Raw genomic sequence first — 57,071 nt, forward strand, 5'->3', positions numbered from 1 at the left:
CTTCTTCGTCGACGCCGAGGCGCTCTACACGTACGAGGGCACGGCGCAGATGAACTCGCTCATCGTCGGGAAGGCGATCACCGGAGCGTCGGCGTTCGCCTGACCGCCTCGGCGCTCGAGCGCAGCTGGCCGAACCGCCGGCCGATGCCCCACGCGGTCGTGCGCACGAGCGCCTCGACGATGATGCCGCTCGACATCTTCGAGCGGCCGAGCTCGCGCTCGCGGAACGTGATGGGCACCTCGGCGATGCGCGCGCCGAGGTCGGCCGCGCGGCGCGTCATGTCGATCTGGAAGCAGTAGCCCTGGCTCGAGATCTCGCACGCGAGCATCTCGCGCAGCAGCTCCGCGCGGTACACGCGGTAGCCGGCGGTCATGTCGGCGACATCGATCCCGAGCGCGAGCTGCGCGTAGCGGGTGCCGGCGCGGCTGATGAGCTGGCGGTGCAGCGGCCAGTCGACGATCCCGCCCCCAGGCACCCAGCGCGAGCCGATCACGAGGTCGGCGTGCTCGGCGGCCGCGAGCATCGCGGGCAGCGCGTCCGCGGGATGCGAGCCGTCGGCATCCATCTCGACGATGAGGTCGAAGCCCTCGTCGATGGCGAGCCGCATGCCCGCGAGGTACGCGGCGCCGAGGCCCTGCTTGCTCGATCGGTGCAGCACCCGCACGCGCGGGTCGGCCGCCGCCATCGCGTCGGCCACGTCGCCCGTGCCGTCGGGGCTGCCGTCGTCGATGACGAGCAGCGTGACGTCGGGGACGGCAGCGAGCAGGCGGTCGACCGTCACGGGCAGCGCTTCGCGCTCGTCGTACGTCGGCATGAGCACGATCGTTCTCGGCATGGATCTCCGTCCAGGGGCAGGATGCCGATCGTAGTGGGCGTCGATGGGCGATTCCTGCCCGGCCTCTTCCGCGGGCTCAGTGCTCCTCGGCTGCCGTCGAGCTCGGCGCCGGCGGCTTCGCCTCGGCGATCGCCAGCTCGCGCGTGAGCTCAGAGATCTGCCGGTCGACCTTCCGCAGGTGTGCCGAGGTCGAGAGGCCGTAGCCGATGAAGACGATGATGAGTCCGTAGAGCAGCAGGTCGGCGCCGCGGCCGACCCCGACCGCGTTCGCGACGGCGTTCGCGAGCGACGGGAAGATCACCGCGATGATGCCCACGATGAGCGCGGCGAGCATCGTCAGCCGACGGAGCGCAAGCCCGCGCGCGCCCCTGGTCGGCAGCAGCAGGATGATCGCGGGCACCGCGAGCCCGATGATGAGGATGATCTGGATGACGATCTTGCCGGTGTCCATGCTCCCGCCCTACTTGAAGATCAGCTCGCTGAGGATGTTCACCGAGTTCCAGAGCGACTGGCCCTTCGAACGCGAGTAGTCGGTGTAGATGACGTGCACGGGCTCCTCCGCGTAGCGCAGCTCGAGCTCGCCGAGCTGGTCGACGATCTCAGAGGCGTGCGCCATCCGGTTCTGCGTGATGCGGATGCGTCCGGCCGCCTCGCGCGTCATGGCACGCAGTCCGTTGTGGGCATCGGTGAGGCGCACGCCGCTCGTGACCCGCTGGAAGATCACCGCGGCGCGCAGGACGAGCCGCTTGAGCAGGCCGGGCTTCGTGCGACCGTCGAGGAACCGCGAGCCGATCACGATGTCGAGCGGCTCGGCCTGCAGGCGCTCGACCATGCGGAGCGCGTCCTCGGTGCGATGCTGGCCGTCGGCGTCGAAGGTCACGATCCAGCGCGCGCCGGGATCCTGGAGCGCGTAGCGGATGCCCGTCTGCAGCGCGGCGCCCTGGCCGAGGTTGACCGCATGCTGCACGACGTGCGCGCCTCCGGCTCGCGCCTCCTCGGCCGAGCCGTCGGAGGAGCCGTCGTCGACGCACACGACGTTGGGGAAGGTGCGGCGCGTGTGCTCGACCACCTCGCGGATGACGGGCGCCTCGTTGTAGAGCGGGACGACGAGCCATGTGCCGCGAGCGATCTCTGGGGTCGCGACCGGCGCGCTCTCGGAGGTGCCTGCTGCTGTCACCGTCGCAGTCTACCGGCGGCGAGCGCTCGAGCCGGGCGCCCATAGGCTGGCAGGCATGACGATCAGCGCCGCGCAGTCCGTCCGGGACGACACTGCATGACCGGCGCGACCTCCGCGCGTGCCGGTCTCGGGGGCGTCGGCGCCGCGACGATCTTCTCCGCGCTCTCGGGGTACGCGGTGCTCTTCGTCGCGGCTCGATCGCTCGGGGCAGAGCGCTATGACATCTTCGCCGTCTACTGGGCGGCCTTCTTCGCCCTGACGGGGATCGTGAACGGGCTCATGCACGAGACGACGCGCGCGGTCCACGCTGCGCGCGCGGAGGGGCGCGGACCAGCGCAGGCAGGCGGAGCGCGACCGACGATCGCGGCGTGCCTCATCGGCGGAGCAGTCGCGGTCGTCGTCCTCGCGTCGTCTCCGCTCTGGGCCGAGGATCTCGTCCCGCAGAGCACGGGGCTCGGCGTCGGCCTGCTCGCCCTCGCCATCGCGAGCTTCGCGCTGCAGGCCGCGTTGAGCGGGGCCCTCTCCGGCTCCGGCCGCTGGGGTCACTACGCCGTCTTGCTCGCGGTGGATGCGGGCCTCCGACTCGTCGTCGCGCTCGCCGCCGTGTGGCTCGGCGCTCCGGAGGTGGGCCTCCTCATCGCGACCGTCTGCGGCTCGCTCACCTGGCTCCTGCTCGTGTGCTCCTCCCCCGCCGCGCGCGCGGCCCTGCGGCTGCGCGCCGATGTCGCTCCCGGACCCTTCTTCGCGAGGATCGCGCAAGCGATGTTCGCTGCTTCCGCCACGGCCGCACTCGTCGTCGGCTTCCCGGTGCTGCTCAAGGCCGCGGCCACGGACGAGGATCCGGCCATGCTGGGCGGTCTGATCCTCGCGGTGACGCTGACGCGAGCGCCGCTGCTCGTGCCGCTCACCTCGTTCCAGAACGCCATCGTGGTGCACTTCGCCGATCGGCGGGCTTCGGGCGCCAAGGCCCTCGCCCTGCCGGTGGCGGCGGTGCTCGGGGTCGCCGCTGCCGGCGCCGCCGCCGCGTGGGCCGTCGGACCCCCCATCCTCGCGTTCATGGGCGAAGGCTTCGAGGTGCCGGGCCCCGTCCTCGCACTGCTCACGATGGCGTCGGGCACGACGGCCGCGCTGTTCCTCTCGGGCTCGGCCGCGCTCGCGCACGAGGTCCACGGGAGCTATGTGCTCGGGTGGTGGGCGGCCACGCTCGCGTCGCTCGGGCTGCTGCTCGTCCCGCTCGACCTCACCTCTCGCACGGTGCTCGCGCTGAGCGCCGGACCGCTGCTCGGGCTAGGCTGGCACGCCGTGGCGATCGCGTGGACGAGGAGGAGCCGGTGACGGAGGACTGGCGGACCTCCGTCGTGATGGCGGTCTACCACCGCGTCGACCCGGAGCACTTCGCGCGGGCGCTCGGCAGCATGATGGAGCAGACCCTCGCTCCTGACGAGGTGGTCGTCGTCGAGGACGGGCCCCTCGGCCCCGGGCTGCTCGCCGTGCTGGACGAGTTCGCTGGACACCGCGTGCCGCTCGTGCGCGTCGCGCTGCCGGAGAACCGAGGCTCGGCGATCGCGGCGCAGGCTGGCCTCGAGGTGGCTCAGTACCCGTGGATCGTGCGGATGGACTCCGACGACGTCGCCGTGCCCGAACGGCTCCAGGTGCAGATGGACGCGGTGCGGGCGGGCGACGTCGACGTGCTCGGTGCCGCGATGGAGGAGTTCGACGGCGAGGAGGACCGCGTCGTGGGCACGCGCGCGCTGCCGCTCGAGCACGACGAGATCGCGCGATACGCGCGCATCAACAGTCCGGTCAACAACCCGACGGCGGTGATCCGCCGCGAGCACCTCGTCGCCGTCGGCGGCTATCGGCCCGTGCCGCTCATGGAGGACTACGACGTCTTCGCGCGGCTCCTCGCGCACGGCTCCCGGTTCCGCAACCTGCCGCAGGCGCTCGTGCGCTTCCGCGCCGGCGAGGCGATGTTCGATCGGCGGTCCGGCCGCGGGATGCTCCGGGCGGAGCGCATGATGCAGCGGAACCTGGTGCGCTATGGCCTCGTCTCGCGCCCGCGCTCGTGGGGGAACTTCGTCGCCCGGAGCGCCTTCCGCGCCCTGCCTCGCACCGCGCTCCGTCGGGCGTACGGCAGGCTCTTCCACCGTCGCTGAACCGACGCCGCCGCGCGCCCGAGTGCGCTCAGCGGCCCGCCCCCGCCTGAGCGGGGACGGGCACGGCGCTATCGACGAACGGTGCGGCAGCCGAGCCACACGGTCGCGCCACCGCCCTTGTTGACCGCGGCGACGCAGATCTCGTTGCTGCCCACGCCGATCGGCACGGTGACGCCGAATCCGTGCGCCGAGCCGTACGCGGGGTAGGCCCGGCCGACATCGGCACGCGGGAGGTTGGCCACGGTGGCGGTCCCCACGCGGCCGGTCGAGCTCGTGACGTAGACGTGCACGTCGATGGGACCCTGGCCCGCGTCGGGATCGAGTGCCCAGCCCGAGACGGCCGCCGAGGCGCCCGAGACGGTCGCGGCCTCGAAGTTGCCGAACGGGTTGGCGCCGGCCGACGGCGACGGTGACGGTGCCGGCGCCGGCACCGGCGCCGCGACGGTGACGGTGCGGCAGCCGAGCATCACGTTGCCCCCGGGACCAGCGGTGTTGATCCCGTAGACGCAGACCTCATGCGTGCCGGGGGCGAGCGTGAGCGTCGTCGAGAAGCCGTGGTTCGGCCCGAAGACCGGGTAGGCGCGCGCCACGTCGGCCCGGGCACCGTCGGCACGGATCGCCACGCCGCGCCCGCCGGCGTAGACGTGCACGTCGGTCGGGGCGACCGTGTCGGGGTCGATCGCCCAGCCACTGACCGAAGCGCCGGTGGCGGTGGGCGTGACTGCTTCGAGGTTGCCGAAGGGAGGCCCGGAGCGCCCGGTCTCGACGGGCCCGGTGACCTGCTTGCACCCGAGCCAGACGTTCTGCCCCACGCGCTGGTTGATCGCCGCCACGCAGATCTCTGCCGCGCCGGGCGGGATCCGCACGTCGACGGAGAAGCCGTGCTGGGCACCGAAGACCGGGTACGCGCGACCGACGTCGGCGCGCGGCAGGTCTGCCATCGCGCTCGTGCCGATTCGGCCGTTGGAGCCCGACACGTAGACGTGCACCTCGATGGGACGAGTCACGTCCGGGTCGATCGCCCAGCCGGACACCCGCGCCGTGTCGCCCGTGACCTGGGCCCCCTCGAAGCTGCCGAACGGCGGCCCGGACTGCCCCGTGCCGGGTTCGCCGACGACCGTCCGGCAGCCGAGCCAGACGTTCTGGCCGGCGCGCTGGTTGATGGCGGCCACGCAGATCTCGCTCTGGCCAGCCGGCACCCGCACCTCGACCGAGAAGCCGTGGTTCGGCCCGAAGACCGGGTGCGCGCGCGCGACGTCGGGCCGCGGCTTGTCCGCGACCGTCGCGGTCCCGACACGACCGGATGCGTTGGAGACGTAGACGTGGACGTCGATGGGACCGAGGATGTCGGGGTCGATGGCCCAGCCGGACACCTCGACGAGGTCGGCGTCGACGCGCGCTCCCTCGAAGCTGCCGAACGGCGGCCCCGACTGACCGGTGCCGGCCGTGCCGATGACCGTGCGGCACCCCAGCCAGGTGTTCTGGCCCGCGCCGCGGTTGATCGCCGCGACGCAGATCTCGCTCTCGCCGGCGGGGATCGCGACCTGGATGGCGAAGCCGTGCTGCGCGCCGTAGGAAGGGTGCGCGTTGCCGACATCGGTGCGCGTCAGGTCGGCCACGCCGGCCGTGCCGACGCGCCCCTGCGCGCTCGCGACGTAGACGTGGATGTCGATCGGCTCCCGGACGTCGGGATCGATCGCCCAGCCGGAGACCTCAGCGACATCGCGGTCGACCTTGACCGCCTCGAGGCTGCCGAAGGGCGGCCCCGATGGGCCGGACGGGTTGCCGAACCAGTCCGTCCACATGCGCCAGAAGTTGCGGTTGCCGTAGGCCGAGCACGAGTCTCCCGTGCTGTACAGGTTCGAGAGCGCGGCTGCGTTGGGCTGGTACGGCGTGTAGTTGTAGAGGCCGGCGGTCGCCTGGTTCGCGATGAACACCGGCGACGATCCGCACGCGGCGTTGGGGTGGTACAGGACCTGGTTCCAACGGCCGGCGACGTGGTTGTAGTTCGCCGGGAACGCGGCGTAGACCTTGAACTGCCGGGCCGCGTAGTACACCTGATAGAAGAAGCCCCCGAACGACGCGTCGCACGGAGCGGTGTCGGGGCACGCGAAGCCGGTCGCGCGGTCGAACTGGCGGCGGCTCGGCGCCGGATCGGTGACGAGGCTCTGCTCCTTCTGCAGCAGGACCAGCAGCACCTTCGGACTGATGCCGCACGCGGCGCCCACGCGCGCGATGATCGTCGCCGCGGACGCCGAGGACATCCCGGGGAGCGCCGAGCAGTGCGCGCTCGCGGCCATCGCCGGCGTCGCCTGCGAGTAGGCCTTCAGGCACGTGACGCCCGCGGAGCAGCTGCGCAGCTGCGCGTCGAGGAACCCCTGCACCGCGGCGGCATCCATGGCGCCGCCGTCGAAGAAGTTCTCGTCGCTGATGAGGTTGCCGGGATCGAAGTCGCGAGCGACGGCCGCCTCCGCTCGCGGTGGTCCGCCTGGCGGCGCGACGAGCAGGGTTGTGGTCAGGGCGAAGATCGCCGCGAGAGCGCTCCAGAACCGGACGGACCGCATACGAACTCCATTTGACGTGACCCAATGAGCCCTCTGAACGTACCGGAAGGCCGCTCCTGCGCCCAGCCAGAAGCCGCGTGGCGCGCAAATCTCCGGATTCGCTAGGCGTGTCGGGCGTCGAGCGGTGTCGTGCTCCGGGGCTCGACCGACGCTTCGGCACCTGCCGCCGCTGTCGCCGGAGCACCGAGCTGCTGCCGAGGCGCGGCCGCCCGCCACGCGAGCGCGACCAGCAGCGCCGCCGCGACCGCGAAGGCGAGCGAACCGAGCGCCCAGACGGTCATCGGCGAGACCGGCGCGGTCCACCACCACTCGATGCCGCGGTCCAGGTTGAAGCCCGGCACGTCGACGCCAGTCACGTAGCGGCGCAGGTTGGCGTGCAGGCCCATGCTGTTGGCGAGCGTGAGCGACACCGAGACCGCGACGAGCTGCGCCCTGGCCAACCCGATCGCTCGCCCCGGGGCGCCGAAGAGCGCGAGCCCGCCGACGAGGACGATCAAGGGGAAGACGTAGCGCGGCTGGACCCACTGCCCGACGCGCACGTCGTTGAGCAGCAGCATGTACATCGGCAGCGCGACGAGCGCGGCGCCCACCCCAGCGAGGGCCAGCCACTTCCTCACGCCGCCCCATCGCAGGCCCCAGAAGGCGACCGCGGCGAAGACCGCCGAGGCCGTCACCGCCGTCACGGCGGGCATGTCGGTGTCGAGCCAACCGAGCCCGCCCAGACCGAAGTCGCCGAACACGCCGTTCCAGAGGTCGGGCAGCTCGCGGAGGTTGTCGAAGGCCAGAGTCGTGCGCTCGAGGAAGCCGGCGTTGGAGCTCGCGTCGCCCGCGATGGAGCCGGAGAGCCCGGTCGAGAAGTACGCGACCACAGCCGCAGCGGAGAGGATGAGCGGCAGCACGAGGCGGACGGCGTAGCGCCGGGTCGGCTCGAAGGCGAGCACCGACGCCGCGGCGAGCCCCAGCACCGCGTAGACGGAGGCGTCAGAGCGCGCGCCGGCCCCTACGGCGAGCAGCACCGCGGCGAGGCCGGCGAGCGCCCAGCGCCGCCAGCCCTCCTGATGGAACCAGCCGAGCGTGGCGAGCCACAGACCCGAGGCGGAGATGAGCGCCCACGAGCTCGGGTTGACGCTCGGCAGCAGGAACATCCCGAGTGGGACGATCGAGATCGCCGCGCTCCAGAGCACGAGCGGCCGCAGCGTTCGCGGCAGGAGCGCGAAGAGCGCGCCGAGGAGCCCCACGTAGAGCGCCGCGTTCGTCGCGCGCATGAGCAGCACGGAGGTCTGGACGTCGGGTCCGACGAGGGCCGACATGGTGGCGTAGAAGGCAGGAGGATAGGCACCGTCGACCCAGTTGCCGCGCTCGGTCGCCGTCATGAGCTCGTCCCGGACCGGGCAGGAGGCGGCGCGGGTCGGGTCGAACATGAAGCAGGACGACGAGGAGACGACCGCGTCGGGCACGATCCGCAGGTCACCGTCGCCCATCTCGCACCGGCCGTCCTGCGTTCCCTGGGCGCACCAGATGCTCGCCATGTGGTAGTCGTCGTCCGGGCTCGATCCCGTCGGCGAGGCGACGGACCACGTCAGCAGGGCGGCGAGCGCTGCGAGCGGCACCAGGATGGCGGCGGCGAGCCGCGCGAGGCGGGGGCGCGCGTCCGACCCGGCGCCGAGCCCCGTCACGAAGCGGCCCGGTCCGACGTCAGGCCGGTGGAGAAGTCGACGAAGGCCGACTCGATCGCGAGCATCCCGCCGTAGGTCTCGGCGGCTCGGCGCATCGCGAACTTCGAGATCGCCTGCACGCTGTCCGCCGGCTCCGGCTCGTCGATGCCGCGCACCTCCACGCCGATCTCGTACTCCGCCGGCTGCAGCGGGAGGCCTGCGATCGCGATGTCGACGGTCCCCGAGCCCGGCTCGAGCCGGGTCGGCAGGAACCCGCGGTCCTGCGCGATGATCGCCCACATCCGCTGGCCGTGCATCGTGTTGATGGTGGCGGAGAAGTTCGGCGATTCGAAGCCGCGAGGCGCGTCGTAGTGCATCCGGAGCGTCACCGGCTGGTCGGGCCGGATCTCGGTCACCTCGCGGCCGTCCTCATCGAGCAGCGCCGCCTTCGTGAACCTCACCTCGCCGGTGCCGTGGCGCTTGCCGCCACCCTCGACGCCGTGGACGTGATGGTTGTCATCCGCGTACTTGTCGACGATCGTGGATGCCCGGCCGACGGCCTGGAGCTCGCCGTGGTCGAGCCACGCCGCCCGGTCGCAGAAGGTGCGCATAGTGCCGAGATCGTGCGAGACGACGACGACCGTCTTGCCATCGCGCTTCAGCGCTGCGAACTTCTCCTGGCACTTCGCCTGGAACTCCATGTCCCCGACCGCCAGCACCTCATCGACGAGCAGCAGGTCGGGTTCGGTGTGGATCGAGACCGAGAAGCCCAGGCGCACGTACATGCCGGACGAGTAGTTCTTCACCGGGTGGTCGATGAAGCGCTCGACGCCCGAGAAGTCGACGATCGCGTCGAGCTTCCTGTCGACCTCCTGCTTCGTCATCCCCAGGATCGCGCCGTTGAGGTAGATGTTCTCGCGTCCCGACAGCTCGGGGTGGAACCCGGAGCCCACCTCGAGCATCGCCGCCACCCGGCCGCGCGTCGTGATGGAGCCCGTGTTGGGCGTGAGGATGCCGGCGATGCACTTCAGGAGCGTCGACTTGCCCGATCCGTTCCGGCCCAGCAGGCCGAACGTCTGACCCTCCGCGATGTCGAGGTCCACGCCCTTCAGCGCCCAGAACTCCTCGTACTTCGCACGCCCTCGCTTGAGGACGGTCGCCTTGAGCGACTGGTTGCGGTCGTGGTAGACGCGGAAGGTCTTCGAGACGTCGCGTACGGACACGGCGTTGGCCGGCATTCAGAGCTCCTCGACGATGTTGCGTGAGAACCGACGGAAGACGAGCCCACCGACGACCAGGGCAGCGACCGCCCACAGGGACACCACGAGCCAATCGCCCATGGACGGCGCCGCGAAGTCGTACAGCACGTTCCTGTACATCGACAGCAGCACCTGCGCGGGGTTGTACTCGAAGACCGCCAGGAGCGGCACAGGCATGCCGAGCACCGTCACTCCCTGCGCGTCGAGCTCCGCTTGCTTGCTCGCGACGAGCGACACCGGGAACACCACGCCGGAGGCGTACATCCAGACCTGCACGACGATGCTCCACAGGTGCTCGATGTCGCGGAAGTAGACCGTGGCGACCGAGAGCATCAGGCCGATGCCCAGGGTGAAGGCGGCGGTGACGAGCAGGAGCGGCAGCAGCAGGGGCAGCGTCAGGATGATCTGCCAGCCACCGACGAGCGCCATGACCACGCAGATCACGGCGAGCTCGATCAGGAAGGTGAAGACGAGTGCCAGCACCTTCGACAGCACGAGCACCCAGCGGGGCAGCGCGACCTTCTGCAGGAGCCCGGCGTTCGCCATGAGCGCGCCCATGCCGGCGCGGATGGAGCCTGAGATGAAGCCCCACACGATGACGCCGATGCCGATCCAGATCGGGAAGGAGTGCACACCGGAGTTGATGCCCGGCTCCGCCTGCATCCCGAAGATGAGGCCGAACACGATGGAGAACACCGCGATCTGCGCGAGCGGGTTCACGAGCGACCACACCCGACCGAGCACGGTGCGCTTGTACTCGCTCCGCACCTCGCGCAGCGTGAGGTTCTTCAGCAGGTTGATCGTCACCCGGGCTGTCGGGGGTGTCGAGACGGTCATCTCAGGCTCCCCGGCCGATCCGTCGCTGGGACACCCGTCGCCGCGCGTCCCTCACCGAGTTCAGGACCCGGAAGGCGATGATCGCCGTGGTGTGGTTGCGCCCCACCACGCGACGGCCGAGCAGGCGGGCGCGCATGAGCACCGAGCGCGGAGCGGCGAGCGTGCCGCCGATCGCCCGCGCATAGCGCAGCTGGTCGGGGAGCTCGCCGGGCAGCGACGCGAGCGCCTCCTGCAGCTTGTACTCGAGCGCCGTGTGCGATGACGCGGCCAGGGAGGTGTTCAGCACGGTCCGCACGTGATAGCCCTCATCGATCGCGGCGTAGGCGAACAGTCGCTCGAGCACATGCGTGAGCGCACCGTCGGCGTACTCCCCCTCGTCGGGGAAGTCTTCCCAGCGCCACGGCGCGGCCGCGAGCTTGCGGAGCGCTTCGGGACGCGCGAAGAACATCGATCCGTAGGGGGCGACGGGGCTCAGGTCGTCGAACGGCACGGCGATGCCGAGCGACTCCGCGAGCTCCTCCGCCGGCTCTCGATTGCTGAGCCACGCCCTGCCGAGCGTGGGGTAGCCGATGTGGATCATCGCGGGGAACACCATGCCGAGCGACGGATGCTGCGCGAACAGACGCAGCAGGTTCGCCGCGTACCCGGGACTGCTGAACAGGTTGCCGAACAGGTGATCCCGGAAGATGCGTGCCTGGTTGAAGTGCGCCTGCGGCGACTTCTTCGTGTGGACCTTCACGATCACGTCGAACCGATCCGACCGCAGCACATCGCCGCACCCGAGCAGGAAGGCCGAGATGTCGCGCCCGCGATTCGACTCGACGACCCTCACCTCGTCGCCGGTACGGCCGCGCGTCGCGAGCACCGCCTTGATCGCCTCGGCCTTCTCCCGAGTCGGCGTGGTCGCGATCAGGGTGTAGTCGACGGGGAGGCGGTCCGCCAGGTCGAGGAGCTCGGCCGTCATGTCCTCGTAGAAGATGTGCGCCAGCACGCCGACCCTGATGCCCGTCAGCGCCGCTCCGCCTGCGTCCACGTCGGGCAGGATCTCGAGCATGCCCGCGTTCGACTGCACGTCTCGAGGCCGCGCCACGCGCGCGAGATCCTGCCAGACGAGCTCCATCGGGTAGCCGGAGCGCTCCATGCGCTCCCTCACGCCCCGCCCGATCAGCGCGTGCTGCTCGAAGTGGATCGGGTCGTGGAAGAACAGCCTCCGCTTCACGATCGGGCACCCGGCGTCGAGCAGCAGGTCGGGTGCCTCCATCGTCGCGTTCTCCACCGGGAACGTCGAAGCGGGGAACACCGCCTGCGACCGGAAGCCGGCTGCCTCGAAGTACTCCGTGAAGCGGGTCTCGTTGTGGATCACCGCGTCGTCGTACCCGCGGATCTCCGGCATGTCCGTCCAGTAGTCGTCCCACGCCTTCGACGCCAGCATCCGCTGCCGCACCCCGATCCAGTACGACTGGATGTGTCGCGGCATGACTCCGCTCCGGTGGTACGGGTGCGGGTCGACCTCCGGGTGCTCGGTGAGGCCCCAGAAGTCGATGTCCGGGTCGGCGACCGCGTCGAAGGATGGCGCGAAGTCGTGCACCGGCGCGTAGAACGTGGTGTTCAGGAGCAGCAGCTCGTCGAACTCGCCGGTGCGGTCCCGCTCGGCCCAGATCCCGTCGCGATAGGCGTAGACGTCGTACCCCGAGTTGTCCCGCACCAGCACGCGGTCGGCGATCCGCGCCGCGGTCTCGGACGCTGCAGGCGAGAGCTCGCCGTTGGACACCAGCACGACGCGCTCCACGAATGGCCGCAGCGCGTCGACGAAGTGCTCGACGTAGCCGCCGAGCTCGCCGTCCTTGTCGTAGTGGGCGATGATCGCCAGTCGACGCACGATGCGCGCTCCCTCTCCGCGGATCGGCTCGACCCGCAGCGCAACAGTCTACCGGGGGCGTCCGCCGGGCCATGGGAGCGCCGACCTCGAGCGACGGAGCCTGGTCCCGCTCGCGGCGCCGCGGACCTCAGCGCCTCGAAGGGAGCGTCTGCAGGTAGCGGCCGTAGCCGCTCTTCACGAGCGGTGCTGCGAGCGCCGCGAGCTGCTCGTCGTCGATCCAGCCTGCTCGCCAGGCGATCTCCTCGATGCAGCCGATCTTGAAGCCCTGCCGGTCCTCGATCACCCGCACGTACTCGCTCGCCTGCATCATCGACTCGAAGGTGCCGGTGTCGAGCCAGGCGACCCCCCGGTCGAGCACCTGCACCTGCAGCTTCCCCGCCTCGAGGTAGCGCTCGTTCACCGTCGAGATCTCGAGCTCGCCGCGCGCCGACGGCTCGATCGACTTCGCGATGTCGATGACGTCGTTGTCGTAGAAGTAGAGTCCCGGCACGGCGTAGTTGCTCTTGGGCGCCTTCGGCTTCTCCTCGATCGACAGCGCGCGCATGTCGGCGTCGAACTCCACGACGCCGTAGGCGCTCGGATCGGCGACCTGGTAGGCGAAGATGAGCCCGCCGTCGATCTCGCTGTGGGCGCGCAGGCTCGACCCGAGGCCCGTACCGTGGAAGATGTTGTCCCCGAGCACGAGCGCCACCGACTCGTCACCGATGAACTCCTCGCCGATGATGAACGCCTGCGCGAGCCCGTCGGGCGAGGGCTGCACCGCGTACCGGATGTCCATGCCGAGATCCGAGCCGTCGCCGAGCAGCGCGCGGAACTGCTCGTTGTACTCCGGCGTGGTGATGACGAGCACTTCTCGGATGTCAGCCATCATCAGCGTCGACAGCGGGTAGTAGACCATCGGCTTGTCGTAGATCGGCATCAGCTGCTTGGAGATGCCCTTCGTGATCGGCCACAGCCGCGTCCCGCTGCCGCCCGCAAGGATGATTCCGCGCATGCTCGATGCCGCCTTCTGTAGTCGCTGGCTCGGTCGGGGGCCAGTCTAGGCGGCGGCGCCCCTCGGGACGCCGGCTGGGCTCCGGGTAGGCTCGGTGGCTGGCGCGACGGCCGTGCCGTCACCGGCGCGAGGGGGAGGCAGCACTTGATCGAGCATGGGCGTGCTGCGGCCGAACCGCTCGTCACCGTGCTGATGACGACGCACAACGGCGCGGCATACGTCGGTGAGCAGACTCGCTCGATCCTGGATCAGGAGGATGTCCAGGTCCGACTGATCGTCTCCGACGACGCGTCCGCGGACGACACCCCTGCGCTCCTCGCGGACATCGCGGCCGACGACCGGGTCGTGCTCCTTCCGCCCGACCGCTTCGGCTCGCCGCAGGCCAACTTCCTCCGCCTGATCCGAGATGCGGATGTCACCGGGGCGTCGGCGGTGGCGCTCGCCGATCAGGACGACATCTGGGCGCTCGACAAGCTCGCGAGGCAGGTCAAGCAGCTCGAGCGCCTCGGCGTGGACGCGGTCTCCTCGAACGTCACGGCGTTCTGGGAGACCGGCGACTCGCGGCGGACGAAGCTCATAGACAAGGCACAGCCGCAGGTCGAGTTCGATTTCCTGCTGGAGTCGGCGGGTCCAGGCTGCACCTTCGTGCTCTCGACCGATGCGTTCCTGCGGGTTCGTGCGGCGCTCGAGCACGTCGTCGATGACGGCGCCGTGCCCCACGACTGGCTCATCTACGCGATCGTGCGCGCGACGGGCGGGCGCTGGCACATCGACCCCCGCTCGACCCTGCAGTATCGCCAGCACGGCGGCAACGCGACCGGGGCGAATGCCGGGCTGCAGCAGGCGCGCGCTCGGCTGCGGCAGCTCGCCTCCGGCGAGTACCGCGCGCGCTGCGCCGCCGTAGCACGCCTGTGCGTCGCCCTCGCGCCCCCCGAGCTGCGGCTCTCGCTCGAGCGGCTCGCACCGCTGTTCGACTCCGAGCGCCTCGGCTCCCGCATGGCGCTGTGGCGCCTGGCGCCGAAGCTCCGACGAGATCCCGCCGAGCGGCGCTTCTTCCGCGCTCTGCTCCTGCTCGGCATCTGGTAGCGAGGTGTGGCGATGAGCGATGGGCTGACGGTCGTGCTCGACGAGGTGGGCGAGCGCCATCCGACGATGGTGGGGAGGTACTCCGCCGAGCTGACGCGCGGCCTCATCGCGACGGCCCCCGATGGCTTCGGCGTCACGGCGATCTCCGCGAAGCTCAGCGACGGGCGCGCCGCGCGCGCCGACGCGCAGCTGCCCGGGCTCGCCGAGCTGCGCAGCACCGCGGTGCCCGCTCGCGAGCTGCGCGAGGCATGGCTGCACTCGCTCACGACGCTGCCAGTGCGCGGCCTCGTGCATGCGACGAGCCTCATGGCGCCGCTGCGACGGGACCCGTCGCCGGGCGACCAGGTCACCGTGACGCTGCACGGGCTGGAGCCGTTCTCGGACCGCTCGAAGCGCAAGCGGCAGTGGTTCGATCGCGCGCTGCGGCGAGCGCTGCAGCTCGCCGACGGGATCGTCGTCCCCTCGACCGCGATCGCCGAGGACCTCGCGCTCCTCGGCGACACGGGCGACCGCGTGCGGGTGGTGCATCCCGCGCCGTCGTCGGCGCTCCTGCGCGCGGCGAGGTCGGAGGCGGCGCTGTCGCTGCCGGATGAGTTCGTGCTCGCGCTCACGAGCCCCGGCGCGCTCGGCCAGGCGCGTCGGCTCATCGAGACGCTCGCGAGCCCCAGGATGCCGGATGCGCGGGTCGTCGTCGCGGGACCGGTGCAGTGGGGCGAGACGCGGCTCGCCGGCCTCGCGGTCGAGGCGGGCATCCCGGCGGGCCGCCTCGTGATGCTCGGCCAGCTGGACGACGCCGAGCTCGCGCTCGCCCACCGCCGGGCGCTCGCGCACCTGCACGTCGCCGAGCAGGACGCGCTCGGCCTGTCGCTGCTCGACGCCGCGGCGCTCGGCACGCCGACGGTCCACCACGCCACCCGCTCGCTCGTCGAGATCGCCGGCGGTGCGAGCGTGGCCGTCGACGGCGGCCCGCACGAGCTCGCCGCTGCGCTCGCCGACCTGCTCGCCGACGACGACGAGCGCACCCGCCTGCGGCTGCTGGCGCAGGATCGGGCGCGCGCGTTCACGTGGGAGACAGCTGCCCGTCAGGTGTGGCAGCTGCACGCCGAGCTGTGAGCACGCGCGTCAGCGTCGCCCTGTGCACCCACCAGGGCGAGCGGTGGATCGAGGAGCAGCTGCGCAGCATCCTCGCCCAGTCGCGGCCGGTGACCGAGATCGTCGTCGGCGACGATGCGTCGACCGACGGCACCCTCGACGTCGTGCGGCGCATGGCCTCCGAGACCGACGTGCCCGTCCGCATCCGTCGGCACGACGCACCGCTCGGCGTCGCCGGCAACTTCGCCGACGCGATCGCGGCGACGAGCGGCGACGTCGTCGCGCTGAGCGACCAGGACGACGTGTGGCACCCGGACCGGCTCGAGCGCCTGCTGCCCCACCTCGAGGGCGTCGCGCTCGTGCACTCGAACGCGCGGCTCGTCGGACCGGACGGCGCGCCGCTCGGCTCGACGCTCGAGGAGTCGCTCGAGATCTCCGCGTGGGAGCGCGCCGCGCTCGAGCAGGGCCGCGCGCTCGACGCGCTGCTGCGACGCAACCTCGTGACGGGCGCGACCGCGATCGTGCGGCGCGAGGCCGCCGTCGCGGCGCTCCCGGTGCCGTCCGCGTGGATCCACGACGAGTGGCTCGCGATGTGCGCCGCGCTCGGCGGCGGCGTCCGCTACGTGCCCGAGCCGACGATCGACTACCGCCAGCACGGCGGGAACGCGATCGGGGTGCAGCGGCTCAGCCTGGCCGGCAAGCTGCGGCGCGTGCTCGAGGCGGACTCGGGCAAGCACGCGCAGAAGGCCGCGCGGGCCGAGCAGCTCGCGACCGAGGCGGCGCGACGCGGCCTCGCGACCGGTGAGGCCCTCGAACGGCTCATCGAGAAGGCCCGCCATGAGCGCGCGCGGGCAGCACTGCCCGACGCCCGCGCGCTGCGCCTGCCCGGTGTGCTCCGCGGCATCGCGGCCGGGCGGTACCGGCGCTTCTCGCGCGGCGCCTACGACATCGCGCGCGATCTGCTCGAGCGCCACTGACACCCGACCGTCTACGGCTCGGGGGACTCGGCCGGTTCGCCGGTCGGCGGTGCGACCGCGTCGGCTTCGGCGAGCGCCGCCGCCACCATCGCGTGGATCGCGTCGTAGTCCGGGTCGCCCGTGTTCACCTGCGGCGGCACGAGCTCGAGGTTCGTGATCGGCAGTCGACGCGTCTCGAGGGCGAGCTCGGAGAGGCCGCCGATCATCGCCTGCGGGATGTCGGTCTGCACCATGTCCTGGCCCGCGGCCGAGAGCTCGGTGTACTTCGTCAGCAGCGTCTGCGGCGTGAACTCGCGGATGAGCGCCTCCTGCACCTGCCGCTGCCGCTCCATGCGCGCGTAGTCGGAGGTCCCGGCGCGGCTGCGCGCGTACCAGAGGGCGTGGTAGCCGTCCATGCGCTGCGTGCCCGGCTCGATCCACTCCTCGACGGGCCCGCCCTCGATCGCGATCGGAACGCGCTCCGTCACCTCGAGCTCGAGGCCGCCGAGCGCGTCGACAAGCTTCTCGAAGCCCGACATGTCGACGAGCACGAAGAACTGGATCTCGAGCCCGGTGACGCCCTCGACCGCATCGCGCGTGGCTTCGATCCCCGGCGTGGAGCCGTTCGCCTCGGCGTTCGGGTAGAGCTCGGGGTGGGCCTCGCCGTAGGTGTACGTGCCGTTCAGGTAGCAGTCGCTCGAGGAGCAGTCGAGCCCGTCCGGCCACGGGCCCCACATGGGCGAGCCCTCGGAGAACGGGGCGTTCCGCAGGTTCCGCGGCACCCCGATCATCGTCGCCGCCCCGGTCTCGGCGTTGACGGTCACGACCGTCATCGAGTCGGCTCGCCGCCCCTCGCGGTCGTCGCCGGCGTCGCCGCCGAGCAGCAGGAACGTGTAGCGGCCGTCGACCGGCTCCACCACGGGGCGCGCGAAGTCGAAGAGGTTGCTGACGAGGTCCCGGGATGCGTCGACGACGCTCGCGCCGTAGCCCGCGAGCGCGGCGGGCGCGATGGTCGCGAGCAGCGCCACGGCCGCGATCGCGGCCCGTGCTCTCCCTCGGACCTTCCTGAGCCGCGTGAGGCGCAGCGTGTCGAGGCCGAGCACGAGCCACAGCACGGCATAGGCGATCAGGAGCACCTCGACGACGAGCAGGCCGATCGAGTTGCCGACGAGCGTCAGCAGCGCAGAGCGCGAGGCGAACCACAGGATGGCGCCGAGGGCGAGCAGGGCGACGAGCGCGAGCGTCGCAGCGATCCCGATGCGGCCGAGTCGCCGGTTGCCGGCGAGCACCTGGGCGCTGCCGGGGAGCGCGAAGCCGAGCAGCACGAGCCACCAGCCGCGTCGCTCCATGACCTCCGGGCGACGTGCGTCGGGCTCGCGGATCGAGGTGGCTGCCTGCAGCAGCGTCATGCGCTCGCGTCCACGCGGCCGCGGAGCGCGTGGGCCTTCTCGCCCACCTGCCGCTCGAGGTCGGCGGCGAAGGCGTCGAGGCGGGCGGCGAGCGCCTCGTCGGTCGTCCCGAGGATGCGCGCGGCGAGGATGCCCGCGTTGCGGGCACCGCCGATCGAGACGGTCGCGACCGGGATGCCGGCGGGCATCTGCACGATCGAGAGCAGGCTGTCGAGGCCGTCGAGCCGCTCGAGCGGCACCGGCACGCCGATGACGGGCAGTCGCGTCATGGAGGCGACCATGCCGGGCAGGTGCGCCGCGCCGCCGGCGCCAGCGATGATGACGCGCACGCCGCGGTCCGCGGCGCCGCGCGCGAACTCGACCATCTTGTCGGGCGTGCGGTGCGCCGAGACGACATCGACCTCGGAGGGGACGCCGAGCTCGTCGAGCACGGCCTTCGCCGCCTCCATGACCCGCCAGTCGGAGTCCGATCCCATGATGATGCTGACCTGCGAACGCATGGGCTCCAGGGTACGCACGCTCGCCATGGACGGCCTATCGCCTCGCCGCCCCGACGCATCCTCCGCCCGGAGCGCTCGATGCGAGCGTCAGGCGTCGAAGTGCGCGGCGGCCGCGCGCGCCCGGTAGGCGACCTCGTCGAGGTCGTCGCCGATCGCGGTGACGTGGCCGACCTTGCGCCCCGGCCTCGTGGCCTTGGCGTAGGAGTGCACCTTGACGTCCGGATGCGCGTGGAGCGCCGCGCGGTAGCGGTCGGTCATGGAGCCCGACGCGGGCCCCCCGATGACGTTGATCATGACGCTCGCGGGCGCGAGCAGAGCCGTCGAGCCGAGCGGCAGGTCGAGCACCGCGCGGAGGTGCTGCTCGAACTGGCTCGTGATGGCGCCGTCGATCGTCCAGTGGCCCGAGTTGTGGGGCCGCATCGCGAGCTCGTTGACGAGCACGCGGCCGTCGCTCGTCTCGAACAGCTCGACCGCGAGCACGCCCGTCACGCCGAGCCCCTCGGCGATGTCCCGCGCGATGTCGTCGACGAGGGGCTGGATGCGCGCGGCGTGGCGCGCGGGAGCGAGCACTTCGGCGCAGATCGAGTCGCGCTGCACGGTCTGCACGAGCGGCCACACGAGGGTCTCTCCCGAGGGGCGGCGTGCGACCAGCTGGGCGAGCTCGCGCGAGAACGGCACGAGCTCCTCGACGAGCAGCCGGGGGCCGCCCGCCGCCGAGCCGTCGAGCCAGTCGTCGGCCTCCGCCGCGGCGCGGACCACGCGCACGCCCTTGCCGTCGTAGCCGCCCGTCGCGGTCTTGACGACACCGACGCCGCCGTGGTCGGCGAGGAAGCGCTCGAGGTCAGCGCGGGAGTCGACCGGCGCCCAGTCGGGCTGCGGCGCCCCGAGCTCGGCCATGCGCTCGCGCATCGCGCGCTTGTCCTGCGCGAAGCGCAGCGCGTCGGGGCCGGGGTGCACGCGGTGCCCGGCATCGACGAGCGCGCGGAGCACGTCCTGCGGCACGTGCTCGTGGTCGAAGGTCACGACGTCGACGCCTTCCGCGAAGGCGAGCACGGTCGCGGCATCGCGGTAGTCGCCGACCGCGGTCGCCGCGAGCGCGGCCGACATGCCATCCGCCTCAGCGAGCACGCGCAGCTCGATGCCGAGCTCCACCGCCGCCGGGATCATCATGCGGGCTAGCTGCCCGCCGCCCACCACGCCCACGATCATGCTGGCTGCACCTCCGGCTTGCCGAGCCCGACGACGCGGAAGCCGGCGGCGGACCACCGGGCGGCGTCGAGCGTGTTGCGCCCGTCGACGACGACGCGCGCTTGGGTCCAACGGGCGACCTCGACCGGGTCGAGCTCGCGGAACTCCCGCCACTCCGTGCCGAGCGCGAGGACGTCGGCATCCCGCACCGCGTCCTCGACGGAGCCGGCGATCTCGAGCGAGGGCAGCATGCGGCCGGCCGTCTCCCTCGCCTGCGGGTCGAAGCCGACGACGGAGCGGCCCGAGCGCTGCAGGAACCGGCAGACGTCGAGCGCGGGCGAGTCACGCACGTCGTCGCTGTCGGGCTTGAACGCGAGCCCGAGCATCGCGACGCGGTCGCCGCCGACGGCGTCGAGCTCGCGCTCGACGAGCGCGGCCATGCGATCGCGGCGGCGCAGGTTGATGCGGTCGACCTCGCCGAGGAAGGCGAGCGTGTCGGCGTGCCCGAGCTCGCTCGCGCGGGCCTGGAAGGCGCGGATGTCCTTCGGCAGGCACCCCCCGCCGAAGCCGAGGCCTGCGTTGAGGAAGCGCCGGCCGATGCGCGCGTCGAGCCCGATCGCGTCGGCGAGCAGCGTCACATCGGCACCGACCGTCTCGGCGAGCTCGGCCATCGCGTTGATGAACGAGATCTTGGTGGCGAGGAAGGCGTTCGCGCTCACCTTGACGAGCTCGGCGGTCGCGAAGTCGAGCACGAGCCGCTCGGTGCCGCGCTCGAGCACCGACGCGTACACCGCGTCGAGTCGCTCGACCGCCGCGTCGTCACCGGGCTCGACGCCGTAGACGAGCCGGTCCGGTGCGAGCGTATCCCGCACCGCGAAGCCCTCGCGCAGGAACTCCGGGTTCCACGCGAGGCTCGCCCCCGTGGGCCGCACGAGCTCGGCGAGCCGCGCGGCGGTGCCGACCGGCACCGTCGACTTGCCGACCACGAGCGTGCCAGCGCCGAGGTGCGGCTCGAGCGACGCGATCGCCGCGTCGACGAACGTGAGGTCGGCGGCGTCGGAGCCCGGCAGCTGCGGCGTGCCGACGGCGATGAAGACGACGTCGCTCCCGGCGGCCTCGGCGATGTCGGTCGTGAAGCGGAGGCGACCCGCCTCGACGCCCGTCCGCAGCAGCTCGGGGAGCCCGGGCTCGAAGAACGGCGGCTCGCCGCGCCCGAGCCGCTCGACCTTCGACGCGTCGACGTCGACGCCCACGGTGTCGTAGCCGAGCGAGGCCATCGCGGCGGCGTGCACCGCGCCCAGGTAGCCGCAGCCGATCACGGCGATCTTCATGGAGCTCCTCGTCATCTCGTCAGCGGCGCGTCACGCCGCGTCGACCCGGTCGGGCTCCGCGAAGCCCCGCGCGCCCAGCAGCTCCGACAGCGTGCGCTGCACGAGCGACGCGCTCGGCACGTCGGCGAGCACGACCGCGCGGTCGCCCCCGGTCGAGAGCAGCACGTCGCCGGCGCCGAAGAGCGCCTGCAGCCCGCGCCGGCGCACGGTCACGTCGTGCACGCGCGAGAGCATCGTCTCGCGGCGCGTGCCGCCGAAGCCGCTGCGGATGATGACGCGCTCGGTCGTGAACACGAAGCCGCGCGAGAGCCAGGCGAGCGTCGGCACGATCGTCAGCAGCGCGACGACGATGCCGGCGACGGTGAGCACCGCGACGTTCCAGAGCGGCCAGTCGACCCGATCGACGAGCAGCGTCGAGAGGCCGACGCACGCCCACAGCACGAGCACGGGCACGACGAGCACGCGACCATGCGGTCGCATGCGCGCGATCACTCGCTCGTCGCCGGCTTGCACGCGACGATTCTCCCCCATCACCGCACGTGCACGACGTCGCCGGCCCGCACGTCGACGATCCCGTCGCCGGCGTCGACCTGCAGCTCGCCGCCCGGACCGAGGCCGACCGCGCGCCCGCGCAGCTCGCCGGCCGGCAGCGCGACCCGCACGTCGCGCCCGATCGTGGCGAGCTCCGCCGCGACCGCGGCGCGCAGCCGCTCGGTGCCGAGGGCCGGCAGCAGGCCGTCGAGCGAGCGCAGCACGTGGCACAGGATCGCGTCGGCGAGCACGGGGGCGGTGCCCTCCGCCCCCTCGAGCGTCAGCGAGGTCGCGTGCTCGGTGGGGAGCTCGTCGCGCGCGAGGGTGAGGTTGACGCCGAAGCCGACCGCGACGCCGGTCCGCCGCCGCTCGCACAGGATGCCCGCGACCTTGCGCCCCTCGATGAGCACGTCGTTGGGCCACTTGATCGACGCGCGGTCGGCGACGAGCACGTCGAGCGCGTCGGCGAGCGCGAGGCCGGCGGCGAGCGGCAGCCAGCCGATCTGCTGCTCGTGCATCCGCTTCGTGCGCACGAGCACCGTCGCCGCGAGGCACTTGCCGGCGGGCGAGACCCACTCCCGGCCGAGCCGACCGCGGCCGGCGCGCTGGTCGAGCGTCGCCCAGGTGGTGAGGTGCTCGGCGCGCTCGTCGACGGCGTCGAACGTCGAGCCGACCGTGCCGAGCTCGATCACGCTCGCGGCCCTCGCCGCGCCGGGGAAGAGCATGACCCCAGCCTATGCGGGCGAGCGAGCGGGCATGGAGGGGAGCGCCACCGCACTGGCGCGCATCGCTGTGGGAGTCCACAAAGGCGTGGCATGAGCGCCCGTCTAGAGTGGCATCCGTGACCCACGAGACGCCGGCTTCGAACGACCTCACGACGACCGCCGCGCGGATCGAGGATCTCCGCCGCCGCCACGGCGAGGCGGTGGTCGACAAGGAGGCCAGGGCCAAGGAGCGCCAGGGCGCGAAGGGCAAGAAGACCGCTCGCGAGCGCATCGAGCAGTTCGTCGACCCGGGCTCGTTCGTCGAGTTCGACGCCTACGTGCGCCACCGCACGACCGCGTTCGGGATGGACGGCAACCGTCCCTACGGCGACGCCGTCGTGACCGGCATCGGGACCGTCCACGGTCGCCGGGTCGCCGTCTACTCGCAGGACTTCACGACCTTCGGCGGCTCGCTCGGCGAGGTCGCGGGCGAGAAGATCATCAAGATCCAGGACTACGCGACGAAGGTCGGCGTGCCGATCGTGGGCATGCTCGACTCGGGCGGCGCGCGCATCCAGGAGGGCGTCGTCGCCCTCGGCAAGTACGGCGAGATCTTCAAGCGCAACACCGCCGCATCCGGGGTCATCCCGCAGATCTCGATCGTGATGGGCCCCGCCGCTGGCGGCGCCGTCTACTCCCCCGCGCTCACCGACTTCGTCGTCATGGTCGACAAGTCGAGCCACATGTTCGTCACCGGCCCCGACGTCATCAAGACCGTCACGGGCGAGGAGGTCGGCTTCGAGGAGCTCGGCGGCGGCCGCACCCACAACACCGTCTCGGGCGTCAGCCACTACCTCGCCGCCGACGAGGACGACGCCCTCGACTACGTCCGGGCGCTGCTCGCCTACCTGCCCGACAACAACCAGTCGGAGGTGCCCGCCTACGACCACACCGCCGAGCGGGTCGTCAACGACACCGACCGCCGCCTCGACACGATCATCCCCGACTCCCCGAACCAGCCCTACGACGTGCTCGGGATCATCGAGACGATCATGGACGACCGCGAGTTCCTCGAGGTGCAGCCGCTCTACGCGCCCAACATCGTCATCGGGTTCGGCCGGCTCGAGGGCCGCACGATCGGCGTGATCGCGAACCAGCCGAACCAGATGGCCGGCACCCTCAACATCGAGGCGGGCGAGAAGGCTGCGCGCTTCGTGCGCTTCTGCGACTCGTTCTCCATCCCGATCCTCACGATCGTCGACGTGCCCGGCTACCTGCCCGGCACCGACCAGGAGTGGTCGGGCGTCATCCGTCGCGGCGCGAAGCTGCTCTACGCCTACGCCGAGGCCACCGTCCCGATGGTGACGGTCATCACCCGCAAGGCCTACGGCGGCGCCTACATCGTCATGGGCTCGAAGCAGCTCGGCGCCGACGTCAACATCGCGTGGCCCTCCGCCGAGATCGCGGTGATGGGCGGGCAGGGCGCCGTCAACATCCTCTACCGCAACGAGATCAAGCAGGCGGAGGCGGACGGGCACGACGTGGCGGAGGTGCGGTCGCGGCTCGCGAGCGAGTACACCTACAACGTCGCGTCGCCGTTCCTCGCGGCCGAGCGCGGCGAGCTCGACGGCATCATCGAGCCGGCCGAGACCCGCGTCATGGTCACGCGCGCCTTCCGTGCGCTGCGCACGAAGCGCGTGCACCGGCCCGAGAAGAAGCACGGGAACATCCCGCTGTGAGCGACGCATCCGAGTCCGTCATGATCGTGGTCGCGGGCTCGCCGACGCCCGAGGAGCGGGCCGCCGTCGAGGCGGCGCTCACCGGGATGGCGGCGGAGTGGGCCGAGACGAAGCACCGCCGCGTGCTCGACAGCGAGAGCGAGTGGCAGTCGAAGTCGCGGCTCCCCGACGGCAGGCGCTGGCAGCAGGACTGACGGGCGCTCAGCCGCCGGGCGCGGCGTCGGGTGCCGGCGCGTCGACGACGTGCACCCCGCGACCCGCCTGCTCGGCCCGCAGTCGCGGCAGCAGCGCATCCTCGAGCAGCGCGACCCGCTGCACCGCGCCGGGCGCGCTGATGTGGTGCGGGTCGGCCCACGTGTAGACGCCGCCCGCGATGAGCGGGCACGCGCGGCGCTCGACGTCGCAGTACCAGCCGAGCGTGTCGACGAGGTCGCCGCCGCCGGCCGCGATCGTCTCGACCATGCGCTCGTGCCGCCGCAGCTCTTCCTCGTCGAGGGGCGCGATGCACGTCGCGAGGTCGTCGTCGGTCGCGACCGCGTCGAGGCACTCCTGCATCTCGGCGAACGGCGGCGCGCTGTCGAGCCACACCGAGCGCACCCCGAGCGCGTCGAGCTGCCGCATGAGGTCGAGCGTGCCCTCGGCGAGCCGCCGCCCGACGTCGAGGCCGAGGTGGCGGTAGCCGTCGCCGACCCACCACGCGCCGTAGGTGATCACGACGAGGTCGGGCCTCCGCTCCGCGGCGAGCTCGAGCACGAGCGCGATGTGCTCCTCGCACGCAGCCGCCTCGTCCCCGAGCTCGCGCGCGACGACCGGAGCGCTCGAGAACGGGCACATCTCGCGGCCGAGCAGCTGCACGTCGGCGTGCCCCGCGAGCGCCGCGCGCACGCCCGGCGCGAGGGCGACCGCTTGCGAGTCGCCGACGAGCCACGCCTCGCGGCCGTGCGTCGCGGGCGGCGCCGGGTAGCGGCACGCGTCGAGCTCGAGCTCGTCGACCGTCGAGCACTCGTCGACGAGCCACTCCGACGACTGGCCCGCCTCCCCCGAGACCGCGCCGCGCATCGGCGCCGTCGGCTTCGACACCGATTGCGCGACCCACTCCTGCAGCTGCGCGGGCGACTCGGGCTGGGGCGCCGCGGCCGCCTGCGCCGCGATCGCGCGCTCCTGGATGCCGGGCGCGATCGCGATCGCCACGGCCGCCGCGGTCGCGACCGCCGGCAGCAGCGGCACGAGCCGCGGCACCGATCGCGACTCGCGCGGTCGCGGCCGGCTCGCGAGCGCGATGAGCCTCGTCGAGCCCCACGCGAGCGCGATCGAGAGCGCGAGCACGAGGGTGCCCGGCACGAGCCCGACGCCGTCGCCCTGCGCCGGGTCGAGCGCGACGAGCCCCTTCAGCACCGGCCAGTGCCAGAGGTAGAGCCCGTAGGAGATGCCTCCGAGCCACACGAGCGGCCGCCAGGAGAGCACGCGGCCCACGGGCCCCGGGTCCGCGCCGTGCCCGGCGAGCAGCACGAGCAGCGCGCCGGTCACGGGCCACAGCGTGACCGCGCCCGGCTGCGCGAAGTGCTGCGGCAGCATGCCCGCGGTGAGCACGAGGGCGATGCCGACGACCGCCATGACCGCTCGCGCGATGGGCGCGAGGGGGATGCGCGTGAGCACGAGCGCCGCGAACCCGCCGAGGGCGAGCTCCCAGGACCTCGCGAGCGTGTCGTAGTAGGCGGGCACGGGATCGATCGCGATCTGCTGGTTGGCGTAGACGAACGATGCGACGGCGGCGGCGCCGAGCAGGGCGCCCGCGATCGAGCGCGCCCGCCGTGCAGCGCCGTCGCCGAGCGCGAAGGCGAGGAGCCCGATGAGCACGATGCACAGCGCCGTCCACTGCCCCTGCACGCTCATGGCCCAGAAGTGCTGGAACTCCGACTTCGCGAGGCCGGCGCCGAGGTAGTCGGTCGCCGTCGACGCGAGCCGCTCGTTCATGCGGTACGTCGCCGCCGCCGAGATGTCGTGCGCGACGCGGTTGAGCAGCAGCGGCCCCGAGGCGACGAGCGCGATCGAGCCCGCGACGACGAGCACGATGGCCGCCATCGGGAAGAGCCGCTTGGCCTGCCGCCAGAGCGCCGCGATGACGCCGACGCGTCCGCTGCGCTCGATCTCGCCGATGAGGCTCGACGCGAGCAGGAAGCCGCCGATCGCGAAGAACACGTCGACCCCGCCCGAGACGTTGCCGAACCAGATGTGCGAGGTCGCCACGAGCAGCGACGCGAGCGCGCGCAGACCCTGCAGGTCGGCGCGGCGGCGGTGCACGGGAGTCGTCGTCATGGCAGGAGCGGACCGCGGCGCGCGCAACGGCCCAGGTTGCGCACGCTACGCCAGGATGCTGAGGACTGGATCAGGCGATCCGCTCAGACAGCGCGACCGCGAGCACGACGACGCGCTGCATCGCGCCCGCCGCGCTGAGGTGCAGGTCGTCGGCCCACGTGGGGACGCCGTCGACGATCAGGGGGCACAGCATCCGCTCGACGTCGCAGTACCAGCCGATCGTCTCGATGACGTCGACGCCACCGGCTCGGAGGAGCTCCACCATCTGCCGGTGCCGCTCGAGCTGCGCGGGCTCGAGCTCGAGGCTGCACAGCTCGGTCGGTCGCCCCTCCCCGTGCGCGGCCAGGCACTCCTCGATGAGGACGAGCGAGGCCGGCGGAGGCGAGTCAAGCCACACCGTCTCGATGCCGAGCGCATGCAGCTTCGCGGTGAGGGCGAGCGTGCCCTCGGCCAGTCGAGTCCCGAGCCCCTCGCCGACGCCCTCGAAGCCCTCGCCCGCCCACCATGCGCCGTACGTGATCACGACGAGCTCGGGGCGCCGCTCCTCGGCGAGCTCCATCACGTGCTGGATGTGCGCTTCGCACGCGGCCGCGTCCTCGCCCTTCTGCTCCCGCACGTCGGGGGCATCGGTGAAGGGGCACCCGCCCCGACCGAGGAGCTGCAGGTCGGCGATCCCCCGCAGCGCCGCGCGGAGCGGCGGCGCGAGCCCCACGACGTGCGAGTCGCCGACGACCCAGACCTCGCGGCCCGAGTCGCCGCCGCCGTCGTAGCGGCAGTCCGCCTCGCGGCCCACGGCGACCGTGGTGCAGCCGTCGACGACCCACTCCGACGGCTGGCCCGCGGCGCCCACCGCGCCCATCGTGAGCGCCGGCGGCGAGGCGACCGATCCGGCCACCCAGGCCTCGAGCTCCGCGGCGCTCGCGGCTGCCTGCACGGCGGTGGCCTCCTCGATGGCGCGCTTCTGGATCGCGGGCGCCACCACCAGGCCCAGCACGGCGGCGACGGCGATCGCCGGGACGAGCAGCGGGAACGATCGGCGAGCCAGCCTGCGGCTCGACGTCGCCGCGGCCCGGATCAGCCGGGCGCATCCCCAGGACAGCGCGATCGCGACGCCGATCACGGCCGCGCCCTGCAGGATCCCGACGCGCTCCGTTTGCGAGGGGTCGAGCGCGATGAGCCCCTTCAGCAGCGGCCAGTGCCACAGGTAGACGCCGTAGGAGATGCCGCCGATCCAGACGAGCGGCCGCCAGCGCAGCAGCGCGGCGACGGGACCGCCGTCGGCGCCGTGTCCGGCGAGCATGACGAGCAGCGCGCCTGCGACCGGCCAGAGCGAGACGAGCCCGGGCTGCGTCCACTCCTGGGGCAGGAGGCCTGCGGTGAGCAGCAGGGCGAGGCCGACCACGCCGAGCACCGCCCGGGCGAGCGGCCCGAGCGGGATGCGCGTGAGGACGAGCGCGGCGAAGCCGCCGAGCGCGAGCTCCCACGCCCTCGCGAAGGTGTCGTAGTACACCGGCACCGGGTTCGCGGACACCTGCACGAGCGCATACGCGAAGGAGGCGACGACGGTCACGGCGAGGAACGCCGCGATCGCTGCGCGAGCCCCCTCCCGCGCGCGGCGCCCGAGCATGAGCGCGATCACCGCGGCGATGAGGATGAGGAGCACCGTGAACTGGCCCTGCACGCCCATGGCCCAGAAGTGCTGGAGCGCCGACTTGTCGTGGCCCTCGTCGACGTACGCGGTCGCCGATGCCGCGAGCCGCCAGTTCTCGCTGAAGGTCGCGGCGGCGAGGACGTCGCGGAGGGCCTCGCCGAACCGCAGCGGGCCGGCGACCAGCACCGTCACGCAGCCCACCACCAGCACGACGATCCCCGCCATCGGGAACAGCCGCTTGAAGGTGCGCCTGAGCTGGCCGGGCACGTCGATGCCGCCGTTGCGCTCGATCTCGCCCGCGAGGCTCGTGGCGAGCAGGAAGCCGCCGATGGCGAAGAAGGCGTCGACGCCACCCGAGACGTTGCCGAACCACACGTGGTAGCTGGCGACGAGCAGCGAGGCGACCGCGCGCAGACCCTGGATGTCGTGGCGGCGCGGCGGACTGGGGACCTGCATGGGCTCCTGGATGGACGTGACGGGCGGGCGCCGTGGACCGCAAAGGGCCAGCATACCGAAGACGACTCAGGTTCGTGCTCGTCCCTGGGGCTACGATCGCGCGCATGGCGAGGCTGCGCAGGGCGAAGCCCGGCACGGATGCGGGCATCCGGCGCCGTCGATCGGGGCGCGGCTGGGCGTACGTGCACGACAACGGCCGGAAGGTCTCGGCGGAGGACCGCGAGCGGGCGGAGTCGCTCGCGGTGCCGCCGGCCTGGACCGACGTGTGGATCGCCGCCGACCCCCGCGCGCACATCCAGGCGATCGGCGTCGACGACGCGGGCCGCACGCAGTACCGCTACCACCCCGAGTGGCGCGAGCGCCGCGACCGGGTCAAGCACGAGCGGGCGCTCGACCTCGCCGAGTCGCTGCCCTCGATGAGGCGACGGGTCACGCGCGACCTCGCGCTCGAGGGCCTGCCGCGCGAGCGCGTGCTCGCGGCGGCGCTCCGCATGCTCGACGCCGTCGCGATCCGCGCGGGCGGCGACGCGTACGCCGAGGAGCGCGGCACGCGAGGGCTCATGACCCTGCTGTGCCGGCACGCGAAGGTGACGGGCGACGCGGTGCGGCTGCGCTTCCCCGCGAAGTCCGGCCAGCGCTTCGACGTGACGATCGAGGACCCGGCGCTCGCGCGCTGCGTCGAGGAGCTCCTGACGCGGCGCTCGGGCCGCTCGCGGCTGCTCGCGTGGCGCGACGAGGAGGGCGCGCACGCGCTGCGCGACGCCGACCTCAACGCGGCGGTGCGGGAGGCGACCGGCGGGGAATTCACGGCGAAGGACTTCCGCACCCTGCACGGGACCCTCGTCGCGGCCGAGTCGCTCGCGCAGGCGCGCGACGTCGCCACGAAGACCGCGCGCGACCGGGCCATCCGCGAGGCGATCAAGGCCGTCTCGGAGGCGCTCGGCAACACCCCCTCGGTCGCCAAGTCGAGCTACATCGACCCGGAGGTCTTCGCGCGCTTCGAGCAGGGCGCGACGATGGGGTTGAAGGGCTCGCGCGAGCGGGCGCTGCTCGACCTGCTGCGCTGAGGCCGCTCACCGCTCCAGGCGGTACCGTCTGCAGATGCACGCGATCGTCTCCGGAGCCGGCGTCGCCGGGCTCGCCCTCGCGGGCCGGCTCGCGCTCGACGGCTGGAGCGTCGACGTGCTCGAGCGCGCGCCCGCGCCCCGCCGCGCCGGCTACCTCGTCGACTTCTTCGGCCTGGGCTTCGATGCCGCCGATCGCCTGGGCCTGCTGCCGGCGCTGCGCGAGCGCGCGGAGTCGTACCCCGAGGTGCGTGCGGTCGACGCGACGGGGCGCGTGCGCTCCCGGCTGCCGCTCTCGGTCGTCGAGCAGGCGGCGGGCGGCCGCTACCTCACCATCCTCCGGCCGCAGATCATCGAGGCGCTGCTCGCAGCCCTCCCCGACGGCGTGCGGATGCGCTGGGGCGCGCAGGTCGAGACGGTGCACGACGCGGGCGGCGGGGTGAGCGTGCTGCTCTCGAGCGGCGATCGGCTCGAGGGCGACGTGCTCGTCGGGGCGGACGGCGTCGGCTCGCGCGTGCGGCAGCTCGTGTGGGGTCCGCACGAGCGCTTCGTGCGGCCGATCGCCGACCTCATCGCGGCCGCGTGGACGGGCGAGGACCCCGAGCTCGCGGCCGACCTCGGCGGTCGCGTCGCGATGCAGGTCGAGCTCGACCGGCAGCTTGTCGTCGCGCCGCTCGGCGCGACGGGCGTGACGGGCTTCGCGGTGCTGCGCGGCGTGGCCGAGCGCGATGCGCGTGCCGCGGTGATCGGCATGGGGGTGCTCGGCCGGCGCGCGGTGCGGAGCGCGACCGAGCCCTACCTCGACCGGGTCGCGCAGACGGTCGTCGAGCCGTGGGTGCGGGGCCGCGTCGTGCTGCTCGGCGATGCGGCAGGCGCCGTCTCGCTGCTCGCCGGCCAGGGGGCGTCGATGGCGATCGCGGGCGCCGAGCGGCTCGCTGAGGAGCTCGCGTTCGCGCGGCACGCGACGGACGTCGCGCGCGGGCTCGCCGCCTTCGAGCGCGAGTGGCGGCCGGTCGTCGAGCGCGAGCAGGCGCGCGGTCGACGGCTGGCCGCCGCGTTCGCGCCCCACTCGCGCATCGAGCTCGAGGCGCAGCGCGCGATGTGGCGAGCGACGGCGATCCCGGGCGTCGCGCACGTCGTGGCGCGCGCCGCGGGCGGCGTCGCGAAGGGCGGCTGACTACGCGCCGTCGTGGTCGAGCGCGTACTGCCGCTGCCACGACTCGGGCCGCGGGATGCCGAGCCCGTAGAGGTAGCGGATGAGCTGCCCGTGGTGCTGCGTCTCGTGCTCCAGGAGCGCGAGGGCGCGCTGGAGCTGAGGGTGACGGCCCTTTCGGGCCGTCACCGCGACGCCAGCGCCGACGCCCGTCCCGGGCGTCGGTCGGCCGTACCGAGAGCAGAAGCCGCCGACTGGGCCTGTCGCGCATCCGTCATCTCCGCCTCGTCCAACGGACCGCTGAAGCCCTGCCACGACCCCGCGCGAGCGGCGCGCGGGTAGCTCTCGCGAGCGCCGAGCACGCACCACAGCTGCCCCGCGATCGTGCTGGAGGGCAGGCCCGGCAGCCGCGAGCCGAGCTGCTCGGGCGAGAGCCCGTCGATGAGCTCGAGGTAGAGGAGGTTCGCGCGCTCGAAGCGGCTCGCGAGGACGTCGTCGAAGGCCATGCCGGATGCTACTGCGCGCGCCAGCGCAGAGTGTCGGCACTCTGCTGTTCCCCGGCCCGCGAATCGCAGAGTGTCGGCACTCTGCGATGGGCTAGCGGCGGAAGGAGGCCACCGCCTCGACGTGGTGGGTGTGCGCGCTGGAGCTGAGGGTGACGACCCTTTCGGGTCGTCACCGCGACGCCAGCGCCGACGCCCGTCCCGGGCGTCGGGAATCGCTCAGCGGCGGAAGGACGCCACCGCCTCGACGTGGTGGGTATGCGGGAACAGGTCGAACGCCTCGAGCGAGTCGACGCTCCAGCCGCGCTCCGCGAGCAGCTTCGCATCGCGCGCGAGCGCGACCGGGTCGCACGCGACGTAGACGATCTGCGCCGGCTCGAGCCTGACGAGCTGCTCGACGACCTCGCGGCCCGCGCCCGCGCGCGGCGGGTCGAGCACGACGACGCCGCGCGAGAGCCGCTCGCGCTCCGCCTTGCTCGCGCGCTTCGCGAGCTCGCGCAGCCAGCGGTCGACCCGGCCCGTCTCGGCGCTCGCGCCGATCCACTCGGCGAGGTTCTCGCTCGCGTGGTCGGTCGCGACCTCGTCGGCCTCGACGCTCGTCACGCGCGTCCGCTCCCCCAGCACTTCGGCGATCGTCGCCGCGAACAGCCCGACGCCGCCGTAGAGGTCGAGCGACCAGCCCGCCGCGTCGACCGCGTCGGCGTCGATCGCGCGACGCACCGCATCCGTCAGCACGCCGGGCGCCTCGCGGTGCACCTGCCAGAAGCCCGAGCGGTCGAGCTCGAACTCGCGCCCGCCGACCGTCTCGACGATCGTGTCGGTGCGCCCGCGCTCGGGCGCGCCCTCCATCGCGATGACGTCGACCTCGTCGCCGTGCTGCACGTAGTCGACCGCGGTGACGCCCGGCAGACGCTGGTCGAGCTGGGCGGAGAGGCGGATGCCCTCGGTCGCGAGCGGCAGATCGGTCACCGGCACGACCTCGTGGCTGCGCGGCGCGAACGGTCCCTGGCGGCCGCGGTCGTCGACGTGGAGGCGCACGCGCGTGCGCCAGCCGAGGCCGCCGCGCTCGTCGTCGCCGGGCGCCGCGGCGACCGGCACCTCGCGCGTCATGCCGCCGGTGCGCTCGAGGGCGTCCTCGATGACGCGCTGCTTGAGCTCGCGCTGGCGCGGGAGCGCGATGTGGCCGAACTCCGCGCCGCCGGCCCGCTCGAGCGGGGCGCGATCGATGGATGCCTCGGTCCACACATGCGGGACGCGGTCGGGCGACGCCGACACGACGTCGAGCGCCACGGCGGTCGCGAACGACTTCTTCACCTCGACGACCTGCGCGCGCACCGTCTCGCCGGGCATCGTGTCGGGCACGAAGACGACCCGCCCGCGCTCATCGGAGTCGGTGCGGTGGCGGCCGACGAAGCGGCCTCCGTGCGCGACGTTGTCGATCGTCAGCTCGACGATCCGGCCCTCTGCGATGTCCTGCGGCATGGCTCCATCCTCCCGCATCGCGGCGGCCGGGCTCAGCCGAGCGAGCGCAGCGTGCTCGCGATCGCCTCGGCGCTGCGCTCGAGCCCCGTGCGCTCCGCGGGCTCCATCGGCACCTCGAGCACGCGCTCGACGCCCCCGCGGCCGAGCACGGTCGGGAGCGAGAGCGCGACGCCCTCGAGGCCGAGCTCGCCCTGCAGCACGCTCGAGACCGGCAGCACCGCGCGCTCGTCGCGCAGGATCGCCTCGACGATGCGGGCGGTCGAGACGCCGATCGCGCTCGAGGTCGCGCCCTTGCCCTCGATGATGCGGTACGCGGCGCGCACGACCTCGTCGGCGATGCGGTCGAGCTCGGCTTGCGGGAACCGCAGCTCGCCGCCCTCGCGCCACTCGCGCACGAGCACAGGGCCGATCTTCGCGCGCGACCACAGCGGCAGCTCGCTGTCGCCGTGCTCGCCGACGATGAGCGCATGTACGCTGCGCGGGTGCACGCCGACGAGCTCGGAGAGCCGCCAGCGCAGCCGCGACGTGTCGAGGACGGTGCCCGACGACAGCACCCGCGCGCGATCGACCCCGCTCTCGCGCTGGGCGACGACGGTGAGCACGTCGCACGGGTTCGTCACGATGAGGACGATGGCGTCGGGCGCGTGCTCGCGGATGCCGGGCATGAGCGCGCGTACGATGTCGGCGTTGCGGGCGGCGAGCGCGAGCCGCGGCTCGCCGGGGCGCTGCTTGGCGCCGGCGGTGATGACGACGATGTCGCTCCCGGCTATGACCCGCAGGTCGCTGCCGCCCTCGACGCGCTTCGCGGCGAGGAACGGCATCGCGTGGGCGAGGTCGAGCACCTCCGCCTCGACCTTCGCGGCGGCGAGGTCGTGCAGCGCGACGACGTCGGCCGAGCCGCGGATGAGCGCCGCGTAGGCGATCGCGACGCCCACGCCGCCGGCGCCGATGATGGACAGCTTCGTCGGTCGGCTCTGCTCCATGGCTCGACGCTAGGGGAGCCGCCCGCTCGCGCGCCACTGCCGCAGCGCCGATCGCCCGGCGCCGAGGCTCAGCCGCCGATGCGAGGATCGTGGCGTGCAGCTCATCCTCGCCTCCGCCTCCCCCGCCCGGCTCGCGCTCTTGCGGCAAGCGGGCATCGAGCCGATCGTGCGGCCGACCGACCTCGACGAGGAGCTGCTCATCGCTGCGCACGAGGCGGCGCACGGGCCGCTCTCGCCCGAGCGGTACGTGCTCGTGCTCGCGCGCGCGAAGGCCGAGGCGCTCCTCGACGAGGACCCGCTCGACGACTTCGACGGGCTCGTGCTCGGCGGCGACTCGTCGCTCGAGCTCGACGGCGCGATGCTCGGCAAGCCGCACACCCCCGAGCGCGCGCGCGAGCGCTGGCTCGCGCAGCGCGGCCGCTCGGCGACCCTGCACTCGGGGCACTGGCTGCTGCGCGTGCGCTTCGGCGAGGTGATCGGATCGACGGGCACGGCGACGGCGACGCGCATCGACTTCGCCAGCGACATCGACGAGGCGGAGATCGACGCCTACGTCGCGACCGGCGAGCCGCTCGAGGTCGCGGGCGCGTTCACGATCGACGGACGCGGCGCCGCGTTCATCGACCGCATCGACGGCGACCCCTCGACGGTCGTCGGCATGAGCATCCCGGCCCTCCGGCGCCTCGCGCGCGAGCTCGGCGTCGCCTGGCCGGCGCTCACCGCCTGACCGCGACCGCATCGCGGTGCCCCAGCGCCCACTCTGCGATCTTGCAGGCGGCGCCAATAGCGTCGCCAGTCCGAGCGGGAGGAGGCACGAGCATGGCGAATCGAGCGATGTGGGTGTGGATGCACGACGCTGCGCCGCCCGATCCGGCCGCAGTCGCCGCCTTCGCCGCGCAGCAGCGCGTCACCGAGGCGTTCGTGAGCGTGCCGTGGGGCGGGCCGACGCCCGCGACGCATCAGCAGGTCGCGGCGCTGCGCGGTCAGGGCGTGCGCGTCTCGGCGCTCGGCGGCGACCCGTCGTGGACGACCGGCGCCGACGCCGTCACGTGGATGCAGCGGGCGACCGCGGCGTTCCTCTTCCAGGGCGTCCACCTCGACATCGAGCCGTGGACCCGGCGCGACTGGCCGGGGCGCGAGCGCGAGCTGCTCGACGGTCTCGCGCGCACCGTGCGGGACGTGGCGGCGCGCACGGGCCTGCCGGTGGAGGTCGACCTCGCGCCGTGGCTCGCGGAAGCGCATCCGCGCCCGTTCGGCGACATCGTCGCGCGCGCGGACGCCGTCACCCTCATGGCCTACCGCGACCGGGCATCCGACATCCTGGCGTCGAGCGCAGCCGCTCGGCGCGCGATCGTCGGCGCTCGCAAGCCCTACCGGCTCGGGGTCGAGACGGGTCCGGTGGCCGAGCCGGAGCCGACCGCGGCGCAGACCTTCGCCGACGACGGGCGCGCCGTGCTCGAGCGCGAGCTCGCGGCGGTCACCGCGTCGCTCGCAGGCGATGCGCGCTTCGCGGGCATCGCCGTGCACGACGTCGAGAGCTGGCGCACGCTGGGCGCGTGAGCGCCTACGTCGACTGCTGCGTCGGCACCGCGCCCGTCTCGGTGAGCCCGCCGTCGGCCTCGAAGTCGACCGCGGCCTGCTCGAACTGCGAGTTGAGCAGCCGCCAGTAGGCGCCTCGAGCGGCGACGAGCTCGTCGTGCGTGCCCTGCTCGACGATCGCGCCCTGCTCCATCACGAGGATGAGGTCGGCGTCGCGGATCGTCGAGAGCCGGTGCGCGATGACGAACGACGTGCGGTCGGTGCGCAGCGCCGCCATCGCGTGCTGCAGCAGCAGCTCGGTGCGCGTGTCGACCGAGGAGGTCGCTTCGTCGAGGATGAGCACGCTCGGCTGCGCGAGGAACGCGCGCGCGATCGTGACGAGCTGCTTCTCGCCCGCCGACAGGTTCGTCGCGTCCTCGTCGATGACCGTGTCGTAGCCCTCGGGCAGCGCGTGCACGAAGCGATCGACGTACGTCGCGCGCGCCGCCTCGAGGATCTGCTCCTCGGTCGCGTCGGGACGGCCGTACGCGATGTTGTCGCGGATCGTGCCGCCGAAGAGCCACGTGTCCTGCAGCACCATGCCCGTCTGCGAGCGGAGCGCATCCCTCGTCATCGCCCGGATGTCGACGCCGTCGAGCGCGATGCGGCCGCCGTCGACCTCGTAGAAGCGCATGAGCAGGTTGACGAGCGTCGTCTTGCCCGCGCCGGTCGGGCCGACGATCGCGACCGTCTGGCCGGGCTCGACCTCGAGCGAGAGGTCGTCGATGAGCGGCTTGTCGGGCGAGTACGAGAAGCGCACGCGCTCGAACGAGACGCGGCCCGAGCCGGGCGCGGGCGTCGCGCCGCCCTCGTCGGGCTCCTCCTCCTCGGCGTCGAGCACCTCGAAGACGCGCTCGGCGCTCGCGACGCCCGACTGCACCATCGTGACCGTCTGGCCGATCTGGCCGAGGTTCTGCGAGAACTGCTGCGAGTACTGGATGAACGCCTGCACGTCGCCGACGAGGATCTGGCCCGCCGCGACGAAGAGGCCGCCCGCGACGGCGACGAGCACGTAGCCGATGTTGCCGACGAAGGTCATGAGCGGGAAGACGAGGCCCGAGATGAACTGCGCCTTGAACGCCGCGTCGAAGACGCCGTCGTTCTCCTCCTCGAAGCGCGCCCGCACTGCCTGCTCGCGGCCGAAGACCTTGACGAGCGCGTGGCCCGTGAAGGCTTCCTCGACGATCGCGTTCATGCGACCCGTGCGGCGCCACTGCTCCTTGAACAGGCCCTGCGCCGGACCCATGACGGCGCCGAGGATGATGCCGGTGAGCGGTACGGCGATGAGCGCGATGAGCGCGAGCCAGACGTTGATCGTCAGCATCATGACGAGCACGCCGATGACGCTCAGGATGCCCGTGACGATCTGCGACATCGTCTGCGAGACGGTCTGCGAGACGTTGTCGAGGTCGTTCGTGACGCGCGAGAGCAGCTCGCCGCGCTGCGTGCGGTCGTAGTACGACAGCGGGAGCCGATGCACCTTCTCCTCGACGTCGCGCCGCAGCCCCTGCACCGTGCGCTGCACGACGCGGTTGACGACGAAGCCCTGCAGCCACTGGAAGAGGCTGCCCGCGAGGTAGACGGCGAGCACGACGAGCAGGATGCCCCCGAGCCGCTCGAAGTCGATGCCCGCGCCCGGCACGAGGTCGGGCATGCGCTCGACCATGTTGGCGAAGTCGTCCTGACCGCCGGCGCGGAGCCCCTCGACGACCTGCGCCTGCGTCGCGCCCGGCGGCATCTGCCGCTGCACGAGGCCCTGCACGATGACGTTCGTCGCCTCGCCGAGGATGCGCGGGCCGAGCACGACCAGCACGACGCCGACCGAGCCGAGCGCGAACACGAGCGCGAGCAGCCAGCGGTAGGGGTGCATGAGGCGCAGCAGCCGCAGCGCGGACGCGCCGAACGACTTCGCCTTGCCGGGCGGCGGCTCCCAGTCGCCCGCGCCGATGCGGGCGGCCTCGGCCTGCTCGGCCTCGATCCGCTCCTCCTCGGTGAGCTCGGGCTCCGGCGCCGCCGGCCGCTGCTTCTTCACGCGCGCCATCTCAGGCCTCCACTGCCATCTGCGACTCGACGATCTCGCGGTACGTGTCGTTGCCCGCGAGCAGCTCCTCGTGCGTGCCCGAGCCGACCACGCGGCCGCGGTCGAGGACGATGATCCGGTCGGCGTCGACGATCGTCGAGACCCGCTGCGCGACGACGATCTGGGTGGTCTCGCCCACCGCGTCCCGCAGCGCCGCCCGCAGGCGCGCATCCGTCGTGAGGTCGAGCGCCGAGAACGAGTCGTCGAAGACGAGCACGTCGGGCTCGGCGACGAGGGCGCGGGCGATCGAGAGCCGCTGGCGCTGGCCGCCGGAGACGTTCGTGCCGCCCTGCGCGATGCGCGACTCGAGCTGCTTCGGCATCTGCTGCACGAAGCCCGCGGCCTGCGCGATCTCGAGCGCCCGCCACAGCTGCTCGTCGGTCGCGTCCTCGTTGCCGTAGCGGAGGTTCGAGGCCACCGTGCCGGCGAAGAGGTAGGGGCGCTGCGGCACGAGCGCGATGCCGCGCCAGAGCGCCTCGGCGTCGAGCTCGCGCACGTCGACGCCGCCGACGAGCACCGCGCCGCCCGTCGCGTCGAAGAGCCGCGGGATGAGGTTCACGAGGGTCGTCTTGCCCGCACCGGTCGAGCCGATGATCGCGAGCGTCTCGCCGCGCTCCGCGCGCAGGCTCACGCCGTCGAGCACGGGGTGCTCGGCGCCCGGGTAGCGGAAGACGACGTCGCGCAGCTCGATCGTGCCGGGCGAGACCTGCGCGCGGCCGGCGACGACGCGCTCGATCGTCGGCTCGGTCTCGAGCACCTCGCCGATGCGTCGGGCGGAGACCGCGGCCCTCGGGATCATGATCGTCATGAAGGTGGCCATGAGCACGCCCATGAGGATCTGCATGAGGTACTGCAGGAAGGCCATCATCGTGCCGATCTCGAGCTCGCCCTGATCGACGAGTCCCGCGCCGAACCAGATGACCGCGACGCTCGAGACCTCGACGATGAGCATGATGACGGGGAACATCAGCACGAAGAGGTTGCCGGTGCGGATCATCGCGTCGGTGACGTCGTCGTTCGCGACCGCGAAGCGCGCCTTCTCGCGCCGCTCCTGCACGAACGCGCGGATGACGCGGATGCCCGTGAGCTGCTCGCGCAGCACCTTGTTGATGCGGTCGATGCGCTCCTGCAGCTGCCGGAAGATCGGCACGAGGCGCGAGACGAGGAAGCCGAGCACGACGAGCATGAGCGGCACGGAGACCGCGATGAGCCACGAGAGGGTCGCATCCGCCCGGATCGCCATGACGACGCCGCCGACCGCCATCATCGGCGCCGACAGCAGCATCGTGCACGACATGAGGATGAGCATCTGCACCTGCTGCACGTCGTTCGTGTTGCGGGTGATGAGGCTCGCGGCTCCGAAGCGCTGCACGTCCTGCTCGCTGAAGTCGCCGACCTTGCCGAAGAGGTCGGCGCGCAGGTCGCGGCCGGCGCGCATCGCGAGGCGCGCGCCGAAGAGGATCGCGAGCACGTTCGCGGCGACCTGCCCGAGGCTCAGCGCGAGCATGAGCACTCCGAGCCGCCACACCGTGCCGGTGTCGCCGCGCAGCACGCCCTCGTCGATGATGTCGGCGTTGATCGTCGGCAGCATGAGGGTGAGCACCGACTGCACGAACTGGAACAGCACGACGAGCAGGAGCGACAGCATCGAGGGCCGCACGGAGCGCACGATGAGCTTCCACAGCATGGGTCAGGCCTCCACGGGCTCGAGGGCGGATGCGTCGGGTCGGCGACCCTGCGCGGGCTCGGCACCGGACTCGGCACCCGGGGCGCCGACGATGCCGTGCAGGAGCACCTGCATGATGTCGTCGACCGATGACACGGGCTCGTCCTCCCCCCAGCTCGCGGCCGCAGCCCACGCGAGGGTGCGCAGCACGTCGGCCGCGACGAGCGGCGTGACGCGCAGCTCGTGGGCGAAGGGCTCGAAGCGCGCGGCGATCCAGCGCTTCGAGCGTTCGAAGTCGTCGCGGCGCTCGGCCGCGACGCGCTGGGCGATGGGACCGAGCGCGATCACGAGTCTGAACATGAAGCGCATCCGCTCGACGACCACGGGCACGAGGCTCGCCACGACGTCGGCGACCGAGTCGGCGCGCGGGTCGAGATCGGGCTCGGCGTCGGTCATGTGGTGCTCGACGAGCGCGGCGAGCAGCGACTCCTTGTCGCCGAACGCCTTGAAGAGCGTGCCCTCTGCGACGCCCGCCGCGTCGGCGAGCTGCCGCGACGTGATCGTCGCGCCGAGCTCGAGCACGGCGGGCGTGACGGCGTCGATGATCTGCGCGCGCCGGTCGTCAGCGCTCAAGCGAGGTGGGGGCGACACGACGATCAGCGTAGATGAGTGAGCGCTCACTCACAAGCGCGGATCTCAGATGCCCGGGCGCCGCCTCCGGTCGCGCTGCCACGCTTCGGCGGAGCGGGCGATCGCGCCCTGCGCGGTCTCGAGCAGCTCTTGCGCGAGCGCGCTCCAGTCGGTGCTGCCGGCGACGCTCGGGGGCCGGTCGCCGGCGCCGCGGCGTGCCGCGTGCTCGGCGGCGTCGAACGCGTGGGTCGCCCGTCGCACGGCGTCGCGGTAGGCCGCGAAGTCGGCGGGAGCCATGCGGGTGTCGAGGCTCGCTGGCCGCAGCTCGAGCGCGAGCCGCTGCTCGCGCAGGAACTCCTGCAGCGCGGGGCTCGACGCGTCGCTCATCGCGGGGTAGTCGATGGCCTTGGCCGGATCGGTCTCGTACGCGATCCAGCGCGCCGTGAGGCGGTCGTGCTCGTCGCGGAGCCGCGCGAGCGGCATCGCCTCGAGCGGCGCCCGGCTCGCGGGCAGGGTCGCGCGCGCCGCGTGCACCGACGCGCGCCGGGCCTTGAGGTCGGCGACCGCGACCTTCACCGCGCGCTCGGCCGCCTGCACGCGGCGCTTCGACTCGAGCACCGCGCCGAGCCCGACGCGACCGGCGGACTGCTCCGCCTGCGTGCGCAGCAGCTCGGCGCGCGCGACCTTGAGGTACGCGCGCGAGCGCGTCACGGCATCCGTCGCCTGCCGCACGTCGTGCATCGCGGCGTCGAGCTCGAGGCGGCGGCCGGCCGGGCGGCCGCGCCGCGCGCCGATGACGCCGAGGGCGCCCGCTCCCGCACCGGCGGGGGCGATCCACCACCACTCGGCCACGAGCGCCAGCACCACGGGGTCCACGCGTCCATGCTAAGCGCGCCCGGCCGCCGGGCACAGGGCGCTGCGGCCCCTCCGCACGCCGACCGCGCGGCGGCGACTGTGGGAATCCGCAACCGAACCAGGCATTCCTGTGTGGCGTGCGCACGCATCCGCCATGTCCTCCCGCTTAGGCTCTAGAACCATGCGCCGCATCACCAAGGTCCTCATCGCCAATCGCGGCGAGATCGCCGTCCGCATCATCCGGGCGGCGCGCGACGCCGGCATCGGCTCGGTCGCCGTCTACGCCGAGCCCGACCGCGACGCGCAGCACGCGCAGCTCGCCGACGAGGCCTTCGCGCTGCACGGCTCGACGAGCGCCGAGAGCTACCTCGTGATCGACAAGCTGCTCTCGGTCGCGCGCCGCTCGGGCGCCGACGCCGTGCACCCGGGCTACGGCTTCCTGGCCGAGAACGCCGACTTCGCGCGCGCCGTCATCGACGCGGGCCTCATCTGGATCGGCCCGAGCCCCGACGCGATCGAGCAGCTCGGCGACAAGGTCTCGGCCCGCCACATCGCCGAGTCGGTCGGCGCACCGCTCGCGCCCGGCACGATCAACCCCGTCGCGGGCGCGGCCGAGGTGCTCGAGTTCGTCGACGAGCACGGGCTGCCAGTCGCGATCAAGGCCGCCTTCGGCGGTGGCGGCCGCGGCCTCAAGGTCGCCCGCACGCGCGAGGAGGTCGAGGAGCAGTTCGACTCCGCGACTCGCGAGGCGGTCGCGGCGTTCGGCCGCGGCGAGTGCTTCGTCGAGAAGTACCTCGACAGGCCGCGCCACGTCGAGACGCAGTGCCTCGCCGACGCGCACGGCAACGTGGTCGTCGTCTCGACGCGCGACTGCTCGCTGCAGCGCCGCCACCAGAAGCTCGTCGAGGAGGCGCCCGCGCCCTTCATCACCGCCGAGCAGGACGCCGAGCTGCGCCGCGCGTCGAAGGCGATCCTGCGCGCCGCCGGCTACGTCGGCGCCGGCACGTGCGAGTTCCTCATCGGCGCCGACGGCACGATCTCGTTCCTCGAGGTCAACACGCGCCTGCAGGTCGAGCACCCGGTCTCGGAGGAGGTCACCGGCATCGACCTCGTGCGCGAGCAGTTCCGCATCGCCGAGGGCGAGGCGCTCGGCTACGACGACCCCGAGGTGCGCGGCCACTCGATCGAGTTCCGCATCAACGGCGAGGACGCCGGTAGCGGCTTCATCCCCCAGCCCGGCCCCGTGCGCGTGTTCCGCGCCCCGAGCGGCCCCGGCATCCGCGTCGACTCCGGCGTCGTCGCCGGCGACGTCATCGGCGGCAGCTTCGACTCGATGCTCGCGAAGCTCATCGTCACCGGCCGCGACCGCGCCGAGGCGCTCGCCCGCGCTCGGCGGGCGCTCGCGGAGTTCGAGGTCGAGGGGCTGCCGACGGTGCTGCCCTTCCATCGCCGCATCGTCGACCACCCGGCGTTCGCGCCCGAGGGCGACGCGCCCTTCTCGATCTACACCTCGTGGATCGAGACGGAGTTCGAGAACGACATCCCCGCGTGGGGTGGCGAGCCCTCGGAGCTCGGCGGCCCCGAGCCGCGCCGCACCGTCGTCGTCGAGGCCGACGGCAAGCGCATCGCGGTGTCGATGCCCAAGCGCCTCTTCTCCGACACGAAGGACGCGAAGGGCCCCGCACCGCGCCGGATGCGCACGGCGCTCGCGGGCGGCGTCGGCTCGGGCACGATCGTCTCGCCCATGCAGGCGACGGTCGTGAAGGCGGCGGTCGCCGAGGGCGACCGGGTCGTCGCGGGCGACCTGCTCGTCGTGCTCGAGGCGATGAAGATGGAGCAGCCGCTCTCCTCCCCCGTCGACGGCGTCGTCACGGCGATCGACGCGCCGGTGGGCGCGACGGTGCCTTCGGGCCACCGCCTCGTCTCGATCACGCCTGACGAGGCCTGACCCGCGCGGCGGCCCGCGCGGGTCGCTCAGAGCTCGAGCTGCTCCTGCGCCACGTGCATCGAGCGGGCGACGTCGGTGACCGAGCCCGAGAGCGAGGGGTAGACGGCCCACGCACGGGCGAACTGGTCGACCGTGAGGCGCTGCTCGATCGCGAGCGAGAGCGGCAGGATGAGCTCGGATGCGCGGGGGGCGACGACGACGCCGCCCACGATCGTGCCGAGGTCGGTGCCCGCGATGAGCTTCACGAAGCCGTCCTGCACGCCCTGCATCTTCGCGCGCGGGTTGTGGCTGAGCGGCAGCTTCACGATGCGCGCCTCGCGCTCGCCCGCGTCGATCGACGCCTGCTGCCAGCCGACGGTCGCGATCTCGGGGTAGGTGAAGATGTTCGACGCGACGTTGCGGAGCGTGATCGGCCGCACCTCGTCGCCGAGCGCGTGGAAGATCGCCGTGCGCCCCTGCACGGAGGCGACCGACGCGAGCGGGAAGAACGCGGTGCAGTCGCCCGCGGCGTAGATGTGCGGCACCGAGGTGCGCGCGACGCGGTTGACGCGGATGTGGCCGGAGTCGGTCGTCTGCACACCCGCGGCATCGAGGCCGATCCCCTCGGTGTTCGGCACCGCGCCGACCGCCATGAGGCAATGGCTGCCGCGGATCTCGCGGCCGTCGGAGAGCGTCACGACGACCTCGTCGCCGTCGCGCACGACGCTCGTCGCCCGCTGCTTGTTGAGCACGTGCATCCCGCCGCGACGGAAGACCTCCTCGATCACGTCAGCGGCGTCGGTGTCCTCACCGGGCAGCACGCGCTCGCGGCTCGAGACGAGCGTCACCTCCGAGCCGAGCAGCCGGTAGGCGGAGGCGAACTCGGCGCCCGTGACGCCCGAGCCGACGACGATGAGGTGCGAGGGCATCTCGTTGAGGTCGTAGAGCTGCGTCCAGGTGAGGATGCGCTCGCCGTCGGGCTGCGCGCTCGGCAGCACGCGCGGGCGCGCGCCGACCGAGACGACCGCGGTGTCGAGCTCGAACGAGTCGAAGTCCTTCGCGTTCGCGCCGCCGGTCGAGACGGCGACGGTCGTCGGGCTCGTGAAGCGGCCCTCGCCCTCGACGACCTGCACGCCGAGCGCCTCGAGCGTCTGGCGCATGTCGTCGGACTGGCTGTGCGCGAGCCGGCGGATGCGCTTGTTGAGCTTCGTGAAGTTGACCGCGACCTCGGGGCGGAGCGGCCGGTCGCGGTCGCCGCGCGCGAAGAACTGCACGCCGAGCTCGTCGGCCTGCTCGATCGCGGCGGCCGACTCGGCGGATGCGATGAGCGTCTTCGAGGGGACGACGTCGGTGAGCACCGCGCTGCCGCCGACGCCGGCGCGCTCGATGAGCGTCACCTCCGCGCCGAGCTGGGCTCCCGCGAGCGCCGCCTCGTAGCCGCCAGGTCCGCCGCCGATGATCACCACGCGCTGCCTGCGCTCGAATGCACTCACGTGCTCCATCATCGCGCATCCGCGCGGTGGAGCTGAAAGCCGAGGGCCTTTCGGCCCTCGGCCGCGACCCCAGCGCCGGGCCCGTCCCGGGCCCGGTCTTCCCCGAGCGCTCAGCCCGCCCGACGCTCGTGGATCGCCGTCGAGAGCGCGGCGCCGTTCACCTCGGCGTAGAGCACGCCCTCGGTCACCGAGACCGTCATCGACGTGCGGCGCGCGACGGCGTCGGCGACCGCGTCGACGAATCCGGGGTCGAACGAGACGAGCCGCACGTCCTCGGGTCGGTGGATGCGCTTGCCCGCCCAGCGCGCGGCGACCCTCTCGGGGTCGCGGTGCGTGTAGACGGCGCAGCGATCGGCAGCCATGCTGCCGCGGTGCACGCGCTCGGCCTCGGGCGCGCCCACCTCGATCCACGCGACGAGCGAACCGGTGCGGTCGCGGACGAGCACCGCGGGCTCGTCGCCGCCCGAGAGCCCGTCGCCGAACGCGATGCCCTCCTCGTGCTCGAGGCACAGCGCGAGCACGCGCGTCACCATGAACGCGGCGGTCTCGGAGGGGTGCTGGGCGACCTTGAGCGAGAGCTCCTCGTAGACGCCGCGGTCGACGTCGGAGAGCTGCACCTCGAAGGTGTGCACGGTCGCGCCGATGGCCATGGTGCTCCAGCCTAGGCGTGCGAGCGCGCCGGGGCTGCCGAGCCCGCCCTCGCCCCTAGAGTGGGCGCCATGACGCACCCGCTCGATGCCCCCGCAGATCCGCGCGAGGTCGCGCGCCAGGCCGCCGACGACATCCGCCGCATCACCGGCGTCGAGTCGCACGACATCGCCCTCACGCTCGGCTCCGGCTGGGCGCGCGCGGCCGACCTGCTCGGCGAGACGACGCACACGATCCCCGCGACCGAGGTGACGGGCTTCTCGAAGCCCGCGCTCGAGGGCCACGTCGGCACCATCCGCTCGGTGCTCACCGACGACGGGCGCCGCGCGCTCGTCATCGGCGCGCGCACCCACTACTACGAGGGGCACGGGGTGCGCCGCGTCGTCCACTCCGTCCGCACCGCCGCGCAGGCCGGCGCATCCGTCATGGTGCTCACGAACGGCGCCGGCGGCATCAAGCCGCACTGGAGCCCGGGCCAGCCCGTGCTCATCAGCGACCACATCAACCTCACCGCCGACTCGCCGCTCGAGGGCGCGACGTTCGTCGACCTCACCGACCTCTACTCGCCGCGGCTGCGCGACATCGCGCGCGAGGTCGACGGCAGCCTCGACGAGGGCGTCTACGTGCAGTTCCGCGGGCCCCACTACGAGACGCCCGCCGAGGTGCAGATGGCGAAGGCGATCGGCGGCCACATCTGCGGCATGTCGACGGCGCTCGAGGCGATCGCCGCGCGCGAGGCGGGCATGGAGGTGCTCGGCCTGAGCCTCATCACGAACCTCGCCGCGGGCATCCAGACCACGCCCCTCTCGCATGAGGAGGTCATCGAGGCCGGCCGCGAGGCCGAGGGCCGCATCTCGCGCCTGCTCGCCGACGTCGTCGCCGCGATCGGCGCCCGAGCATGAGCCTCGACGCCGCCCGCGCCTGGGCCGCGGCCGACCCCGACCCCGAGACCCGCGCGGAGCTCGAGGCGACGATCGCTGCCGCCGAGGCGGGCGACGAGGCCGCGATGGCCGAGGTGACGGATGCGTTCCGCGGCCGCTTGCAGTTCGGCACGGCGGGGCTGCGGGGCCGCATCGCCCCGGGCCCGAACCGCATGAACACGGTCGTCGTGCAGCAGGCCTCCGCGGGGCTCGCGCGCTACCTCGTCGATCGGGAGCCCTACCCCTCGGTCGTGATCGGCTGGGACGGGCGGCGCGGCTCGGAGCGCTTCGCGCGGGACGCCGCCGAGGTCTTCGCTGGCGCTGGCGTGCGGGCGATCCTGCTGCCGCGGCTGCTGCCGACGCCCGTCACCGCCTTCGCCGTGCGCCACCTCGGCGCGAGCGCGGGCGTCATGGTGACCGCGAGCCACAACCCGCCCGCCGACAACGGCTACAAGGTGTACCTCGGCGGCGCCGACGAGGGCAGCCAGATCGTGCCGCCCGCCGACGCCGAGATCGCCGCCCGCATCGTCGAGGCGGCCGCCGTGCCCGTGACCGAGTACCCGCGCGGCGAGCCGGAGGTCGCGGGCGAGGGCGTCTGGGAGTCGTACGTCGCGGCGACCGCTGCGATCGGCCAGCCCGACCAGGGCATGCCGGGCGCCGGCGGCCCCCGCGTCGTCTACACGCCGCTGCACGGCGTCGGCCTCGAGACGGTGCGCGCGGTGCTCGACGCCGCGGGCTTCCCGCCGGTGACGGTCGTGCCCGAGCAGGCCGAGCCCGACGGCGCGTTCCCGACCGTCGACTTCCCGAACCCGGAGGAGCCGGGCGCGCTCGACCTCGCGATGGCGCTCGCCACGGCGGAGGGCGCCGAGCTCATCCTCGCGAACGACCCCGACGCCGACCGGCTCGCGGTCGCGGCGCCGGATGCGTCGGCGCCGGCCGGCTGGCGGATGCTCACGGGCAACGAGGTCGGCCTGCTGCTCGGCTGGGACGCCGCGCGCGCGGCGCGCGGGCACGGCGTGCTCGCCGCCTCGATCGTCTCCTCCCCCGGCCTCGGCGTCATCGCCGAGGCGCACGGGCTCGAGTTCGTGCAGACCCTTACGGGCTTCAAGTGGGTCTCGCGCGTGCCCGGGCTCGTCTACGGCTACGAGGAGGCGCTCGGCTACCTCGTGAACCCGGGCACCGTGCGCGACAAGGACGGCATCTCGGCGCTCGTGCGCATCCTCACGCTCGCGAGCGAGCTGCACGAGCGGGGCTCGTCGCTCGCCGAGGAGCTGCTCGCGCTCGCGGCCGAGTTCGGCGCGTTCGAGTCGGGTCAGGTGAGCGTGCGGGTCACCGACCTCGCGCGCATCCCCGCGCTCATGGCCGCGCTGCGCCAGGCGCCGCCGACCGAGCTCGCCGGCGCGGCCGTGGTCGCGGCCGACGACCTCGCGCTGCCCGAGCACGGCTCGATCGGCGACATCCTGCGCTTCACGCTCGACGACGGCTCGCGCGTCATGGTGCGGCCGAGCGGCACCGAGCCGAAGCTCAAGGTCTACATCGACGCGACGTCGACCGACGGCCCGCCCGCGGCGCGCGTGCGCGCGGCGCGCGAGCGGGTCGCGGCGATCGCCGATGCGGTGCGGCCGCTGCTGGCGCGCTGGAGCTGAAGCCGGAGACCCTCTCGGGTCTCCGGCGCGACGCCAGCGCCCCGGCCCGTCCCGGGCCGGGTTCCCTACCGGCGCAGCGCCGCGATCGCCTCGTCGCGGGTCGACGCAGCCGCGACGGCGTCCGCCACCCCGTCGCCGTCGAGCGCGTTCGCGAGCTCGGCGAGCATCCGCAAGTGGCGCTTGGGGCTCGTCGCGGCGATCCCGATGACGACTCGCACGGGGTCGTGGTGCGGATGGCCGAACGCGACCGGCTCGTCGAGCACGACGATCGCCAGCGCATCGCGGCGCACGACCGCGCTCGGCCGCGCGTGCGGCACGGCGACCCCGGGCGCGACGACGCAGTACGGTCCGGCCTGCTCGATCTGCTGCACGAGCTCGTCGACGTAGGCGCGACCCACGGATCGCGCGGTCACGAGGTCGACCCCCGCGGCGCGCACGGCGGCGCGCCAGTCGGCGGCGTGCACCCCGGGCGAGAACGTCGCCTCGTCGAGCGGCAGCGTCATCGGAGGTCGTCGAAGCCGTCGGCGATCTCGTCCGCGAGCTCCTCCCGCTCCTCGAGCGAGCAGAAGGCGCCGGCGACGGCGTTCTGCGTCACCTCCTCGAGGTCGTCGAGGTCCCACTCGAACGTCTCGACCATGAGCCCGAGCTCGCGCGTGAGCGTCGTGCCCGACTGCAGGCGGTTGTCGGGGTTGACGGTGACGGCGAAGCCGAGCTGCAGGAGCAGGTCGATCGGGTGGTCCTCGAGCGAGTCGCCCCACTGCGCGATCGTGCCGGTCTGCAGGTTGGAGCTCGGGCTCAGCTCGAGCGGGATCTGCCGGTCCTTCACCCACTCGGCGAGCTCGCCGAGCCGCACGACGATCGCGTCGTCCCGCTCCTGCTCGACCTCGATGTCCTCCGCGATGCGCGTGCCGTGCCCGAGCCGCAGCGCGCGCCCGGCGAAGAGCGCGTCGGCGATGCTCGCGAGGCCGTCGCCCTCGCCCGCGTGCACCGTCGCCGGGAAGTGCGCCCTCGCGAGCCGGTCGAAGGCCGAGGCGAGCCGCGACGGCGGGAAGCCCGCCTCGGGCCCGGCGATGTCGAAGCCGACCGCCCCCTTGTCGCGATGCCGGAGCGCGAGCTCGGCGATCTCGTCGGCGCGGTCGAGGTGCCGCATCGCGCTGATGAGCTGGCCGACGCGGATCCCGCGGCCGTGCGACTCGACGAGCTCGATCGCCTCGTCGATGCCGGCCTGCACCGCCTCGACCGCCTGGTCGAGCGAGAGCCCGCGCTGCAGGTGCTGCTCGGGCGCCCAGCGGATCTCGCCGTAGACGACGCCGTCCTCCGCGAGGTCGAGCACGAACTCCTTCGCGACCCGGTGCAGCCCGTGCTCGGTCTGCATGACGGCGGTCGTGATGTCGAAGGTCTTGAGGTACTCGGGCAGCGATCCCGAGTTCGACTGCGCGGCGAACCACGCGGCGAGCGCATCCGCATCGGACGCGGGGAGCTCGAGGCCGATCTCGTCGGCGAGCTCGAGCACCGTCGGCGGCCGGAGTCCCCCGTCGAGGTGGTCGTGCAGGCTGACCTTGGGCAGCGTCTGGATGTCGACGCCGTCGACCTCGTACCGGCTCATTCCGCCTCCGTCATCGGGGTGCATTGAGCCTCGATCGTATCGGCCGGGGCCGCGCCGCGGCATGCCGCCGCGATCCGCGCTCGCGGCAGCGTCAGGCGCCCGACGCGGCGAGCCCGATCGCGGCGAGGATGAGGCCGCCCGCGACGATCCACAGCAGCGCCCACAGGACGAGCATCGCGACGCTCAGCCAGATGCCCCACAGCGCCATCGCGCGTCCCGCCGGCTCCCGCTTGCGCGCGAGGACGCCGACGATGATGCCCGCGATCGGCACGAGGATCGAGCCGCCGATGAAGATCGACGCGAGGCCGAGCACGAGCGCGACGACGCTGAGCGTCTTCGGCTGCGACGTGCCGTAGGCGGCGCCCGCGGGCTGCGTGGTGTCGCCGACGTAGGCGCTGCTCGGGCGGTTCAGCTGGGGATCGGTCACGACTGGCTCCTCACGGCGTGGTGACAGGTGCGGATGCGTCGAGCCAAGCAGGGCGCCCGGCGCGCGGCCTGGACGGCGGCTGGGTGCCGCCTCGGCGCCAGTCTCGCCGCCCTCGGGGAGCCGCGCAAGGTGCGGCGACCGCTGCCGTCAGGCGATGCGCTCCCGCACGATCGGCGGCACGTCGACGACCGTGCCCGGGGCGGCGAGCTCCCACGCGCCCTCGAGTGCCTCGAGCGCCCGCGGGATGCGGGTCTCGTCGTCGGCCGAGATCGTCCAGAGCGGATCGCCCTTGCGCACCGCGTCGCCCGGCTTGACGTGCAGGTCGATGCCGGCGGCGTGCACGACGGGGTCGCTCGCGCGGGCCCGCCCCGCGCCGAGCCGCCACGCGGCGATGCCGAACGGCAGCGCCTCCTGCCGCGCGAGCACGCCGTCGCGCTCGGCGACGACCGTGTGCGTCTCGTTCGCGACCGGGAGCGGGGCGTCGGGGTCGCCGTCCTGCGCGAGCACGAAGCGGCGCCAGACGTCCATCGCCCGGCCGTCGGCGAGCGCGGCCTCGACGTCCGCGTCGGGCTGGCCCACCGCATCCAGCATCTCGCGCGCGAGCGCGACCGTGAGCTCGACGACGTCGGCGGGCCCGCCGCCCGCGAGCACCTCGACCGACTCGCGCACCTCGTTCGCGTTGCCGATCGCGAGGCCGAGCGGCACGTCCATCGTCGTGAGCAGCGCGCGGGTCTCGACGCCCGCGTCGCGGCCGAGCGCGACCATCGTCTCGGCGAGCTCCTTCGCGCGCTCGAACTCCTGCATGAACGCGCCCGAGCCGAACTTCACGTCGAGCACGAGCGCGCCGGTGCCCTCGGCGATCTTCTTCGACATGATCGAGGATGCGATGAGCGGGATGGCCTCGACGGTGCCGGTGATGTCGCGGAGCGCGTAGAGCCGCTTGTCGGCGGGCGCGAGCCCGGAGCCGGCCGCGCAGATCACGCCGCCGACGGTGCGGAGCTGTTCGAGCATCTCGTCGTTCGAGAGGTCTGCTCGCCAGCCGGGGATCGACTCGAGCTTGTCGAGCGTGCCACCCGTGTGGCCGAGGCCGCGGCCCGAGAGCTGCGGCACCGCGACGCCGAAGGCCGCGACGAGCGGCATGAGCGGGAGGGTGATCTTGTCGCCGACGCCGCCCGTGGAGTGCTTGTCGACCGTCGGCTTGTCGAGCGACGAGAAGTCCATGCGCTCGCCGGAGGCGATCATCGCGGTCGTGAGGTCGTGGATCTCGCGCCGCTCCATGCCGTTGAGCAGGATCGCCATCGTGAGCGCGGCCATCTGCGCGTCCTCGACGTAGCCGCGCGTATAGGCGTCGATGAGCCAGTCGATCTGCGCGGTCGAGAGCGCTCCCCCGTCGCGCTTCGTGCGGATGATGTCGACGGCGTCGAAGGCCTCAGCCACGGTGCTCCCTCTCCTCGTGCTCTGCGTACTCGTCGAGCTGTGCCGGGCCGAACGCATCCGGCAGCACCTCGGCCATCGTCCGGATGCCGCTCACGGTGTCGAGCAGCATGCCGGGCGCGGCGTGCTCGAAGAGCAGCTGCCGGCAGCGGCCGCACGGCATGAGCCGCTCGCCCGCGCCGTTGACGCATGCGAACGCGACGATCCGCCCGCCGCCGCCCATGACCATCGCGCTCACGAGCGAGCACTCCGCGCACAGCGTGACGCCGTAGGCGGCGTTCTCGATGTTCGCGCCCGCGACGATGCGGCCGTCGTCGACGAGCGCCGCGGCGCCCACCGGGAACCTCGAGTAGGGCACGTAGGCCCTCGCCGTCGCCGCGACCGCCGCGTCGTGCAGCGCCTGCCAGTCGATCTCAGCCATGGCCGCCTACTGCTTCACGTATGGCTTGCCGCTCGCCGCAGGCGCTCTCGACTGGCCGATGAAGCCGGCGACCGCGAGCAGCGTGATGACGTACGGGAGCATGAGCATGAACTCGCTCGGCACCGGCGAGCCGATCGCGCCGAGCGTCTGCTGCAGCGCCGAGGCGAAGCCGAACAGCAGCGCCGCCGCGGTCGCCTTGACGGGGTGCCACTGGCCGAAGATGACGGCCGCGAGGGCGATGTAGCCGAGGCCTGCGGTCATCTCGCGCGTGAAGGAGCCGTTCGAGTCGAGCGTGAAGTACGCGCCGCCGAGGCCGGCGACCGCGCCGGCGAGCGCGACGTTCCAGAATCGCAGGCGGTTGACCTTGATGCCGACGGTGTCGGCGGCGAGCGGGTGCTCGCCGATCGCGCGCAGCCGCAGCCCCCACGTGGTCTTGAACAGGCCCCACGCGATGAGCGGCACGATGATGTACATCGCGTAGACGATGATCGACTGCTTGAACAGGGCCGGGCCGAGGAGCGGGATGCTCTCGAGCACGGGGATCGGGAGCTTCGGGAGCCGCGCGGGCGAGTTGAGCGCCGGGTTGTCGGTGAGCAGCGAGGAGTAGAGGAAGTTCGTCAGGCCCGCGACGAGCACGTTGAGCACGACGCCGACGATGACCTGCTCGACGAAGTAGCGGATCGCGAACACCGCGAGCACCATCGAGACGAGCACGCTCGCGAGCATCGCCGCGACGACGCCGACGATCGTCGAGCCGGTCGCCGAGGCGACGACCGCGCCGGTGAAGGCGCCGCCGAGCAGCTGCGCCTCGATCGCGATGTTGACGACGCCGGCGCGCTCGGAGAGCACGCCGCCCATGGCGCCGAAGATGAGCGGCACCGAGAGGCCGACGGTCGCGAACAGCAGACCCGCGATCGGGATCATGGAGCCGGCGCCGGCCCAGGTGAGGAAGCCGACGACGAACAGCACGCCGAACACGATCGGCAGCCACGCGCCGAGCCGCCGCACGGTCGCGACCGCCCAGAACGAGAGCGCGGTGAGCGCCGCGAGCAGCACGACGACGACGACGCCGGTCGCGCGTGCCGGGAGCACCGCATCCGGGATCGCGAAGAAGTCCCCGCCCGATGCGAGCCGGAGCGTCGCGCTGCCGTCGCGGCCGAGCACGACGAGCAGCACGAGCGCGACGAGCGTGAGCACCGCGTAGGAGATCGGCGCCTTCCAGTGCTTGACGACGGCGCGCTCGAGCTCGACCGTCTCGACCGTCGTGCCGTGAGCGGACGTGGTCTGCTGCGCGGTCACGACTGCGCTCCCTTCTGCTGCGCGGCGGCGGCGATCTTCGCCTCGTCGCGCACCTGCCGACGCGACTTCCTGCCCGGCTGCGGCAGGCCGAACATCGCGCGCACGAGCGGGGGTGCGGCGATGAAGAGCACGATCATCGACTGCACGACGAGGATGATGTCGATCGGCACGCCCTCGGCGGCCTGCATGCGGAAGCCGCCGGCCTTGAAGGCGCCGAAGAGCAGTCCCGCGAAGAACGTGCCCCAGGGCGTCGACCCGCCGAGCAGGGCGACGGTGATCGCGTCGAAGCCGATGCCCGCGTCGATGCCGGACGTGAAGCCGGTCGTGACGGCGCCCGTCACCTGCTGCGCGCCCGCGAGGCCCATGAAGCCGCCCGCGAAGACCATCGCGAGCACGGTGATGCGCTTGACGTCCATGCCCGCGTTGAGCGCGGCGTTCGCGTTGTAGCCGACGGCGCGGAACTGGAAGCCGAGGTTCGAGCGGTTGATGAGCCACGAGCAGAACACCACGGCGAGCACCGAGAGCACGAAGCCCCAGTGCAGGATGAACGGCGGGCCGAAGATCGACGGCAGCACCGCGCTCGGCGGCATCGCGGGCGAGATCGGGTTGTTGCTCCCGGGGTTCTGCAGCAGCCCTGGCGTGCGCAGCATCCAGGTGATGAACCAGAGCGCGACGAAGTTGAGCATGATCGTCACGATCACCTCGTGCGCGCCGGTGTACGCCTTGAACGCACCGGCGATGCCGCCCCAGATCGCGCCCGCGACGATGCCGACCGCGATCGCGACGAGCACGTGCAGCACGGGCGGGAGCGTGAAGGAGAAGCCGACCCAGCCGGCCGCCGCGGCGGCCCACAGCATCTGGCCGCGGCCGCCGATGTTGAACAGGCCCACGCGGAACGCGATCGCGACCCCGAGCCCCGCGGCGATGAGCGGTGTGGCGAAGTTCAGCGTGTCGGTGAGGGGCTTGATGAGCTGGGCGAAGCCCGCGTCGGCGCGCGACACGTTGAGCACCGAGCCCTGGAACAGCGCCCAGTAGGCGCCGCCGACGGCGTCCCAGACGGCGGCGAGCATGTCGCCCGGGCGGGCGAAGAAGTAGCCGCTCGTCTCCTGCACGCGCTCGTCGGTCGCGGCGATGAGGATGCCGCCGACGATGAGCGAGGTGATGATCGCGAGCACGGCCATGACGAGGTTGCCGCCCATGATGCGGCGGAAGGCGCTGCCCCACGGGTCCTCAACCTCGACCTGCCGGTCGTCGGTGGGTGCGGCGGGCGCCGCGACCTGCACCTCGGTGACCTCGGGCGCGTGCACGATGGTCGGCGCCTGGCCCGAGTCGGGCGGCCCGCTCGCGTGCTGGGGCGCTGCCGGCTCGATCGGATCGTCGGCGTCGCGCGGCTGGTCGTTCACGCTGCGGCTCCCTTCACGGGGTCGGCGGTTCGGAGTCCGGCGGGGCGCTCGCCCGCCATCATGAGCCCGAGCGTGTCGCGGCTCGTGTCGGCGGGGACGATGCCGACGATCCCGCCGCGGTACATGACCGCGATGCGATCGGCGAGCCCGACGACCTCGTCGAGCTCGGTCGAGACGACGATGACCGGGATGCCGGCGTCGCGCGTCGCGATGATCTGGCTGTGCACGAACTCGATCGAGCCGACGTCGAGGCCGCGGGTGGGCTGGGAGGCGACGAAGAGCGCGAGCGGGCGGCCGAGCTCGCGCGCGAGCACGACCTTCTGCTGGTTGCCGCCGGAGAGGGTGCCGACGGGCGTCTCGATGCTCTGCGCGCGGATGTCGAAGGCCGAGAGCTTCTCGCGCGCGAAGTCGTCGCGCGCGGCGCGGTCGATCGTGCCGCCGCGCACGAACGGCTCGCCGCGGTAGCGGTCGAGCATGAGGTTCTCGGCGATCGAGTACTCGCCGACGAGGCCGTCGACCTTGCGGTCCTCGGGGACGAAGCCGACGCCGGCGTCGAGCACCTCGCGCACGGAGTCGCCGAGCAGCTCGTTGCCGTTGAGGTCGATCGATCCGGTCGCGCGGTGCTGCAGGCCGAGGATCGCCTCGGTGAGCTCCGTCTGCCCGTTGCCCTGCACGCCGGCGATGCAGAGCACCTCGCCGCCCTGCACCGTGAACGAGACGTCGTTGACGACCTTCTGGCCGATCGCATCGAGCACCGTGAGGTTCGAGACCTGCAGTCGGTTGTCGGTGAGCACCGGCGGCTGCTTCTGCACGGTCAGCTCGACCGGGCGGCCGACCATCATCGAGGCGAGCTCGGTGCTCGAGGAGTCGGGGCTCGCCTCGCCGACGACCTTGCCGAGCCGGATGACCGTGATGCGGTCGGCGATCGCGCGCACCTCGCGCAGCTTGTGGGTGATGAAGACGATCGCGGTGCCCTCGTCGCGGAGCTGCTGCATGATCGCCATGAGCTCGTCGGTCTCCTGCGGAGTGAGCACGGCGGTCGGCTCGTCGAAGACGAGCACCTTGGCGTCCTGCGAGAGGGCCTTGATGATCTCGACGCGCTGCTGCACGCCGACCGGGAGGTCCTCGATGCGCGCGTCGGGGTCGATGTGGAAGCCGAAGCGCTGCGAGATCTCGCGCACCTTCTCGCGCGCGCCGCCGAGGCCGCCGAGCGCGCGCTCGTGGCCGAGCAGCACGTTCTCGGCGACGGTGAAGACGGGGATGAGCATGAAGTGCTGGTGCACCATGCCGATGCCCGCGCGCATCGCGTCGCCCGGGCCGGCGAAGCGCTGCACCTCTCCGTCGAGCACGATCTCGCCCTCGTCGGCCTGGTAGAGGCCGTAGAGCACGTTCATGAGGGTCGACTTGCCCGCGCCGTTCTCGCCGAGCAGGCAGTGGATCTCGCCGGCGCGCACCTCGAGGTCGATGTGATCGTTGGCGGTGAGCGCGCCGAAGCGCTTGGTGATCCCCCGCAGGGCGAGGGTCGGGTGCTCGAGGGTCATGTGCCTTCCTCCGACGACGCTGACGACGAGTCGAATGTACTGGGGTGCGGGCGGGCCCGCTCACGCGCATGGGGGCCGACGAGAGCCGGCCCCCATGCTCGTGCGGAGCGAGTCCTACGGGCTCGCGGGCGACGTGACCTCGATCTCGCCGGCGATGATCGCCGCCTCGACCTCGTCGAGCTGCGACTGCAGCTCCGGGTCGACCGAGCCCTCGAAGTCGTGGAACGGGGCGAGCCCCACGCCGCCGTTCTCGAGCGTGCCGACGTACGGCTCGTTCGAGAACTCACCGGCGGCGGCCTCCTCGACGACCGTCTGGACGCCCGTCGACATGCCCTTCAGCACCGAGGTGAGGAAGAGGTCGGCGTAGTCGGGCGCGGTCTCGTACAGGTCGGCGTCGACGCCGACCATCGCGATGCCCGAGTCGGCGCCCTGGTCGCGGATCGCCTCGGCCGCCGACAGGAAGATCGGGCCGCCGACCGGCATGAGCACGTCAGCGCCCTGGCCGATGAACGTCTCCGCCATCGACTTCGCCTCCACGCCCGCGGCGAAGCCGCCGGTGAACGAGCCGGTCTGCGCGTCGACGTCCCAGCCGAGCACCTGCACGTCGGTGCCGTTCTGCTCGTTGTAGTACTCCGCGCCCTGCACGAAGCCGTCCATGAAGATCGTCACCGGCGGGATCTGGATGCCGCCCCAGGTGGCGATGATGCCTGACTCGGAGTACGAGGCGGCGGCGTAGCCGGCGAGGAACGCGGCCTGCGCCGTGTCGTAGACGATCGGGCGCACGTTCTCGGCCTCGACCGAGTTGTCGTCGATGATCGCGAAGTTGACGTCGGGGTTGGCCTCGGCGGCGGCACCCGTCGCCTCGGCGAGGTTGAAGCCGACGGAGACGACCATGTTGCAGCCCTGGTCGATGACGCTCGACAGGTTGGGCGCGTAGTCGGCGGGCGAGGCCGACTCGACCTCGATGGCCTCGACGCCGAGCGTCTCGGCGGCGGCGCGGAGGCCCTCGGCGCCGAGCTGGTTGAACGAGCGGTCGTCGAAGCCGCCCTCGTCCGAGACGATGCAGGGCGTGATGTCGACGGCCGCGGCGGCGTCCTCGGACGCGCCGGTCGTGCCGGACGGAGCCTCGGGTGCTGCGGCACAGCCGACGAGCAGGAGCGCGGCGCCGAGGGCGACGGCGCCGCCGCGCGCGGCAGAACGGGTGAACTTCAAGAGATCCTCCAGTGCAAAGGATGCTCGCCGCGACGCGGCGGAGCGCATGATGGTCGAGCATAGGCCCGCGACGACGCCCGCAATCGCCGCGGGAGGGCACCGCAACGCAATCGTTGCAAACCCTGAGCCTCCGTCAGGGGCTCGAGGGCGAGTCCACGGTGATCTCCCCCGCGATGATCTGCTCGCGCAGCGCCTCGAGCTCGGACTTCGTCTCGTCGCTCACGCGCGCGTCGAGGTCGTGGAACGGGGCGATGTCGACGCCGCCGTTCTCGAGCGTGCCGATGATCGGCTCGTCCGAGATCGTGCCGTCGGCCGCGTCCTGCACAGCAGCGACCACCGCATCCTCGGTGTTCTTCAGCACGCTCGTGAGCAGCAGCGGGCGGAACTCGGCCGGGAGCGTCTCGTAGCCGTCGTTGTCGACCCAGAGGACGAGCGCGGCGCCGCCCGCGTCGAGCGAGGCGCGGAAGGCGCCCTCGCCGACCTGGCCCGCGACCGGCAGGATGACATCGGCGCCCTGCGCGATGAAGGCCTGCGTCTGCGTCTGGCCGAGGTTGACGTTCTCGAAGTCGCCGGTGAAGGTGCCGTCCTGCGACTCGGGGTCCCAGCCGAGCAGCTGCACGTCGGCGCCCTTCGCCTCGTTGTAGGCGTCGATGCCGGCGGCGAAGCCGTCCATGAAGAGCGTCACGGGAGGCTGGTTGCCGCCGCCGAAGGTCGCGACGACGCCCGTCTGGCTCACGGATGCGGCGGCGTAGCCGGCGAGGAACGCCGCTTGCGCGGTGTCGAA

General features: G+C 72.7%; 52 protein-coding genes (2 of these 52 running past the window's edge). 15 read left to right on the forward strand and 37 right to left on the reverse strand.

Annotated elements, in window-relative coordinates; translation table 11 throughout:
- Positions 1-103, forward strand: the 3' portion of a protein-coding gene (locus tag H508_RS0107480) for an acyl-CoA dehydrogenase family protein (protein WP_026373593.1). 1,076 nt of this gene lie to the left of the window's left edge; only the last 103 of its 1,179 coding nucleotides appear in the window; its start codon lies off the left edge, out of view; the stop codon is at positions 101-103.
- Here the strand turns inward: H508_RS0107480 and H508_RS15210 are convergent.
- The 3 genes from H508_RS15210 to H508_RS0107495 form a co-directional block, all read right to left on the reverse strand.
- Positions 78-836, reverse strand: coding sequence for a polyprenol monophosphomannose synthase (locus H508_RS15210; protein WP_035254250.1), 759 nt, complete (start codon positions 834-836; stop codon positions 78-80). The two genes, H508_RS0107480 and H508_RS15210, sit on opposite strands and share 26 nt — an antisense overlap.
- Before the next feature lie 76 nt (positions 837-912).
- Positions 913-1,287 carry a DUF2304 domain-containing protein gene (locus H508_RS0107490; protein WP_035254252.1) on the reverse strand — a complete coding sequence of 125 codons (375 nt, stop codon included), beginning with the start codon at positions 1,285-1,287 and terminating at the stop codon, positions 913-915.
- A 9-nt stretch (positions 1,288-1,296) separates the two neighbouring features.
- Positions 1,297-2,013 carry a glycosyltransferase family 2 protein gene (locus tag H508_RS0107495; RefSeq protein ID WP_084155192.1) on the reverse strand — a complete coding sequence of 239 codons (717 nt, stop codon included), beginning with the start codon at positions 2,011-2,013 and terminating at the stop codon, positions 1,297-1,299.
- Positions 2,014-2,109: 96 nt separating this feature from the next.
- Here H508_RS0107495 and H508_RS15215 point away from each other — a divergent pair, with 96 nt between their 5' ends.
- The gene (locus H508_RS15215) at positions 2,110-3,348 is read left to right on the forward strand and encodes a lipopolysaccharide biosynthesis protein (RefSeq protein ID WP_035254254.1); all 1,239 of its coding nucleotides are present in this window, start codon (positions 2,110-2,112) and stop codon (positions 3,346-3,348) included.
- Positions 3,345-4,169, forward strand: a complete 825-nt coding sequence (locus tag H508_RS0107505; protein ID WP_156906013.1) for a glycosyltransferase — start codon at positions 3,345-3,347, stop codon at positions 4,167-4,169. Before H508_RS15215 ends, H508_RS0107505 begins: the two co-directional genes overlap by 4 nt.
- A 68-nt stretch (positions 4,170-4,237) precedes the next feature.
- On the opposite strand, the gene H508_RS16740 is transcribed toward H508_RS0107505, so the two are convergent.
- From H508_RS16740 to rfbA, 6 genes are all read right to left on the reverse strand, one after another.
- Entirely contained in the window at positions 4,238-6,733 is a 2,496-nt protein-coding gene (locus tag H508_RS16740) for a hypothetical protein (RefSeq protein ID WP_051222953.1), read from the reverse strand.
- A gap of 101 nt (positions 6,734-6,834) precedes the next feature.
- On the reverse strand, positions 6,835-8,409 hold the full coding sequence (locus tag H508_RS15225) for a DUF2142 domain-containing protein (RefSeq protein WP_051222955.1): 1,575 nt from the start codon (positions 8,407-8,409) through the stop codon (positions 6,835-6,837).
- Positions 8,406-9,626 (reverse strand): ABC transporter ATP-binding protein, encoded by a 1,221-nt coding sequence (locus tag H508_RS15230; RefSeq protein ID WP_084155194.1) that lies wholly within the window; start codon positions 9,624-9,626, stop codon positions 8,406-8,408. The genes H508_RS15225 and H508_RS15230 overlap by 4 nt, the downstream gene beginning before the upstream one ends.
- Positions 9,627-10,484 carry an ABC transporter permease gene (locus H508_RS0107525; RefSeq protein WP_026373597.1) on the reverse strand — a complete coding sequence of 286 codons (858 nt, stop codon included), beginning with the start codon at positions 10,482-10,484 and terminating at the stop codon, positions 9,627-9,629. It lies immediately after the preceding gene.
- A 1-nt stretch (position 10,485) separates the two neighbouring features.
- Entirely contained in the window at positions 10,486-12,363 is a 1,878-nt protein-coding gene (locus H508_RS15235; protein WP_051222957.1) for a rhamnan synthesis F family protein, read from the reverse strand.
- Between the two features lie 127 nt (positions 12,364-12,490).
- Positions 12,491-13,357 carry a glucose-1-phosphate thymidylyltransferase RfbA gene (gene rfbA, locus H508_RS0107535; RefSeq protein ID WP_026373598.1) on the reverse strand — a complete coding sequence of 289 codons (867 nt, stop codon included), beginning with the start codon at positions 13,355-13,357 and terminating at the stop codon, positions 12,491-12,493.
- A 192-nt stretch (positions 13,358-13,549) separates the two neighbouring features.
- Between rfbA and H508_RS0107540 the strand changes: the two genes are divergently transcribed.
- From H508_RS0107540 to H508_RS0107550, 3 genes are read left to right on the forward strand one after another with little or no spacing between them, the layout of a single operon-like run.
- Positions 13,550-14,443, forward strand: coding sequence for a glycosyltransferase (locus H508_RS0107540; protein ID WP_156906015.1), 894 nt, complete (start codon positions 13,550-13,552; stop codon positions 14,441-14,443).
- Between the two features lie 12 nt (positions 14,444-14,455).
- A complete protein-coding gene (locus H508_RS0107545) occupies positions 14,456-15,556 on the forward strand; it encodes a glycosyltransferase (RefSeq protein WP_026373600.1) in 1,101 nt (366 codons plus the stop codon).
- Positions 15,553-16,512: a glycosyltransferase family 2 protein gene (locus H508_RS0107550; RefSeq protein ID WP_026373601.1), complete on the forward strand. Its 960-nt coding sequence runs from the start codon at positions 15,553-15,555 to the stop codon at positions 16,510-16,512. Before H508_RS0107545 ends, H508_RS0107550 begins: the two co-directional genes overlap by 4 nt.
- Positions 16,513-16,523: 11 nt before the next feature.
- On the opposite strand, the gene H508_RS0107555 is transcribed toward H508_RS0107550, so the two are convergent.
- The 6 genes from H508_RS0107555 to H508_RS0107580 form a co-directional block, all read right to left on the reverse strand.
- Entirely contained in the window at positions 16,524-17,900 is a 1,377-nt protein-coding gene (locus H508_RS0107555) for an LCP family protein (protein ID WP_026373602.1), read from the reverse strand.
- Positions 17,897-18,400: a 5-(carboxyamino)imidazole ribonucleotide mutase gene (gene purE, locus H508_RS0107560; RefSeq protein WP_035254257.1), complete on the reverse strand. Its 504-nt coding sequence runs from the start codon at positions 18,398-18,400 to the stop codon at positions 17,897-17,899. The genes H508_RS0107555 and purE overlap by 4 nt, the downstream gene beginning before the upstream one ends.
- Positions 18,401-18,487: 87 nt before the next feature.
- Positions 18,488-19,609 (reverse strand): 5-(carboxyamino)imidazole ribonucleotide synthase, encoded by a 1,122-nt coding sequence (locus H508_RS0107565; protein WP_035254258.1) that lies wholly within the window; start codon positions 19,607-19,609, stop codon positions 18,488-18,490.
- Positions 19,606-20,919, reverse strand: coding sequence for a UDP-glucose dehydrogenase family protein (locus tag H508_RS0107570; RefSeq protein WP_026373605.1), 1,314 nt, complete (start codon positions 20,917-20,919; stop codon positions 19,606-19,608). Before H508_RS0107570 ends, H508_RS0107565 begins: the two co-directional genes overlap by 4 nt.
- A gap of 30 nt (positions 20,920-20,949) precedes the next feature.
- Positions 20,950-21,432, reverse strand: a complete 483-nt coding sequence (locus H508_RS15240; protein WP_021009928.1) for a PH domain-containing protein — start codon at positions 21,430-21,432, stop codon at positions 20,950-20,952.
- 17 nt (positions 21,433-21,449) lie between these two features.
- On the reverse strand, positions 21,450-22,175 hold the full coding sequence (locus tag H508_RS0107580; protein ID WP_026373606.1) for a biotin--[acetyl-CoA-carboxylase] ligase: 726 nt from the start codon (positions 22,173-22,175) through the stop codon (positions 21,450-21,452).
- A 116-nt stretch (positions 22,176-22,291) separates the two neighbouring features.
- On the opposite strand from H508_RS0107580, the gene H508_RS0107585 reads away from it, so the two are divergent.
- Positions 22,292-23,893, forward strand: coding sequence for an acyl-CoA carboxylase subunit beta (locus H508_RS0107585; RefSeq protein WP_026373607.1), 1,602 nt, complete (start codon positions 22,292-22,294; stop codon positions 23,891-23,893).
- The gene (locus H508_RS0107590) at positions 23,890-24,087 is read left to right on the forward strand and encodes an acyl-CoA carboxylase epsilon subunit (protein ID WP_026373608.1); all 198 of its coding nucleotides are present in this window, start codon (positions 23,890-23,892) and stop codon (positions 24,085-24,087) included. Before H508_RS0107585 ends, H508_RS0107590 begins: the two co-directional genes overlap by 4 nt.
- Positions 24,088-24,094: 7 nt before the next feature.
- On the opposite strand, the gene H508_RS16745 is transcribed toward H508_RS0107590, so the two are convergent.
- Positions 24,095-26,209, reverse strand: a complete 2,115-nt coding sequence (locus tag H508_RS16745) for an acyltransferase family protein (RefSeq protein WP_051222964.1) — start codon at positions 26,207-26,209, stop codon at positions 24,095-24,097.
- 70 nt (positions 26,210-26,279) lie between these two features.
- Positions 26,280-28,316: an acyltransferase family protein gene (locus H508_RS16750; protein ID WP_051222966.1), complete on the reverse strand. Its 2,037-nt coding sequence runs from the start codon at positions 28,314-28,316 to the stop codon at positions 26,280-26,282.
- A 104-nt stretch (positions 28,317-28,420) separates the two neighbouring features.
- Between H508_RS16750 and H508_RS0107605 the strand changes: the two genes are divergently transcribed.
- Positions 28,421-29,383, forward strand: coding sequence for a DNA topoisomerase IB (locus H508_RS0107605; protein ID WP_026373609.1), 963 nt, complete (start codon positions 28,421-28,423; stop codon positions 29,381-29,383).
- Between the two features lie 34 nt (positions 29,384-29,417).
- Positions 29,418-30,557, forward strand: coding sequence for an FAD-dependent monooxygenase (locus tag H508_RS0107610; RefSeq protein WP_026373610.1), 1,140 nt, complete (start codon positions 29,418-29,420; stop codon positions 30,555-30,557).
- On the opposite strand, the gene H508_RS17405 is transcribed toward H508_RS0107610, so the two are convergent.
- From H508_RS17405 to H508_RS0107630, 4 genes are all read right to left on the reverse strand, one after another.
- Entirely contained in the window at positions 30,558-30,722 is a 165-nt protein-coding gene (locus H508_RS17405) for a hypothetical protein (protein WP_156906016.1), read from the reverse strand.
- The gene (locus H508_RS16755; RefSeq protein WP_026373611.1) at positions 30,719-31,039 is read right to left on the reverse strand and encodes a hypothetical protein; all 321 of its coding nucleotides are present in this window, start codon (positions 31,037-31,039) and stop codon (positions 30,719-30,721) included. Before H508_RS16755 ends, H508_RS17405 begins: the two co-directional genes overlap by 4 nt.
- Before the next feature lie 216 nt (positions 31,040-31,255).
- On the reverse strand, positions 31,256-32,518 hold the full coding sequence (locus H508_RS0107625; protein WP_026373612.1) for a class I SAM-dependent RNA methyltransferase: 1,263 nt from the start codon (positions 32,516-32,518) through the stop codon (positions 31,256-31,258).
- Between the two features lie 32 nt (positions 32,519-32,550).
- Complete coding sequence (locus H508_RS0107630; RefSeq protein WP_026373613.1) at positions 32,551-33,501, reverse strand: L-lactate dehydrogenase; 951 nt, start codon at positions 33,499-33,501, stop codon at positions 32,551-32,553.
- Positions 33,502-33,595: 94 nt separating this feature from the next.
- On the opposite strand from H508_RS0107630, the gene H508_RS0107635 reads away from it, so the two are divergent.
- Both H508_RS0107635 and H508_RS16760 read left to right on the forward strand, forming a co-directional pair.
- The gene (locus H508_RS0107635) at positions 33,596-34,228 is read left to right on the forward strand and encodes a Maf family protein (RefSeq protein ID WP_026373614.1); all 633 of its coding nucleotides are present in this window, start codon (positions 33,596-33,598) and stop codon (positions 34,226-34,228) included.
- A 92-nt stretch (positions 34,229-34,320) separates the two neighbouring features.
- Positions 34,321-35,061, forward strand: coding sequence for a hypothetical protein (locus H508_RS16760; RefSeq protein ID WP_156906017.1), 741 nt, complete (start codon positions 34,321-34,323; stop codon positions 35,059-35,061).
- 4 nt (positions 35,062-35,065) lie between these two features.
- On the opposite strand, the gene H508_RS15265 is transcribed toward H508_RS16760, so the two are convergent.
- From H508_RS15265 to H508_RS15275, 4 genes are read right to left on the reverse strand one after another with little or no spacing between them, the layout of a single operon-like run.
- A complete protein-coding gene (locus tag H508_RS15265) occupies positions 35,066-37,120 on the reverse strand; it encodes an ABC transporter ATP-binding protein (protein WP_051222970.1) in 2,055 nt (684 codons plus the stop codon).
- A 1-nt stretch (position 37,121) separates the two neighbouring features.
- Positions 37,122-38,846 (reverse strand): ABC transporter ATP-binding protein, encoded by a 1,725-nt coding sequence (locus H508_RS0107650; protein ID WP_026373616.1) that lies wholly within the window; start codon positions 38,844-38,846, stop codon positions 37,122-37,124.
- A 3-nt stretch (positions 38,847-38,849) separates the two neighbouring features.
- Positions 38,850-39,476: a TetR/AcrR family transcriptional regulator gene (locus H508_RS16765; protein WP_169514164.1), complete on the reverse strand. Its 627-nt coding sequence runs from the start codon at positions 39,474-39,476 to the stop codon at positions 38,850-38,852.
- A 45-nt stretch (positions 39,477-39,521) separates the two neighbouring features.
- Positions 39,522-40,331: a hypothetical protein gene (locus tag H508_RS15275; protein ID WP_051222973.1), complete on the reverse strand. Its 810-nt coding sequence runs from the start codon at positions 40,329-40,331 to the stop codon at positions 39,522-39,524.
- 160 nt (positions 40,332-40,491) lie between these two features.
- Here H508_RS15275 and H508_RS0107665 point away from each other — a divergent pair, with 160 nt between their 5' ends.
- On the forward strand, positions 40,492-42,258 hold the full coding sequence (locus H508_RS0107665; protein WP_026373617.1) for an acetyl/propionyl/methylcrotonyl-CoA carboxylase subunit alpha: 1,767 nt from the start codon (positions 40,492-40,494) through the stop codon (positions 42,256-42,258).
- Positions 42,259-42,284: 26 nt separating this feature from the next.
- On the opposite strand, the gene H508_RS0107670 is transcribed toward H508_RS0107665, so the two are convergent.
- Together H508_RS0107670 and H508_RS0107675 are read right to left on the reverse strand one after the other, a co-directional pair.
- Entirely contained in the window at positions 42,285-43,739 is a 1,455-nt protein-coding gene (locus H508_RS0107670; RefSeq protein WP_026373618.1) for an NAD(P)H-quinone dehydrogenase, read from the reverse strand.
- A 101-nt stretch (positions 43,740-43,840) separates the two neighbouring features.
- Positions 43,841-44,380 carry a YaeQ family protein gene (locus H508_RS0107675; RefSeq protein ID WP_026373619.1) on the reverse strand — a complete coding sequence of 180 codons (540 nt, stop codon included), beginning with the start codon at positions 44,378-44,380 and terminating at the stop codon, positions 43,841-43,843.
- A gap of 69 nt (positions 44,381-44,449) precedes the next feature.
- On the opposite strand from H508_RS0107675, the gene H508_RS0107680 reads away from it, so the two are divergent.
- Both H508_RS0107680 and H508_RS0107685 read left to right on the forward strand, forming a co-directional pair.
- On the forward strand, positions 44,450-45,280 hold the full coding sequence (locus tag H508_RS0107680) for a purine-nucleoside phosphorylase (RefSeq protein ID WP_026373620.1): 831 nt from the start codon (positions 44,450-44,452) through the stop codon (positions 45,278-45,280).
- Positions 45,277-46,944, forward strand: coding sequence for a phospho-sugar mutase (locus H508_RS0107685; RefSeq protein ID WP_026373621.1), 1,668 nt, complete (start codon positions 45,277-45,279; stop codon positions 46,942-46,944). The genes H508_RS0107680 and H508_RS0107685 overlap by 4 nt, the downstream gene beginning before the upstream one ends.
- Positions 46,945-47,009: 65 nt before the next feature.
- On the opposite strand, the gene H508_RS0107690 is transcribed toward H508_RS0107685, so the two are convergent.
- The 10 genes from H508_RS0107690 to H508_RS0107735 all read right to left on the reverse strand — a co-directional run.
- Entirely contained in the window at positions 47,010-47,447 is a 438-nt protein-coding gene (locus tag H508_RS0107690; protein WP_026373622.1) for a PTS sugar transporter subunit IIA, read from the reverse strand.
- Complete coding sequence (locus tag H508_RS0107695) at positions 47,444-48,550, reverse strand: adenosine deaminase (protein ID WP_026373623.1); 1,107 nt, start codon at positions 48,548-48,550, stop codon at positions 47,444-47,446. The genes H508_RS0107690 and H508_RS0107695 overlap by 4 nt, the downstream gene beginning before the upstream one ends.
- A 91-nt stretch (positions 48,551-48,641) precedes the next feature.
- Complete coding sequence (locus H508_RS15280; RefSeq protein ID WP_051222975.1) at positions 48,642-48,977, reverse strand: DUF4190 domain-containing protein; 336 nt, start codon at positions 48,975-48,977, stop codon at positions 48,642-48,644.
- Positions 48,978-49,124: 147 nt separating this feature from the next.
- On the reverse strand, positions 49,125-50,414 hold the full coding sequence (locus tag H508_RS0107705; protein WP_026373624.1) for a thymidine phosphorylase: 1,290 nt from the start codon (positions 50,412-50,414) through the stop codon (positions 49,125-49,127).
- Entirely contained in the window at positions 50,407-50,832 is a 426-nt protein-coding gene (locus tag H508_RS15285) for a cytidine deaminase (protein WP_035254261.1), read from the reverse strand. Before H508_RS15285 ends, H508_RS0107705 begins: the two co-directional genes overlap by 8 nt.
- 6 nt (positions 50,833-50,838) lie before the next feature.
- Positions 50,839-52,131, reverse strand: a complete 1,293-nt coding sequence (locus tag H508_RS0107715; protein WP_026373625.1) for an ABC transporter permease — start codon at positions 52,129-52,131, stop codon at positions 50,839-50,841.
- Complete coding sequence (locus H508_RS0107720; protein ID WP_245569476.1) at positions 52,128-53,534, reverse strand: ABC transporter permease; 1,407 nt, start codon at positions 53,532-53,534, stop codon at positions 52,128-52,130. The genes H508_RS0107715 and H508_RS0107720 overlap by 4 nt, the downstream gene beginning before the upstream one ends.
- Positions 53,531-55,075 carry an ABC transporter ATP-binding protein gene (locus H508_RS0107725; protein WP_026373627.1) on the reverse strand — a complete coding sequence of 515 codons (1,545 nt, stop codon included), beginning with the start codon at positions 55,073-55,075 and terminating at the stop codon, positions 53,531-53,533. The genes H508_RS0107720 and H508_RS0107725 overlap by 4 nt, the downstream gene beginning before the upstream one ends.
- Before the next feature lie 114 nt (positions 55,076-55,189).
- A complete protein-coding gene (locus H508_RS0107730) occupies positions 55,190-56,335 on the reverse strand; it encodes a BMP family lipoprotein (protein WP_084155201.1) in 1,146 nt (381 codons plus the stop codon).
- Between the two features lie 85 nt (positions 56,336-56,420).
- On the reverse strand, positions 56,421-57,071 hold the 3' portion of the coding sequence (locus tag H508_RS0107735) for a BMP family lipoprotein (RefSeq protein WP_026373629.1). It continues 423 nt past the right edge of the window; the window shows 651 of its 1,074 coding nt (coding positions 424-1,074); its start codon lies off the right edge, out of view; the stop codon is at positions 56,421-56,423.

It is taken from the genome of Agrococcus lahaulensis DSM 17612 (genome assembly GCF_000425105.1).
Taxonomy (GTDB): domain Bacteria; phylum Actinomycetota; class Actinomycetes; order Actinomycetales; family Microbacteriaceae; genus Agrococcus; species Agrococcus lahaulensis.

Coding starts and splice junctions, on each gene's coding strand:
- H508_RS16755 (WP_026373611.1), bottom strand. CDS start 31,039: ATGGCCTTCGACGACGTCCTCGCGAGCCGCTTCGAGCGCGCGAACCTC.
- H508_RS15265 (WP_051222970.1), bottom strand. CDS start 37,120: ATGGCGCGCGTGAAGAAGCAGCGGCCGGCGGCGCCGGAGCCCGAGCTC.
- H508_RS0107730 (WP_084155201.1), bottom strand. CDS start 56,335: ATGCGCTCCGCCGCGTCGCGGCGAGCATCCTTTGCACTGGAGGATCTC.
- H508_RS0107680 (WP_026373620.1), top strand. CDS start 44,450: ATGACGCACCCGCTCGATGCCCCCGCAGATCCGCGCGAGGTCGCGCGC.
- H508_RS16745 (WP_051222964.1), bottom strand. CDS start 26,209: ATGACGACGACTCCCGTGCACCGCCGCCGCGCCGACCTGCAGGGTCTG.
- H508_RS16750 (WP_051222966.1), bottom strand. CDS start 28,316: ATGCAGGTCCCCAGTCCGCCGCGCCGCCACGACATCCAGGGTCTGCGC.
- H508_RS0107540 (WP_156906015.1), top strand. CDS start 13,550: ATGACGACGCACAACGGCGCGGCATACGTCGGTGAGCAGACTCGCTCG.
- H508_RS15210 (WP_035254250.1), bottom strand. CDS start 836: ATGCCGAGAACGATCGTGCTCATGCCGACGTACGACGAGCGCGAAGCG.
- H508_RS0107690 (WP_026373622.1), bottom strand. CDS start 47,447: ATGACGCTGCCGCTCGACGAGGCGACGTTCTCGCCCGGGGTGCACGCC.
- rfbA (WP_026373598.1), bottom strand. CDS start 13,357: ATGCGCGGAATCATCCTTGCGGGCGGCAGCGGGACGCGGCTGTGGCCG.
- H508_RS15215 (WP_035254254.1), top strand. CDS start 2,110: ATGACCGGCGCGACCTCCGCGCGTGCCGGTCTCGGGGGCGTCGGCGCC.
- H508_RS0107570 (WP_026373605.1), bottom strand. CDS start 20,919: ATGAAGATCGCCGTGATCGGCTGCGGCTACCTGGGCGCGGTGCACGCC.
- H508_RS0107625 (WP_026373612.1), bottom strand. CDS start 32,518: ATGCCGCAGGACATCGCAGAGGGCCGGATCGTCGAGCTGACGATCGAC.
- H508_RS0107545 (WP_026373600.1), top strand. CDS start 14,456: ATGAGCGATGGGCTGACGGTCGTGCTCGACGAGGTGGGCGAGCGCCAT.
- H508_RS0107675 (WP_026373619.1), bottom strand. CDS start 44,380: ATGGCCATCGGCGCGACCGTGCACACCTTCGAGGTGCAGCTCTCCGAC.
- purE (WP_035254257.1), bottom strand. CDS start 18,400: ATGCGTTCGCAGGTCAGCATCATCATGGGATCGGACTCCGACTGGCGG.
- H508_RS0107665 (WP_026373617.1), top strand. CDS start 40,492: ATGCGCCGCATCACCAAGGTCCTCATCGCCAATCGCGGCGAGATCGCC.
- H508_RS0107610 (WP_026373610.1), top strand. CDS start 29,418: ATGCACGCGATCGTCTCCGGAGCCGGCGTCGCCGGGCTCGCCCTCGCG.
- H508_RS0107555 (WP_026373602.1), bottom strand. CDS start 17,900: ATGACGCTGCTGCAGGCAGCCACCTCGATCCGCGAGCCCGACGCACGT.
- H508_RS15285 (WP_035254261.1), bottom strand. CDS start 50,832: ATGGCTGAGATCGACTGGCAGGCGCTGCACGACGCGGCGGTCGCGGCG.
- H508_RS0107525 (WP_026373597.1), bottom strand. CDS start 10,484: ATGACCGTCTCGACACCCCCGACAGCCCGGGTGACGATCAACCTGCTG.
- H508_RS16760 (WP_156906017.1), top strand. CDS start 34,321: ATGGCGAATCGAGCGATGTGGGTGTGGATGCACGACGCTGCGCCGCCC.
- H508_RS0107695 (WP_026373623.1), bottom strand. CDS start 48,550: ATGAGCCGGTACGAGGTCGACGGCGTCGACATCCAGACGCTGCCCAAG.
- H508_RS0107650 (WP_026373616.1), bottom strand. CDS start 38,846: ATGCTGTGGAAGCTCATCGTGCGCTCCGTGCGGCCCTCGATGCTGTCG.
- H508_RS0107490 (WP_035254252.1), bottom strand. CDS start 1,287: ATGGACACCGGCAAGATCGTCATCCAGATCATCCTCATCATCGGGCTC.
- H508_RS0107565 (WP_035254258.1), bottom strand. CDS start 19,609: ATGATCGTGGGCGTGGTGGGCGGCGGGCAGCTAGCCCGCATGATGATC.
- H508_RS0107580 (WP_026373606.1), bottom strand. CDS start 22,175: ATGCTCTTCCCCGGCGCGGCGAGGGCCGCGAGCGTGATCGAGCTCGGC.
- H508_RS15230 (WP_084155194.1), bottom strand. CDS start 9,626: ATGCCGGCCAACGCCGTGTCCGTACGCGACGTCTCGAAGACCTTCCGC.
- H508_RS0107605 (WP_026373609.1), top strand. CDS start 28,421: ATGGCGAGGCTGCGCAGGGCGAAGCCCGGCACGGATGCGGGCATCCGG.
- H508_RS16740 (WP_051222953.1), bottom strand. CDS start 6,733: ATGCGGTCCGTCCGGTTCTGGAGCGCTCTCGCGGCGATCTTCGCCCTG.
- H508_RS0107725 (WP_026373627.1), bottom strand. CDS start 55,075: ATGACCCTCGAGCACCCGACCCTCGCCCTGCGGGGGATCACCAAGCGC.
- H508_RS0107685 (WP_026373621.1), top strand. CDS start 45,277: ATGAGCCTCGACGCCGCCCGCGCCTGGGCCGCGGCCGACCCCGACCCC.
- H508_RS0107670 (WP_026373618.1), bottom strand. CDS start 43,739: ATGGAGCACGTGAGTGCATTCGAGCGCAGGCAGCGCGTGGTGATCATC.
- H508_RS0107630 (WP_026373613.1), bottom strand. CDS start 33,501: ATGGAGCAGAGCCGACCGACGAAGCTGTCCATCATCGGCGCCGGCGGC.